At 71.9% G+C, this 56,708-nt stretch carries 51 protein-coding genes and 1 pseudogene; 28 read left to right on the top strand and 24 right to left on the bottom strand.

Annotated features, from left to right (window positions below; translation table 11 throughout):
* Positions 1–19: 19 nt before the first annotated feature.
* Both AB0D74_RS46600 and AB0D74_RS46595 read left to right on the top strand, forming a co-directional pair.
* Positions 20–613, top strand: coding sequence for a helix-turn-helix domain-containing protein (locus tag AB0D74_RS46600; protein WP_362601282.1), 594 nt, complete (start codon positions 20–22; stop codon positions 611–613).
* Positions 614–845: 232 nt separating this feature from the next.
* Positions 846–1,463 carry a helix-turn-helix domain-containing protein gene (locus tag AB0D74_RS46595; protein WP_362601278.1) on the top strand — a complete coding sequence of 206 codons (618 nt, stop codon included), beginning with the start codon at positions 846–848 and terminating at the stop codon, positions 1,461–1,463.
* A 42-nt stretch (positions 1,464–1,505) separates the two neighbouring features.
* On the opposite strand, the gene AB0D74_RS46590 is transcribed toward AB0D74_RS46595, so the two are convergent.
* On the bottom strand, positions 1,506–1,838 hold the full coding sequence (locus AB0D74_RS46590; RefSeq protein WP_362601275.1) for a VOC family protein: 333 nt from the start codon (positions 1,836–1,838) through the stop codon (positions 1,506–1,508).
* 207 nt (positions 1,839–2,045) lie between these two features.
* Between AB0D74_RS46590 and AB0D74_RS46585 the strand changes: the two genes are divergently transcribed.
* Entirely contained in the window at positions 2,046–2,711 is a 666-nt protein-coding gene (locus AB0D74_RS46585; protein WP_362601307.1) for an SDR family oxidoreductase, read from the top strand.
* Positions 2,712–2,834: 123 nt separating this feature from the next.
* Here the strand turns inward: AB0D74_RS46585 and AB0D74_RS46580 are convergent, their stop codons facing one another.
* Complete coding sequence (locus AB0D74_RS46580; RefSeq protein ID WP_362601272.1) at positions 2,835–2,987, bottom strand: hypothetical protein; 153 nt, start codon at positions 2,985–2,987, stop codon at positions 2,835–2,837.
* On the opposite strand from AB0D74_RS46580, the gene AB0D74_RS46575 reads away from it, so the two are divergent.
* Positions 2,966–3,256, top strand: a complete 291-nt coding sequence (locus AB0D74_RS46575) for an alpha-L-rhamnosidase C-terminal domain-containing protein (protein ID WP_362601269.1) — start codon at positions 2,966–2,968, stop codon at positions 3,254–3,256. The genes AB0D74_RS46580 and AB0D74_RS46575 overlap by 22 nt on opposite strands.
* Here AB0D74_RS46575 and AB0D74_RS46570 read toward each other — a convergent pair.
* Entirely contained in the window at positions 3,227–3,934 is a 708-nt protein-coding gene (locus tag AB0D74_RS46570) for a TetR family transcriptional regulator (RefSeq protein ID WP_362601266.1), read from the bottom strand. The two genes, AB0D74_RS46575 and AB0D74_RS46570, sit on opposite strands and share 30 nt — an antisense overlap.
* A 92-nt stretch (positions 3,935–4,026) precedes the next feature.
* Here AB0D74_RS46570 and AB0D74_RS46565 point away from each other — a divergent pair, with 92 nt between their 5' ends.
* Positions 4,027–4,518, top strand: coding sequence for an SRPBCC domain-containing protein (locus AB0D74_RS46565; RefSeq protein WP_362601264.1), 492 nt, complete (start codon positions 4,027–4,029; stop codon positions 4,516–4,518).
* Positions 4,519–4,714: 196 nt separating this feature from the next.
* Here the strand turns inward: AB0D74_RS46565 and AB0D74_RS46560 are convergent, their stop codons facing one another.
* Together AB0D74_RS46560 and AB0D74_RS46555 are read right to left on the bottom strand one after the other, a co-directional pair.
* On the bottom strand, positions 4,715–6,562 hold the full coding sequence (locus tag AB0D74_RS46560) for a stealth family protein (protein ID WP_362601262.1): 1,848 nt from the start codon (positions 6,560–6,562) through the stop codon (positions 4,715–4,717).
* 15 nt (positions 6,563–6,577) lie between these two features.
* Entirely contained in the window at positions 6,578–8,311 is a 1,734-nt protein-coding gene (locus tag AB0D74_RS46555; protein ID WP_362601259.1) for a stealth family protein, read from the bottom strand.
* A gap of 423 nt (positions 8,312–8,734) precedes the next feature.
* Between AB0D74_RS46555 and AB0D74_RS46550 the strand changes: the two genes are divergently transcribed.
* Positions 8,735–10,024, top strand: coding sequence for an MFS transporter (locus AB0D74_RS46550; protein ID WP_362601256.1), 1,290 nt, complete (start codon positions 8,735–8,737; stop codon positions 10,022–10,024).
* A gap of 69 nt (positions 10,025–10,093) precedes the next feature.
* Here the strand turns inward: AB0D74_RS46550 and AB0D74_RS46545 are convergent, their stop codons facing one another.
* The gene (locus tag AB0D74_RS46545; RefSeq protein ID WP_362601253.1) at positions 10,094–11,059 is read right to left on the bottom strand and encodes a LysR family transcriptional regulator; all 966 of its coding nucleotides are present in this window, start codon (positions 11,057–11,059) and stop codon (positions 10,094–10,096) included.
* Positions 11,060–11,191: 132 nt separating this feature from the next.
* On the opposite strand from AB0D74_RS46545, the gene AB0D74_RS46540 reads away from it, so the two are divergent.
* From AB0D74_RS46540 to AB0D74_RS46515, 6 genes are all read left to right on the top strand, one after another.
* Entirely contained in the window at positions 11,192–12,175 is a 984-nt protein-coding gene (locus tag AB0D74_RS46540; RefSeq protein ID WP_362601250.1) for a fumarylacetoacetate hydrolase family protein, read from the top strand.
* Positions 12,172–13,134 carry a cyclase family protein gene (locus AB0D74_RS46535; protein WP_362601247.1) on the top strand — a complete coding sequence of 321 codons (963 nt, stop codon included), beginning with the start codon at positions 12,172–12,174 and terminating at the stop codon, positions 13,132–13,134. Before AB0D74_RS46540 ends, AB0D74_RS46535 begins: the two co-directional genes overlap by 4 nt.
* 73 nt (positions 13,135–13,207) lie before the next feature.
* Complete coding sequence (locus AB0D74_RS46530; RefSeq protein WP_362601244.1) at positions 13,208–14,356, top strand: FAD-dependent oxidoreductase; 1,149 nt, start codon at positions 13,208–13,210, stop codon at positions 14,354–14,356.
* The gene (locus AB0D74_RS46525; protein WP_362601241.1) at positions 14,353–15,360 is read left to right on the top strand and encodes an amidohydrolase family protein; all 1,008 of its coding nucleotides are present in this window, start codon (positions 14,353–14,355) and stop codon (positions 15,358–15,360) included. Before AB0D74_RS46530 ends, AB0D74_RS46525 begins: the two co-directional genes overlap by 4 nt.
* 13 nt (positions 15,361–15,373) lie before the next feature.
* Entirely contained in the window at positions 15,374–16,312 is a 939-nt protein-coding gene (locus AB0D74_RS46520) for a VOC family protein (RefSeq protein WP_362601238.1), read from the top strand.
* A 42-nt stretch (positions 16,313–16,354) separates the two neighbouring features.
* Positions 16,355–17,326 (top strand): fumarylacetoacetate hydrolase family protein, encoded by a 972-nt coding sequence (locus AB0D74_RS46515; RefSeq protein ID WP_362601235.1) that lies wholly within the window; start codon positions 16,355–16,357, stop codon positions 17,324–17,326.
* 39 nt (positions 17,327–17,365) lie between these two features.
* Here the strand turns inward: AB0D74_RS46515 and AB0D74_RS46510 are convergent.
* The 4 genes and pseudogenes from AB0D74_RS46510 to AB0D74_RS46495 form a co-directional block, all read right to left on the bottom strand.
* Positions 17,366–18,130: pseudogene (locus AB0D74_RS46510) on the bottom strand (hypothetical protein); the annotation flags it as partial.
* Between the two features lie 83 nt (positions 18,131–18,213).
* Positions 18,214–19,488 (bottom strand): hypothetical protein, encoded by a 1,275-nt coding sequence (locus AB0D74_RS46505; RefSeq protein ID WP_362601232.1) that lies wholly within the window; start codon positions 19,486–19,488, stop codon positions 18,214–18,216.
* Between the two features lie 38 nt (positions 19,489–19,526).
* Positions 19,527–20,795: a HAMP domain-containing sensor histidine kinase gene (locus tag AB0D74_RS46500; protein ID WP_362601229.1), complete on the bottom strand. Its 1,269-nt coding sequence runs from the start codon at positions 20,793–20,795 to the stop codon at positions 19,527–19,529.
* Positions 20,786–21,439: a response regulator transcription factor gene (locus tag AB0D74_RS46495; protein ID WP_362601226.1), complete on the bottom strand. Its 654-nt coding sequence runs from the start codon at positions 21,437–21,439 to the stop codon at positions 20,786–20,788. Before AB0D74_RS46495 ends, AB0D74_RS46500 begins: the two co-directional genes overlap by 10 nt.
* 323 nt (positions 21,440–21,762) lie before the next feature.
* Between AB0D74_RS46495 and AB0D74_RS46490 the strand changes: the two genes are divergently transcribed.
* Both AB0D74_RS46490 and AB0D74_RS46485 read left to right on the top strand, forming a co-directional pair.
* Positions 21,763–22,191 (top strand): BlaI/MecI/CopY family transcriptional regulator, encoded by a 429-nt coding sequence (locus tag AB0D74_RS46490; RefSeq protein ID WP_362601223.1) that lies wholly within the window; start codon positions 21,763–21,765, stop codon positions 22,189–22,191.
* Positions 22,192–22,195: 4 nt separating this feature from the next.
* Complete coding sequence (locus AB0D74_RS46485; RefSeq protein WP_362601220.1) at positions 22,196–23,227, top strand: M56 family metallopeptidase; 1,032 nt, start codon at positions 22,196–22,198, stop codon at positions 23,225–23,227.
* Between the two features lie 81 nt (positions 23,228–23,308).
* On the opposite strand, the gene AB0D74_RS46480 is transcribed toward AB0D74_RS46485, so the two are convergent.
* Together AB0D74_RS46480 and AB0D74_RS46475 are read right to left on the bottom strand one after the other, a co-directional pair.
* Positions 23,309–23,986, bottom strand: coding sequence for a phosphatase PAP2 family protein (locus AB0D74_RS46480; RefSeq protein ID WP_362601216.1), 678 nt, complete (start codon positions 23,984–23,986; stop codon positions 23,309–23,311).
* 217 nt (positions 23,987–24,203) lie between these two features.
* The gene (locus tag AB0D74_RS46475; protein ID WP_362601213.1) at positions 24,204–25,520 is read right to left on the bottom strand and encodes a HAMP domain-containing sensor histidine kinase; all 1,317 of its coding nucleotides are present in this window, start codon (positions 25,518–25,520) and stop codon (positions 24,204–24,206) included.
* A 154-nt stretch (positions 25,521–25,674) separates the two neighbouring features.
* Between AB0D74_RS46475 and AB0D74_RS46470 the strand changes: the two genes are divergently transcribed.
* From AB0D74_RS46470 to AB0D74_RS46450, 5 genes are read left to right on the top strand one after another with little or no spacing between them, the layout of a single operon-like run.
* Complete coding sequence (locus AB0D74_RS46470; protein WP_362601210.1) at positions 25,675–26,310, top strand: hypothetical protein; 636 nt, start codon at positions 25,675–25,677, stop codon at positions 26,308–26,310.
* Between the two features lie 5 nt (positions 26,311–26,315).
* Positions 26,316–27,053, top strand: coding sequence for an ABC transporter ATP-binding protein (locus AB0D74_RS46465; RefSeq protein WP_362601207.1), 738 nt, complete (start codon positions 26,316–26,318; stop codon positions 27,051–27,053).
* The gene (locus AB0D74_RS46460; RefSeq protein ID WP_362601204.1) at positions 27,040–27,711 is read left to right on the top strand and encodes an ABC transporter ATP-binding protein; all 672 of its coding nucleotides are present in this window, start codon (positions 27,040–27,042) and stop codon (positions 27,709–27,711) included. Before AB0D74_RS46465 ends, AB0D74_RS46460 begins: the two co-directional genes overlap by 14 nt.
* Positions 27,708–30,359, top strand: coding sequence for an FtsX-like permease family protein (locus AB0D74_RS46455; protein WP_362601201.1), 2,652 nt, complete (start codon positions 27,708–27,710; stop codon positions 30,357–30,359). Before AB0D74_RS46460 ends, AB0D74_RS46455 begins: the two co-directional genes overlap by 4 nt.
* A 56-nt stretch (positions 30,360–30,415) precedes the next feature.
* Complete coding sequence (locus AB0D74_RS46450) at positions 30,416–31,162, top strand: response regulator transcription factor (protein WP_362601198.1); 747 nt, start codon at positions 30,416–30,418, stop codon at positions 31,160–31,162.
* A 31-nt stretch (positions 31,163–31,193) separates the two neighbouring features.
* On the opposite strand, the gene AB0D74_RS46445 is transcribed toward AB0D74_RS46450, so the two are convergent.
* The 6 genes from AB0D74_RS46445 to AB0D74_RS46420 all read right to left on the bottom strand — a co-directional run bounded on the left by AB0D74_RS46445 (position 31,194) and on the right by AB0D74_RS46420 (position 39,658).
* Entirely contained in the window at positions 31,194–32,132 is a 939-nt protein-coding gene (locus AB0D74_RS46445; protein WP_362601195.1) for a lysylphosphatidylglycerol synthase domain-containing protein, read from the bottom strand.
* A 5-nt stretch (positions 32,133–32,137) separates the two neighbouring features.
* Positions 32,138–33,625 carry a hypothetical protein gene (locus tag AB0D74_RS46440; protein WP_362601190.1) on the bottom strand — a complete coding sequence of 496 codons (1,488 nt, stop codon included), beginning with the start codon at positions 33,623–33,625 and terminating at the stop codon, positions 32,138–32,140.
* Positions 33,626–33,738: 113 nt separating this feature from the next.
* Positions 33,739–35,046, bottom strand: coding sequence for an MFS transporter (locus AB0D74_RS46435; RefSeq protein WP_362601188.1), 1,308 nt, complete (start codon positions 35,044–35,046; stop codon positions 33,739–33,741).
* A complete protein-coding gene (locus AB0D74_RS46430) occupies positions 35,043–36,293 on the bottom strand; it encodes a type III PLP-dependent enzyme (RefSeq protein ID WP_362601185.1) in 1,251 nt (416 codons plus the stop codon). Before AB0D74_RS46430 ends, AB0D74_RS46435 begins: the two co-directional genes overlap by 4 nt.
* Positions 36,290–37,999: an IucA/IucC family protein gene (locus AB0D74_RS46425; RefSeq protein WP_362601182.1), complete on the bottom strand. Its 1,710-nt coding sequence runs from the start codon at positions 37,997–37,999 to the stop codon at positions 36,290–36,292. The genes AB0D74_RS46430 and AB0D74_RS46425 overlap by 4 nt, the downstream gene beginning before the upstream one ends.
* A 72-nt stretch (positions 38,000–38,071) precedes the next feature.
* Positions 38,072–39,658, bottom strand: coding sequence for an IucA/IucC family protein (locus tag AB0D74_RS46420; RefSeq protein WP_362601179.1), 1,587 nt, complete (start codon positions 39,656–39,658; stop codon positions 38,072–38,074).
* A gap of 449 nt (positions 39,659–40,107) precedes the next feature.
* Here AB0D74_RS46420 and AB0D74_RS46415 point away from each other — a divergent pair, with 449 nt between their 5' ends.
* The 3 genes from AB0D74_RS46415 to AB0D74_RS46405 all read left to right on the top strand — a co-directional run bounded on the left by AB0D74_RS46415 (position 40,108) and on the right by AB0D74_RS46405 (position 43,194).
* Positions 40,108–40,869, top strand: a complete 762-nt coding sequence (locus AB0D74_RS46415; RefSeq protein WP_362601177.1) for a response regulator transcription factor — start codon at positions 40,108–40,110, stop codon at positions 40,867–40,869.
* Positions 40,866–42,392 (top strand): HAMP domain-containing sensor histidine kinase, encoded by a 1,527-nt coding sequence (locus AB0D74_RS46410; protein ID WP_362601174.1) that lies wholly within the window; start codon positions 40,866–40,868, stop codon positions 42,390–42,392. The genes AB0D74_RS46415 and AB0D74_RS46410 overlap by 4 nt, the downstream gene beginning before the upstream one ends.
* 196 nt (positions 42,393–42,588) lie before the next feature.
* Positions 42,589–43,194, top strand: a complete 606-nt coding sequence (locus AB0D74_RS46405) for a hypothetical protein (RefSeq protein WP_362601171.1) — start codon at positions 42,589–42,591, stop codon at positions 43,192–43,194.
* Between the two features lie 30 nt (positions 43,195–43,224).
* Here the strand turns inward: AB0D74_RS46405 and AB0D74_RS46400 are convergent, their stop codons facing one another.
* Positions 43,225–43,902, bottom strand: a complete 678-nt coding sequence (locus AB0D74_RS46400) for a response regulator transcription factor (protein WP_362601168.1) — start codon at positions 43,900–43,902, stop codon at positions 43,225–43,227.
* Between the two features lie 263 nt (positions 43,903–44,165).
* Between AB0D74_RS46400 and AB0D74_RS46395 the strand changes: the two genes are divergently transcribed.
* The gene (locus AB0D74_RS46395; protein ID WP_362601165.1) at positions 44,166–45,104 is read left to right on the top strand and encodes a M48 family metalloprotease; all 939 of its coding nucleotides are present in this window, start codon (positions 44,166–44,168) and stop codon (positions 45,102–45,104) included.
* 26 nt (positions 45,105–45,130) lie between these two features.
* Here the strand turns inward: AB0D74_RS46395 and AB0D74_RS46390 are convergent, their stop codons facing one another.
* The 4 genes from AB0D74_RS46390 to AB0D74_RS46375 form a co-directional block, all read right to left on the bottom strand.
* A complete protein-coding gene (locus AB0D74_RS46390; RefSeq protein ID WP_362601162.1) occupies positions 45,131–46,693 on the bottom strand; it encodes an ATP-binding cassette domain-containing protein in 1,563 nt (520 codons plus the stop codon).
* Positions 46,690–47,505, bottom strand: coding sequence for an ABC transporter permease subunit (locus AB0D74_RS46385; RefSeq protein WP_362601159.1), 816 nt, complete (start codon positions 47,503–47,505; stop codon positions 46,690–46,692). Before AB0D74_RS46385 ends, AB0D74_RS46390 begins: the two co-directional genes overlap by 4 nt.
* Positions 47,502–48,431 carry an ABC transporter permease gene (locus tag AB0D74_RS46380; protein ID WP_362601156.1) on the bottom strand — a complete coding sequence of 310 codons (930 nt, stop codon included), beginning with the start codon at positions 48,429–48,431 and terminating at the stop codon, positions 47,502–47,504. Before AB0D74_RS46380 ends, AB0D74_RS46385 begins: the two co-directional genes overlap by 4 nt.
* Positions 48,432–48,493: 62 nt before the next feature.
* Positions 48,494–50,050: an ABC transporter substrate-binding protein gene (locus tag AB0D74_RS46375; RefSeq protein ID WP_362601153.1), complete on the bottom strand. Its 1,557-nt coding sequence runs from the start codon at positions 50,048–50,050 to the stop codon at positions 48,494–48,496.
* A gap of 285 nt (positions 50,051–50,335) precedes the next feature.
* On the opposite strand from AB0D74_RS46375, the gene AB0D74_RS46370 reads away from it, so the two are divergent.
* The 5 genes from AB0D74_RS46370 (at position 50,336) to AB0D74_RS46350 (ending at position 56,268) form a co-directional block, all read left to right on the top strand.
* A complete protein-coding gene (locus AB0D74_RS46370) occupies positions 50,336–51,334 on the top strand; it encodes a TauD/TfdA family dioxygenase (protein WP_362601150.1) in 999 nt (332 codons plus the stop codon).
* The gene (locus AB0D74_RS46365; protein WP_362601147.1) at positions 51,331–52,389 is read left to right on the top strand and encodes an ornithine cyclodeaminase family protein; all 1,059 of its coding nucleotides are present in this window, start codon (positions 51,331–51,333) and stop codon (positions 52,387–52,389) included. Before AB0D74_RS46370 ends, AB0D74_RS46365 begins: the two co-directional genes overlap by 4 nt.
* Entirely contained in the window at positions 52,386–53,726 is a 1,341-nt protein-coding gene (locus tag AB0D74_RS46360; protein WP_362601144.1) for an alanine racemase, read from the top strand. The genes AB0D74_RS46365 and AB0D74_RS46360 overlap by 4 nt, the downstream gene beginning before the upstream one ends.
* 68 nt (positions 53,727–53,794) lie before the next feature.
* Positions 53,795–54,850, top strand: a complete 1,056-nt coding sequence (locus AB0D74_RS46355) for a cysteine synthase family protein (RefSeq protein WP_362601304.1) — start codon at positions 53,795–53,797, stop codon at positions 54,848–54,850.
* Complete coding sequence (locus AB0D74_RS46350) at positions 54,850–56,268, top strand: MATE family efflux transporter (RefSeq protein ID WP_362601140.1); 1,419 nt, start codon at positions 54,850–54,852, stop codon at positions 56,266–56,268. Before AB0D74_RS46355 ends, AB0D74_RS46350 begins: the two co-directional genes overlap by 1 nt.
* 152 nt (positions 56,269–56,420) lie before the next feature.
* Here AB0D74_RS46350 and AB0D74_RS46345 read toward each other — a convergent pair.
* The coding region (locus AB0D74_RS46345) for an ATP-binding protein (RefSeq protein WP_362601137.1) at positions 56,421–56,708 on the bottom strand (288 nt) is incomplete at its 5' end.

The raw sequence follows: 56,708 nt of genomic DNA, 5'->3' as shown, positions 1-56,708 counted from the left end.
GTCAAGGACAATGAGCGGCATGACTGCGCCTCGCCGTATGGGCACCGAGAACTCCAAGACGCGCCAGGTCCTGCTCGACGTCGCCGAGCGGCTGATGCTGGAGGAGGGCTACGCCTCCGTGGGTATCCGCCGGGTGGCCCGCGAAGCGGAGGTGGCGCCGGCACTGGTGCTGTACTACTTCCGCACGCTGGACGATCTGTTCCTCGCGATGCTGCGGCGGCGCGGCGAGCACGAGATGGAGCGGGTCGTCCGCCTGTTGGACGGACCGCAGCCACTGCACACCCTCTGGCGCATCGCCAGCCACCCGGGCAACGCGCTGACCACGGAGTTCGCCGCCCTGGCCAACCACCGCAAGGCGATCCGCTCCGAACTCGCCGCCTTCGCCGACCGCTACCGCGAGGCACAACTCGCGGCGCTCACCCGACGACTCACGGAGACAGGCGTCGAACTGCCGCCCGAGGTGTCCCCGGCCGCGCTGCTCATGCTGACGAACGCACTCGGCCGGATCATCATGATGGAGAACACGATGGGCATGACGACCCGTCACGCCGAGGCTCTCGACTTCGTGGAGCAGTTCCTCCAGCGCTACGAGGGGACCACCACGGACGCTTGAGGCACCGCGCCCACAAGGCGCGAACGAGAGGCCGACCCCGGGAGGGATGGAATTTTACCAACTGGTCGGCTTTCGCTTCGACGTTAGGCCTGCGCGAGGAGGCCAGGAAGTGCACGATCGAGCTTCGTAATCAGAGCGTTACATTCTCAATCGCCCACCGAAGACGACACGCCAAATTTCGACCGTGTAGTAGATTTTTGAGCTGGGTGCCGTCGAGGAGAGTGAGCTCAGCGTGGGCCAGGCAAAGGCGCGGGGGCCGTACGCGAAGACTCCGGCCCGCAGGGCCGAGATCGTACGAGCGGCTCGCGACAGCTTCGCCGAGCGCGGTTACGCCAACGCCTCCCTGCGCGACATCGCGGAGCGGGCGGGCATCACCCACGCCGGACTCCTGCATCACTTCCGCAACAAGGACGAACTCCTCGCCGCGGTGCTCGCCGACCGCGACTCCGAGGACTGGCAGCAGGGCGTGGACGAGGTCGACAGCACCGAACGCCTCGGCCCGTACCTCGCCGAGCTGGTCCGGCACCACCAGAAGGCCCCGGAGCTGATGCGGCTGTGGATCGAGCTCGCGGCGGCGGCCTCACGCCCGGATCACCCCGCGCACGCGTACTTCGTCGACCGCTACGAACGCAGCCGCGCCCAGTTCTCCGACGGGTTCCCGGACAAGGGCGCACGCTTCGCGCTCCGCCAGGGCGTCTCCCCCGAGAGCGCCGCGGTCCTCTTCCAAGCAGTGCTCAACGGGCTCCAGTTGCAGTGGCTCATCGACCAGGAACTCGACATCGTCGGACCGGTCACCGACTTCGTACGGCTGCTGTTCGAGGGCAACAGCGGGGCGATGCCCGAGAGTTGAGGGCACCCCGGACGAACACCGGCAATCGGCCCGTCTGCAGCATCAGCCCCTCTGCAGGATCTCGACCTGGTTGCCCCACGGGTCGAGTACATCGACGGACCGGGAACCGTCCGGGGCCTCGAACTCGCCTTGGACCCTGGCGCCGTTGTCGGCCGCCCGCCCCTTGGCGACATCCAGGTCCGGAACCTGGATGATGAAGCCGCCCTTCTTCTTCCCGTCGTGCGGACCCTTCTTGATCAGCACCAGCCCTGGCCCGCCGTCAGGAAACGTCACGATGTGCACGTTCTCTCCCTGCGCGACAGCGAACTTCGCACCGAACACCCGGCCGTAGAACCTCTCCGCGGCGTCGAGAGTGCCCACGTAGAGCTTGACCATGACGATGGTTCCGGTGGGCGCAGGAAGGCGGTCGACATGACCGGGTGTGCCCTGGCTCCTCCGGGGCGCCTCCACCACTCCGCACCAGATCCAGGGCAATGACGAAAGGACCCGTCGTGCGGATCCCCGTACCCGACGTCTCGTCCCGCACCCTCACCGAATTGATCTCGCTGTCCGACCGGCGGGCCGTGGTGACCGGTCGCGGACATCGACGCCCAACTCGCCGCCAAAATCGCCGAGGACCTCGGCTGCCGCGGTCAGGGCCGGGCGCTCGCCGCGCATCTGGACGTCACGGACGCCGGGAGCGTCGTCGCGACCGTCGATCTCGCGGTGCGGGAGCTCTGCGGGCTCGGCATCTGGATCAACAATGCCGGGATCTTCCCGGCGGTTCCCGCGCTGGAGATGCCGACCGAGACGTGGGACGAGGTGTTCGCCGTGAACGCACGCGGTGTCTTCCTGGGCTCCCGGGAGGCCGCGCGCCGCATGAGCAAGGCCGGATATGGAGGCGTCATCGTCAACGTCGTCTCCACCGCTGGGTTCCGGGGCACGGGACCGGGGCTCGCCGCGTATGTCGGATCGAAACACGCGACGCGCGGCCTGACCCGCCAACTCGCTCTGGAATTCACTCCGTTCGGAGTACGGGTGCTCGGTGTCGCGCCGACGTTCGTGCCGACCGAGGGGAACGCGGCGGCTGCCGCCGCTGCCGGAGCTCCGATGGACGCCGAGACCTTCAAGGCGGTGATGCAGGCGGGCCCGCTCGGCCGGCTGGGCGTGCCCGACGACATCGCCCGCGTGGTGCTGTTCTGCGCGAGCGACCTCTCAGCCTTCATGACCGGCAGCACCCTCCTTGCCGACGCCGGCGAAACGGCCTGATCCACCGGGTACGCGACCACCTCCGCTGCCGCGACGTCTTCCCCGGCGGCACGGCCACGACCGACTCACCCGGTGTTCTCAGCCCAGCCACCGCATGTCGGGGAAGCCGGCCTCCGCCGGTGCCTAGCAGTCCGCGCCGAGGCCGTGGAAGAGGTCCGCGTCCTCCTGGACCAGGGGCTGGCCCAGGAGGATGTGGCGCAGGATCTCCTCGATGGCGTTGGGGATGTGCGAGGGGTCGGCCGCCAGCTCCCGGCGTGCCTCGGGGTGGCGGGCCATCAGGACGCCATGCCGTCGTGGCTGTATTCGGTCCGGACAGCCCCGGCTTCAGGCACTTCCTCCTGCAGCCCCACATCGACCCCACGGGCAGGATCACGCGGGTAGCGGGCTCGTACGAGTCACCGTACGGCGAGAGTGGCGGGTCGAGGACAGCGGCTCGACGCTCGCCTACGAAGGGGGGATCCCAGACGTGCCCGCGTTCGCGCCCCGGCTGCTCACGCGATCTGCGGTTGAGCATGTCAGTGGGGTTGAGTGGCGCCTTCGAGTGAGGCCAGGCCGGTGGTGAGGAGTCTGGCTGCGCGGCCGACGTCGGCGGTCACCGCCTCATGGATCTGTGTCGGCGTGCGGGTGCCGTCCAGATGTTTCCCCAGGCTTTGGAACTGGATGGACCACAGTCCGAGCAGGGCAGTCGCCGCGATCTGCGGTTCCGGGTCGTCCGGGCTTCTGTGGGTGCGCTGGGCCAGTGCCTCGGCCGCGACGGTGACAAGGCGGTCGGTCATGTCCTGGTGGTAGGCCCTCAGTGAGGGTGTGGACCTGGCCAGTACGCCGAAGCGCCTGATCGTGGCAGCGGCCTGGTGCGGGTCGTCATGCGCGGCGATCCAGGAGGTCATGGCTCGCAACTCATCGGAGAGGACCCGCAGCGCCGCCTCGACCGGAGAGTGGTCCGAGTCGGCCAGGGCGGCGCGCAGGTTGGCCAACGTGGTCTCGCCCCGGTCCAGGATGAGCGATTCCTTGGTCGGGAAGTAGTTGAAGACCGTCTTCTCCGAGACTCCGCATGCCTCGGCGATCTCCGACACGCGGACGGTGTCGAAGCCGCGCTCCAGGAACATCTCGGTCGCGGTGTCGGACAGGCGTTGCCGCAACAGGCGCTTCTTGCGCTCCCGCAACCCCTCGGCCCCGGGCTCCGCGGGCTGCGGGTGCCGTGCCGTCCAGTCCACCGTGCTCATGGCGACAGAGTAGTGCAGCAGCAGAATATTTACTGCTACTGTAAGTTTTTAGTCGCTGTAATTTCCGCACTTCGACCGCCTTGGGAGCCCCCATGAGCGCTATCCACATCGTCCGTGACTACCCGCACTCCCCTGCCAAGGTCTGGCACGCCGTCACCGACCCGGGTCTCATACCGCTATGGACCGCGACCGGAGCCGGGGCACGCCCGGAAGGGTTCGCCACCGCCGTCGGCACCCACTTCCAATTCATCGCGAAGCCCAAGCCCGGCTGGAGCGGCATCGTCGACTGCGTCGTGCTGGAGGTGGACCAGCCCCGGCTGCTGCGCTACTCGTGGACCGACCACGGCGGCGGCGAGACCACCGAGGTCGCCTACCGCGTCGAACCGCACGACTCAGGGACGCGCTTCACCTATGACCATACGGGGTTCACGGGGGCAAGCGGGCTCCTGATGGTCCAGATCCTGGGGCACGTCCGGCGGAAGATGCTGCGCGTCGGCCTGTCCGCGGTGCTGAACGATCTCGACGAGGACGGCAAGCTCCGCCCTGGAAGTTCTCTCCAGCACAAGACCTGGCTGTCTCGTTGAACCCGGCAACCAGGTGAGAACGACGAGCACGGCCGGACTTCTCGCCGAACCCCGGCAGGGGCGGCTGAGAGACCAGGACGGCCACCGCTGATCATCGGTGCGTGAAGACTGATGATCATGCGGTGACCGCAGGACACAGCGAGCGCGTTCAACTCGGCGAGGCCGGCAACCCGCCTCGCTGCCCGGGCCGGGGCGGCTACGCCTCGCGGCGTTGCGCTTCCTCCCGTGTGGGCTGGTACGGGATTCTCGTCGTGAGTGGTGCGATGGGGCGGGTGCCGGTGCGGGGGGCTGCTTCGTAGCGGCTCGGGAAGGGGTATTTGCGGTCCAGGAACCTGCGGATGGCGGCCTGGGCAGCCGGTCTGGCCTCCGGGGGCGTGTCCACGTCGTTGAGGCAGAAGAAGTCGATGTCCTCGCCTGCCGCGAGGCGGGCCAGACGGCGGCGCATGTCCGGTGTGCCCAGCTGGACGTAGCGGAAGCGGTAGTCGGCGGGGACGGCCCGGCCCGTTGCCAGCGCCCAGTGGTGGTGGAGCGTGGATGCCGGAGCGACGTCGGAGGTGGAGCGGAAACGGGAACGGGACGTCCGTTCGAGTTCCTCGATGTCCAGGCTCTCCATCTCGCGCATCACGGACAGCAGTTGGGGGTGCGGGGTGTGCAGCGACTTGTGCGTGATGTGTCGGCCGTGGAAGCGCCTGAGAACCTCGCGGGCGTTCTTGCCGGCGGAGTTCGGGGCCGGTTCGAGCGGGTGCGGGGCGCCTACGCCGAGTTTCAGGGGAGACAGGGGGATGCGGGCGATGCCGTTGCCGTGGAAGAAGTGCCCGGGGTCTACCGGGCGGTTGATGAAGACGTCGTCGTTGAAGTAGAGGTAGTGCTCCGACAGGCCCGGGATGCGGTGCAGGCGGCTCTCTATCGCGTGCGAGTTGAAGACCGGGAGCGCGTCGGGCGGGAGGATCTCCCGGTGGTCGATCACCGTCAGGCCTTCCGCCTCCGGGTCCAGCCAGGACGGGATCTGGGAGTCGGTGACCAGGTAGACGTGCCGGACGAACCCGGCGTACATCTCCAGCGAGCGCAGCGCGTACCGCAGTTCGTCATGGCTGGTGTAGCGGGAGGCGCCGGTCTCGCGCGGAGCGATGACGTTGTCGGAGAGCTCCTGGTGGGCCCGGCGCTTCGCGGCCATCACCGGGTCGTCCCCGTCCACCCAGGTGTACACGGCGTCGACGGGGAACAGCACCTCGTCGATGCCGGGCTCGGCGAACGGGGCGAACGTCGGGACGGTGCGGCGGCGAACCGCCACCGCCGCCGGTTGCCGCGCCGTCACCGGGAGCACTTCCGCCACGGGGTTGCGGCGCGGGGCGACGAGCGCCGGCCCGAAGACGTCCGGCAACCGACTGCCGGGCACGGTGAGCCAGGCGGGATCGGTGCCACCGGCGCCGCCCCCGGCCGCATCCGAGGGGGCGCCGAGGTCCCGGCCGTGCCGCCAGAACTCGATGTCGCACCCCGTCTCCAGGCCGCTGAGCACCTGCCCTGCCGGGCCGAGGCGCACCACGCCGGTGCGGAGTACGGCGGCCCGCCGCAGCGCCCGGGGCAGCCTGCCGTCGGCCCACAGCACCGCGGTCGTCACGGCGCCGCCCGGTCCGACGGCGCCGACGTACCCGGCGGTGCCGGCGAAGCGCTGGGCGGCCTGGGCGAGGATCGCGTCGCGGTACGTCTCCTCGACGCCGACGACCTGCCGCGGCGTGCCGTGTCCGTGGTCGGAGGGGACCAGGAAGTACGGGACGTGCAGCCCTTCCAGGAAAGTGCAGACCCGTTCGAGATCGGCTTCGGCGGCGTCCGCGGCCGTGTAGGCGTCGACCGTACGGCCGTACAACCGCGTCGCTCCGAAGGTGATCCCGCGCCCGGGGACGGCGGCGCGCAGGCGTCGTCGGGCCCGGGTCGCGCGCAGCGCCCAGAGCCTGGCCGACAGCCGGGCGCACAGGCGCGCCAGCAGGTCCCGGGCGGCGCGCAGGCCCGCGGGCGCCGTGAACGTGAAGCGGTGACGGATGTCCATGCCCCCCAGCCCCCGTCAGTTCTGCTTCTTGACTGGCTTCTCAACCGGCTTCTCGACCGGCTTCTCGAAGGGGCTCGCGAAGGGGAAGTAGTCCTCCAGGAACTCGTGCATCCGGACGCCGACCCGCTCCCGCTCCTCCGGCGGCACGTCGACGTCGTTGAGGCAGAAGAAGTCGAAGCGGCGGGTGCGGCGCAGGTCGGCCAGGCGGGCCTCGGCGTCCGGACGGCTGATGTTGACGTACCGGAAGCCGAACCGGCCCGGAACGCCGCGGCCGGTCATCAGCGCGTACTGGTAGAGCAGCGGGGCCGTCACGGCGATGTCCTGCGGCGAGCGGAAGCGGGACGCCGTGGTGCGGGCGATGTCCTCCGGGAAGACGTCCTCCAGGTCCCGCAGGGTCTCGCGCTGCTGCGGCAGCGGGGTGTGCATGAAGTTGTTCGTGGTCATCCGCCCGAACTTCTCCAGCAGCAGCCGGCGGACGTTCTTGCTCGCGGAGTTGGTGGCGGTCTCCTCGGCGTGCGGCTTACCGACCCCGATCTTGAGCGGGGACACCGGGATCTTCATCAGACCGCTGCCGTGGAAGAAGTGCTCCGCCGTGACCCGGCGGCCGACGAACACGTCGTCGTTGAAGTAGAGGTAGTGGTCCGACAGGCCGGGGATGTGGTGCAGCCGGGTCTCGATCGCGTGCGAGTTGAACACCGGCAGGGCGTCCGCCGGGAAGATGTCGCGGTGGTCGACGACCGTGATCCCGGAGGCCGTGTCGTCGAGCCAGTGCGGCTTCTGGCCGTCGGTCACGAGGTAGATGTGGCGGACGAAGTCGGCGTACATGGCGAGCGAGCGCAGCGAGTACTTCAGCTCGTCGTGGCTGGTGTAGCGGGAGGCGTTGGTCTCCTTGTCCAGGATCTCGGCGGTACCGCGCTCCTGGTAGCGGGCGCGCTTGGCCCGCATCTCCGGCTCTTCGCCGTCCACCCAGGTGTAGACGACGTCGACGGGGAAGGTCACGTCGTTCACGGTCGGCAGGGTCAGCGCGGCGAAGCTCGGCAGCTCCCGGTCGCCGATCCGGACCACGGCCGGTGTCTGCTCGGACGCCGGCAGTACGTCCGTGATGCCGTTGTTCCGGGGTGCGACGAGGGACTCGGCGAAGACGTCCTCGGAGGCCTGCGGCTGGACCGAGGCCAGGCGCCGGGGCCCTGCGGCGGAGGCGAGGAGCTGTGCCCCGTCCTCCCAGAACTCGACGTCGCAGGCGAGTTCCGGGCCGGCGAGCAGCTGGCCCGCGGGGCCCAGGTGGTTCTCCCCGATCCGCAGGACCGGGGCCGTACGCAGCGCGGCCGGCAGGACACCGTCCATGAACAGGGCGGGGTGCCTGAGCTTTCCGCCGGGCAGCGGTCGGCCGATGAACACCGCCTTCCCCGCGTTCTGCGCCTCCAGGGCGGTGAGGAGACGCTCCCGGTCCACGGCATTCACACCGACCGTGTGGCGTGTGCGCGAGGCCGGTACCAGGAAGTAGGGGATGCCGTCCTGCTCCAGTGCGGCGAGGACCAGACCGAGGTTGGCGGCAGCCGCCTCGGCGGCGTTGAACCGGGTCACGACCCGTCCGTAGAGCTGCTGGCCGCGCACCGCGACCGGGCGGAGCACCGGGTCCGTGACCGCGGCCATACGGCGCCGCCGCATGGTGCGCAGCTGCCAGACCTTCTCGGCGGCCTTCCGCTCGACTCGCGGTCGGATCCGCCGGGCAAAGGAACGCACGGTCACGTCCTGAACTCCTCTACATCCACCTCTACACACCCTTGTGTTAACCAGACGGACACCTGAGCTGGATGGTTGTAGAAAATTTCTCAGAGAATTAAGGAGAACCAGAACGCGCACACAACCACCTCACACCTGGATGTGCTAAATGCTGCCCCCGGACCGAGGGCGTTCGCTCGCTTCTTGGCGGACCGTGGTGCGTTCGGGCGCTGCTTCCGCAGGCTCATCCACGGCGTGGATGAGCCTGATCGGCGATTCGGATCACGTCGAGGATGGTGGCCGTGCACCGAAGGCCGCATAGTCGTCCGTACCCGCACGCCGCTGTCCGGACCAGCCACCGGCGTGCGGCCGTCCCCAGCGGCTTGCTGTGCGCCGACGGCGCCCGTGAACGGCATGCCCGCTCCTGATGCACACCTTCCTGGAGTCGCCATGCCCGGTTCCGTGCCCCCGTCGTCCCCCGATCCGGTCGACGACGCCGCCCCTGCGCCCGTCGCGGTGTCGGGTCCGGCTCATCTGCTGCGCGTGACCCTGCTGATGGCCGGGAGTTGCCTGCCGATCCTGGGCGCGGTGCTCATCGCCCCGGTGCTGCCGAAGATGCAGGACCACTTCGCGTCCGTCCCGGGAGCCAAGGCGCTGGTGCCGCTCGCGCTGACCGTCCCCGCGCTGTCGCTGGCCGTCCTGGCCCCGTTCGCCGGGCTGATCGTGGACCGGCTGGGTCGCAAGCGCCTGTTGATCGCGGCGACGCTGCTGTACGCCGTGTTCGGCACCGCGCCGCTCTGGCTGGACTCGCTGGGGGCGATCATCGCCAGCCGTGCCCTCGTCGGTGTCGCCGAGGCCGCGATCATGACGTGCTGCACGACGCTGATCGGCGACTACTACTCGGGCCACCGGCGGGTGAAGTACCTCGCTCTGCAGACCATGTGCGCCTCCGCGTCGGCCACCGTCTTCTTCGTGCTGGGCGGCGCCGCCGGGTCGGCGGGCTGGCGCGTGCCCTTCTGGGTCTACGCCGTGAGTCTCGTGCTCGCCCCGCTGATGGCGTCCGCACTGCCCAGCCCTGCGGCACTGCCCAGCCCTGCGGCCCGCGCGGCCGTCGGTCCGGATCCGGCGGCTGCGACAGCCCGGCGCCGCTTCCCCTGGCGTCCGCTGGCGGGCATCTGCGGCCTCACGTTCTTCGGTGCGATGGTCTTCTACGCCGTCCCGGTCGAGATGGCGTATCTGCTCGACGACCTGGGCGTGAAGAACTCCGGTGTGATCGGTCTTGCCACGGCGATCGCCAGCGCCGCCACCGTGGGCGGTGCGATCGCCTTCGCCCGGCTGGGGCGCTCGCCCGGCCCGCTGCTGCCCGCCGTGCTCGCCCTGTGCGCGACCGGGTTCGGGCTGATGTTCCTCGCGGGCAACGCTGCCCTGCTGGTCCTCGGCGCCGTCGTCAACTGCGTCGGCACCGGGATGCTCCTGCCCGCCCTGCTCACCAGCGCCATGTCGCGGCTGGCGTTCGAGGATCGCGGCCGGGGCACCGGACTGTGGATGGCGGCGTTCTTCGGTGGGGAGTTCGTCTGCCCGCTCATCCTGCTCGGCGGCGAGTCCGCAGTGGGCAGCCTCGCCGGCGCCGTGGGTCTGCTCGGGCTCGCCACGGCACTCGTCGCCGCGGGACTTGCGGCGGCGCGGCGCCATGCCGCGGCGGCTGTCGATCCCCGGCCGCTGCCCGAGCAGGTGGTCTGAGGACACCGCACGCCGACCCGACCGAGAGGGCGCACGGCATTCGCGCGGAGCTGCCGTGCCTCCTCCGGGTCACCTCCCACCGGGCAGCGGGCCCGGGGAGACGGGCTGCCGCTGGCCGTTCTGTTCCGTACCGTCCGCCAGCGTCGCGCCCACCTCCGCGGCCTTCTCCCGCAGCCAGATGTGGGCCGCGTCCTGGGCGTGCACGGGGTGCCACCACATCGCCTCCTGCACCGGGACCGCCTCGAAGGGGCACGGCAGGATGCGGACCGCCGCCGAGTTGACGGCCCTGCGGGCGAGGCGTTCCTGGATCATCGCGACCCGGCGGGTGCCCTCGACCATGTGGGGCAGCAGCTGGAAGGTCTGCACGGAGACCTCCACCCGCGGACTGATGCCGATCATGCTGAGCTGGCGGGCGGCCGGGGCGTCGTAGGGACGCTGGTAGACGGCCCAGGGCAGTCCGGCCAGCTGATCGAGGGTCAGTTCGTCACGGACCTCCGGGTGGTCGTCGGCGACCATGCACAGCCAGCGGTCCTGGTGCAGGTCGACGGCGGGGAAGCCGTCGATGATGCCGTGCGGAAGCAGTAGACCGTCGACGGTGCTCAGCACGGTCGCGGTGTTCTCCACCGCCGCGGGCGTCGAGTGCTGGAAGGTGAGCCGGATCCCCGGTGCCTCGCGGTGCAGCGCCCGCGCGAGCGCGGAGCCGAACACGGCCACGCCGTAGTCGGAGGCCAGCAGGGTGAACTCGCGGCTCTCCGCTGCCGGGTCGAAGTCGGCCTGGCTGGCGAAGACACGTTCCAGCAGGTCGCATGCGGTCGCGCTCCTCTCGCGCAGTGCGGTGCCGAGCGGGGTGAGTTCGTAGCTGTTGCCGGTGCGGGCGAGCAGTTCGTCGTCGAAGTGGCGGCGCAGCCGGGACAACGCGGCGCTCATCGCGGGCTGGCTGAGTCCGATGCGCTCGCCGGCCCGGGTGACGTTGCGCTCCTCCAGCAGCGCGCGCAGGGCGAGGACCAGATTGAGATCGAGTCGGGACAGGTTCACCGGGCACCGCCTCACGGCTGGGGGCCACCCGCCACGGTATCCACTCGATGGATGGCGGTCATCCACAGCATCTATTTCCATGATCTGTCGAACGAGGTCAGAGTAGACCACACCCCAGCCGAAGGAAATCTGATGGCAACGCTCGCGCAACCTGCCGGCCCGTTCGCGCTCGGTACGTTCTCCGCTCCGGACGGGGAGCCGTTCCCCGGACTCCTGGCCAGGGAACAGGTGCTGGACCTGAGCACCGCCCTGGACGGGGCACCGTCCACCCTGCGCGCCGTGGTGGAGCGGTGGGAGGAGACCCTCCCCGTGCTGCGCTCCCTCGCGAACGACGACACCCTCGGCCGGCGGCCTCTGGAGGGCCTGCGGGTGCACGCGCCGATCGAGCCGCGCCAGATCTTCCAGTCCGGCGCCAACTACCGGCAGCACGTCATCGACCTGGAGGTCGCGCACCGCTCCCCCGACGACCCGCGGACGGTCGAGGAGGCGCGCGCGGAGATCGCCGCGATCATGGACCGGCGGGCCGCCGAGGACCTCCCGTACGTGTTCATCGGCCTGCCGAGTTCCGTCACGGGCCCCTACGACGACGTCGTCCTCCCCTCCTGGGCACAGCAGCCCGACTGGGAACTGGAGTTGGCGGCCGTCATCGGCAGGCCCGCCCACCGGGTCTCCGTCGAAGAGGCCCTCGACCACGTCGCCGGGTACACGATCGCCAACGACCTCACCGACCGCGCCACCGTCTTCCGCCGGGACATGAAGGCCATCGGCACCGACTGGCTGCGCAGCAAGAACGCCCCCGGTTTCACCCCGCTCGGCCCCTGGCTCGTCCCCGCCGAGTCGGTCGCGGACCCCGGCGACCTGCGCGTCACCCTCAGGCTGAACGGCGAGACCATGCAGGACGAGTCCACCAAGGACATGCTGTTCGGCGTGGCACGGCTGGTGTCCTACGCCTCCCGGAGCGCCCAGCTCCTGCCGGGAGACCTGGTGTTGACCGGCAGTCCGGCCGGCAACGGCATCCACTGGGGCCGGCTGCTGCGCGACGGCGACGTCATGGAGGGGTCCATCACGGGCCTGGGCGTGCAGCGCACCCGCTGTGTGGCGGAGGTGTCGGCATGAGCCCGGACCGCCACGACCCCGAGGGCGCGATCGCCGAGGCCGCCACGTCGTACTCGAACTGGGGGCGTTGGGGCGCGGACGACGTGCTCGGCACCCTCAACTTCCTCGACGAGGCCAAGCGGCGCGAGGGGGCCGCGCTGGTCCGGCGGGGCGTCAGCTTCTCGCTGGCGCAGTCCTTCGACATGAACGGCCCGCAGAAGGGCTGGCGCCGACGCACCAACCCGGTGCACACCATGCTGGACACCGGTACCGACGCGGCCCTCGGCAACCAGGGCTTCCCGCACGGCATCGGCGGTGCCGACGACGTGATCACGATGCCCCTGCAGTGCTCCACCCAGTGGGACGGCCTCGGGCACATCTTCGACCACGGCAAGGCATGGAACGGCCGGGCGGCCGAGAAGGTCGTCACCTCCGACGGCGATCTCGTCACCGGCATCGAGCACATGGCGCCGCACGTCGCCGGACGCGGTGTCCTGCTGGACGTGGGTCACGTCATGGGCGCCGACGGGGAACTGGCCGACGGCTTCGCGATCACCGAGGAACACCTGACGGCGACCGCCGAAGCCCACGGCGTGCGGGTCGGTCGCGGCGACATCGTGCTGGTCCGCACCGGGCACCTCGCCCGCGCCCGGCGGGACGGGTGGGGCGAGTACGCGGGCGGCCCCGCGCCCGGCCTGTCCTTCACGACCGCCGGCTGGCTGCACTCCTCCGAGATCGCCGCGATCGCCACGGACACCTGGGGCTTCGAGGTACGGCCCAACGAGTTCGACGACGCGTTCCAGCCGCTGCACCAGGTCGCCATCCCCCACATCGGCCTGCTGATCGGCGAGATGTGGGATCCCGACGCACTCGCCGCGGACTGCGCGGCGGACGGCGTCTACGAGTTCTGGCTCACCGCGGCCCCGCTGCCCATCACCGGCGCCGTCGGTTCCCCGGTCAACCCCATCGCCGTCAAGTAGTCCCCTTCGCGACGAGCGAGCCGCATCCTGCCGCCCGAAGCCGCGCGGCCCAACCCGGGAGGCACCCCCCGACATGGCTGACAACCCCGACCGTTCCGTCCTCGTCATAGGCGGCGGCACCTCCGGAAACGCCCTGACCGTCCTGTTGCGCCGGGCCGGGATCGCCGTCGACCTCGTGGAGGCCGGTCCCGACTGGAAGGCCTCCGCGGGCGCCGGCATCACCCTCCAGGGCAACGCACTGCGTGTGCTGCGCGAGGTCGGCATCCTCGACGCCGTCGAACGGGACGGCTACGCCGCCGACGGTGTCGCCCTCCTCGCCCCCGACGGCACCGTGCTGCACGCCCACGACGAGCTCCGCACCGGCGGCGACGACCTGCCCTCGCACATCGGCATGCAGCGGCCCCGGCTCCAGCAGCTCCTCATCGACCAGGTGCGTGACTCGGGCGCCGACGTCCGCCTCGGCACCACCGCCACCGCCTTCCGGCAGGACGACGAGGGCGTGGAGGTCACCTTCTCCGACGGCACCGACCGTCGCTACGACCTGGTGGCCGGCGCCGACGGACTCGGATCCACCACCCGCACGATGATCGGTGTCACGGACATACCCGAACCCACCGGAATGGGCATCTGGCGCGCCCCCGCCCCCCGCCCGGCCGGGGTCACCCGCACCGAGATGATCTACGGGGGCCGGTGTTTCATCGCCGGTTACTGCCCGACCAGCGAGGACACCGTCTACACCTACCTCGTCGAACGCTCCCGCGACCGGGGTTCGCTGGACCCTGACACGTATGCCGACGAGATGCGGTCGCTCGCAGAGGCGTACGGCGGTGCCTGGACGGAACTGCGCAGCGCGTTCACCGATCCGAAGGCCGTCAACTACGCCTGTTTCGACCGCCACTTGGTGGAAGGTCCGTGGCACCGCGGCCGGATCGTCCTGGTGGGGGACTCCGCCCACGCCTGCCCTCCGACCTTCGCTCAGGGCGCCGCGATGTCCCTGGAGGATGCCCAGGTCCTCGCCGAGCTGCTCACCGGCCTGGACGGCTGGGACTCCGTGTCGCTCGACCGGGCCCTCACCGCGTACCACGCCCGACGACTGCCCAGGGTGCGCATGGTCGTCGACGCCTCCGTCCAGCTCGGCCAGTGGCTGCTGGACGGGGTGCGCGACGCGGACGTACCCGGGCTGATGTTCCGTACCATGACCGCCCTCAGGGAACTCCCGTGACCGGCCCCGCCTCCCTTCCGACGATCGACGTCCACGCCCATCTCCTGCTGCCGGAGGTCGAGGAGGCCGTCGCCGGGCATCCCGGGCACACCGAGGCCCGCGAGCTGGACGCCCGCCGCAACGGGCCAGCGGCCCTCGCCGTCAACGGCCCCATGGTGGGGGCGCGGATACCGCGGCTGACGGACGTCGCCGTACGGCTGGCCGCGATGGACGCGCAGGGCGTCGACATCCAGCTGGTCAGCCCCTCGCCCTCGCACTACCACTACTGGGCGGCGCCCCGACTCGCCGAAGAGGTCTGCCGGTTGGCCAACGAGGGCACCGTCGCGCACTGTGCGAAGGCACCCGAGCGGCTGTACGGCCTCGGCGTGGTCCCGCTCCAGCACCCCGCCCTCGCGGTGACCGTGCTCGACCGTGCCCTCGGCCAGGGGCTACGGGGCGTGGAGATCTCCTCGCACGCACCCGGACACGAGCTGTCGCACCCCGCGTACGAACCCTTCTGGTCACGGGCCGAGGAGACGGGAGCCCTTCTCTTCCTGCACCCGTTCGGCTGCACCCTCGACGAGCGGCTCGACCAGCGGTATCTGTCCAACACCGTCGGCCAGCCCACCGAGAACGCCGTCGCCCTCTCCCACCTGATCTTCTCCGGTGTCCTGGACCGCCATCCGGGCCTGAAGCTGATCGCGGCACACGGCGGCGGATACCTGCCCACTCACATCGGCCGCTCCGACCACGCCTGGCGGGCCCGCCCCGACGCGCGGGGCTGCTCCCGCGAGCCGAGCAGCTACCTGCGACAGCTGTACTTCGACTCCCTCGTCCATGACCCGCACGTACTGCGGGAACTGGTCCGCGTGGCCGGTGCGGACCGGGTCCTGCTCGGCTCCGACTTCCCCTTCGACATGGGCGCGGACGACCCGGTCGGCGCACTGATCACAGCCGGTCTGCCCGACGCCGCCTTCCACGCGGTGCGGGGCGGCAACGCGACCAGCCTGCTGAACCTTTCCTGAGGAGGAACCTCCCATGAGCAACCGCCTGCTCACGCACCTGCGGCACGTCGACCTCGCCGTGCCCGACTACGACAGGCAACTCGACTTCTACGCCGGGGTGTGGGGCCTGACCAAGGTCGCCGAGGACTCCGGTATCTCCTTCCTCGCCGCGGAAGGCTCGCCCGAGCAGTACGTCGTCCGGCTGCGCAAGGCCGCCGACAAGCGCCTCGACCTGGTCTCCTACGGCGCCGCCTCAGCCGCCGACGTGGACACGCTCGCCGAGCAACTCCTCGTGGAGAAAGTCCAGTTGGTCTCCCAGCCGGGCAAGGTGGAGACCCCCGGCGGCGGCTACGGCTTCCGTTTCTTCGACGTCGACGGCCGCACCGTCGAGGTCTCGGCCGACGTGGAGGTCCGCCGCCACCGCAGGATCGAGGAGAAGGAGGCGATCCCGGTCAAGCTCTCGCACGTCGTCCTCAACTCCCCCGACCTGGACCGGACCCGCGCCTGGTACGAGCGGCACCTGGGCTTCCGGCACTCCGACACGCTCAGCTCCCCGCACGTCGGGGACGTCATGCACTTCATGCGGATCAGCAACCAGCACCACTCCATGGCCGTCGCCAAGGGCCCGCACACCTCCCTGCACCACATCTCCTTCGAGATGCGCGGCATCGACGAGTACATGCGCGGCTCCGGCCGGGTGATCCGAGCCGGGTTCCAGAAGGTCTGGGGTCCGGGCCGGCACATGGCGGGCGACAACACCTTCACCTACTTCCTGGACCCGCACGGCAACACCGTCGAGTACACCACCGAACTGGAACTCCTCGACGAGGACACCTGGCACCCCCACGTCTACGACTTCTCCCGGCCCGAGGTCACCGACCAGTGGGGCACCGCCAACCCCATGAACGAACTGATCGCCAAGGAGTCCTTCAACGACCCCGACCACGGCGTGTTCGTCGCCCCGCCGGTCTGATCCGTTCCGCCCGTCACCCGCCCCACTCCACCAGGACTGCCCATGCGCTTCGCAACGTACGAACACAGGGACCGACAGCACGTGGCCGTCATCGGTGACGACGACACCCTCCACCCGCTGCCGGGGGTCCGGTCACTGACCGGACTGCTCGCCGCGGGCGGCGGCCTGGCCGGCCTCCTCGAAGCGGGCGCGGCCACCCTCGACACGCCGGCCGGCCCCGACGTGTCCGAGGTGAGACTGCTGGCACCGCTCCAGCCGCCCACCGTGCGGGACTTCGTCACCTTCGAGGAACACGTCGAGGGCGTACGACGGTCCGTGGACGGGTCGGCCGGGGTGCCCGAGCGGTGGTACGCGGCGCCCACCTTCTACTTCACCAACCCGTACGCCGTGTACGGGCCGGGGGACGGCATCCCGGTGCCCCCGGGTTCGAGCGTGCTGGACTTCGAGCTCGAAGTCGCCGCCGTCATCGGCGGGGAGGGACGGGACCTCACCCCCGAGCAGGCCCGGGACCACATCGTCGGCTACACCGTCCTCAACGACTGGTCCGCCCGCGACCTCCAGTCCGCCGAGATGCAGGTCGGCCTCGGCCCGTGCAAGGGCAAGGACACCGCCACCGCCCTCGGCCCCTGTCTGGTCACGGCCGACGAGTTGGAGAACCACCGCGACCAGGACGGCTTCCTGCGGCTCGCGCTGACCGCCGAGATCAACGGCGAGGTGGTCGGCCGGGACCTGCTGTCCAACATGAGCTGGACCTTCGAGGAGATGACCGCCTACGCCTCACGCGGCACCGTCGTCCGCCCCGGCGATGTCCTCGGCTCGGGCACCTGCGGCAACGGCGGCTGCCTGGCCGAGCTGTGGGGCGTACGCGGCCGGCAGGACCCGCCGCCGCTGCACCCCGGCGACACGGTCACCCTCACCGTCGAGGGCATCGGATCCCTCTCCAACTCCGTGGTGCCCGGCCCCGAACCCGTGCCCGTCCCCACCGCCCGACGTCGCTCCCGGAAACGGCCCTGACCGCTCCTTGGCAGTTCCGCGCAAGCGCCGGCGGGTCACCGCCGGCCAGGTGGTCAGGCCGAGGATGACGCTGAGGAACAGCGCGCTCGTGGCGACCGGGCCAAGGCCCAGGTCACCGTCGCGGGCCGGTCGGGAGAGGCAGGCGCCGACGGCCGCGCCGAGCGGGCGGGTGAGGATGTAGGCGATCCAGAAGCTCCACACGGCGTCCAGGTCGAGCGCCAGGTGCGCGAGGGCGACCGCCGCGAGGACCAGGCCGAGGAGGACCGCGGACAGCCAGGGGCCGAAGCCCGACCATCCGGCGACCAGGTCACCGGCGGCGGTCCCGAGAGCGAACGTGAGCAGGACGGCGAGCCAGTAGAAGGACTCACGGCTCGCGGTGTCGATGCTGTGCAGGGACAGCGTGCGCTCGCGCCGGTACCAGATCACGAAGACAGCCGCGAGGACGACCGCGAGAACGGTGGTACCGGTCTCCGGCGACACCCGCATGGTGTCGGTGAGGTTCCTGCTCACCAGCATGCCGACGACGCCGATCAGCGCGACGGCCGACCAGTAGACGCCGGCACGGTGGGCACTCGTACGGAACTGCACGACCAGGACGACGGCCAGCAGGGCGGTCATCAGCACCGACACGCCGGTCAGGCCGAGCCCGGCCTTCTCGTCGAGCAGGCCGGCGGCGGTCCCACCGACCGTCGTCCAGAGCACCTTGACGATCCAGAAGCCGACGGTGACCTCGGGCAGCCTGTTCACCCGCAACCGGCGGCCCGGGGCCGCCGCCGCCCTGGTCTCTGCTGTCCCGTCTGCCATGAGGCCCGACCGTGCCACGGACTACCTGAACGCATCCTGACTGCTCTGCGGCGGCGCGGGAGAGGCGCCGCCGACCGGGTCGCTCAGCCCATGTCCGTGAGGAGGGTGCTGAGCTCGGCCTGCTGCTGTGCCGACGGCAGCGGCGCGTTCGGGTGGTCGATGCCGAAGGTCTTCAGCACCTGGTCCATCTGGGCGTCGAGGAACGTCCAGCCGGTGTTGTCCAGTGGCTGCAGCGCGGCCTGGTCGGCGTCCCAGAGATCCCGCAGTGACTGGGCAGCCGCGTGGGCCCCCGCTTCGTTCCCCGATCGCGCGTCCTTGAGCGAGGTCGACGCGAGTGCCTTGAGTGCGGAGACCTTCGCGGACGGGAACTTCTTCACGGCCTGGCCAGGGGCGAGGTGAACGGTGGAGGTGGCGTCGGTCTCCGGCGCCGGGCCGACGTGCGGCTGACCATGCGCCCAGACCAGCAGACCCCCGGTGGCGACGGCGAGGAGGACGAAGCCCGCCAGGGCCATGCGCTCCCTGTTCGGGTCGCCGGTGGTCTGCGGGGTGTGCGTGGCGTCGTACGTCTCGGTCACGTCGGAGCGGGTCACCGTCAGGTAGACGACGGTCGCCAGGATCAGGCCGAGGAAGATCAGGCTGGTGGTGAAGGTGCCCAGGGCGAGGCCGGTCGGCTCGCCCGGCTGGGCGGTCTTCGGGGAGGCGAGCCAGTCGCCGATGTTGGCGCCCAGCGGGCGGGTCAGGATGTAGGCGAGCCAGAAGGACAGCACCGGGTTCGCGCCGAACTTCCGGAGCAGCGTGATCGCCGCGATGAGGCCGAGCGGCAGCAGGACCGAGACTCCCGGGCTCCAGCCGGTGAGCTCAAGGGTCCAGTCGCCGGTCGCGGTGCCGAGCGCGAAGGTGACCAGGACGGTGAGCCAGTAGAACGACTCACGCGACGGCGTCGTGACCGAGTGGATCGACAGGGTGCGCTCGCGCAGCCACCACACGCCGAAGACCACGGCTAGCAGGACCGAGAACACGGTGGAGCTGATCCACAACGCGACGTTGAGCTGGTCGGTCAGGATGTCGGTGTACAGCGTGCCCGTGACGCTGACGACGACCACGGTCAGCCAGTACGGGAACGGGACGTACCGCTTCAGCCGCAGTTGGACGCCCAGGACCACGACGAACACCGCGGTGAAGATCCAGGCCGTGTTCACCAGGCCGACGCCCAGCTTCATGTTGATCCAGTCGGCGAAGCTCTCGCCGACGGTCGTGCACAGGATCTTGATCACCCAGAACCAGATGGTGACCTCGGGAACCTTGTTCAGCATCAGCCGCCCACCGCGGCGCGTGCGGGCTTCGCTCGTCGTTGTCATGCGCCGAGGTTGGCTCGGCCAACCTGCACACAACCTGACTACGCGATCGCCTCCGGCGTCGGGAAGGTCACCTCGACGCGCCCGTGGCCGTCCGCGACCGCACGGACCGCCACTCCCGCGGACGCGGCCAGACGCCGCACCACGGCCAGCCCCAACCCGTGCCCGTCGCCGCTGGTCATACCGGGCTCGAAGACGCGGTCGACCACCGCCGGATCAAAGCCGGGGCCGTCGTCGAGGACATCGATCACGGCTCCTTCGGGCTTGACGCGCGCCGTGATCCAGACGCGCGAACTCGCATGCCGCAGGCCGTTCTCCAGCAGGGGTGACAACACGGCCACGACGAGTTCGGTCGCCACGGCGACGTCGACGTCGGCGGGGACGGCGAGTTCGATGGAGCGGCCGGCGATCGCCTGTCGTGCCGCCGCTCTCAGATCGCAGCGGGTACCACCGTCGATCCGTGTCCGGGCGGAACCCAGAATCGTGGTGACCGCCGCGTTCAGGCGGTCTACCTCGGTCAGAACGGACTCCGGTGCCAGGGGGTGACCGGCGAGCTGCGCCAGCTGCGCCTCGCCCCGCAGGGCCGTCAGGGGTGTCCGCAGTTCGTGGGCGATCTCGTCGGTGAGCCTGCGCTCGTCCGCGAGCGCGTTGTCCACGCGGTCGAGCAGGCGGTCGAGAGTCCGCCCGAGTTCCCCGAACTCGTCGCGGGGTACGCCGAGGTCGAATCGGCGCCCGGGTTCGTGATCGCCCCAGTCGTCGGCGAGAGCGGCCATGTCGTGGACCACCCGCAACGCACGGCCCACCACGAGGTGCGCGACCACGCCCGCGAGCAGGATCGAGATGCCGCCCAGCATGAGGGACATCGTCAGGCTGCGCTGTTCCGACGTCTCGTACGGTGTCAGATCCACCCTCACGACCGCCATGACGTGATGGCCTTCGAGCAGGATCGGCTGGGCGTACAGCAGGTCACTGCCGACCGTGACGGTCTGAGACCGCCCGGAGCCGACGAGCGCGTCGACACGGTCGAGGACGCCGCCCGGCACGATCCCGTCGACGAGGTGGCCGTCGGCGTACACCCACGAGACCGTGTCCAGTGCTTCGTTGCCGCTCTCGACCAGCACGACGCGGTCACCGCGCAGGGTCACGTTGGCCGCCACCGCCTCGGCGCGTGAACGCGCCAGTGCGGTCGCGTCGGACTCGGTCACCTGGCTCAGCAGCACGTGGGAGACCACGACCAGCACGGCGACGACCGCTGTCGCGATCAGGACCGCGAGGGCGACGACCCTTCCGCGGAAACCCGTCACTCCCATCGGTAGCCCACCCCGCGGACCGTCGCCAGGCGGTCGGCGACGCCCAGCGCACCGAGCTTGGTCCGCAGCCGGCGGACGAAGGAGTCGAGGGTGTTGTCGCTGACCTGTGCGCCATGCGGCCAGCCGGCAGCGACAAGGGCGTGGCGGCGTACCGCGTCGCCCTGCGAGGCGATGAGCCTGCCCAGCAACCGGAACTCGGTCGGCGTCAGGCTCTCGCTCGTCGCACCGTGGATCACGACATGTTTCGCCGGATCGAGTACGACGCCTCTCGGCGGGGTCGTCGCGGTTGTCCTGCGGAGCAGGGCGCGGACCCTCACCAGCAACTCCGGGATGTCGAACGGTTTCGTCATGTAGTCGTCGGCTCCCGCCTCGAAGCCGCCCACCTTGTGCTGCATGCCGTCCAGAGCGGTGAGCATGAGCACCGGGGCGTCGACACCACGTGCCCGCAGCGCCAGGCAGACGTCGCGGCCGTCGGCGTCCGGGAGCCCGAGATCCAGGACGACCAGGTGAGGGACCGGTTCGAGCTGCCGCAGCAGACCGTCTCCCGTGGAAGCGGCTGCGACCCTGTGGCCGTCGTGCTCAAGTGCACGCTTGAGGACGTCACGGACCGCCGCGTCATCCTCACATACCACGATAAAAGCCACAGGTCACCCCAGGTGTTCCAGGTTCAGGACCGTGCGATCCACCGGGACGAACCGGGCCGGCCGGGAGGCGGCAGAAAACGGTGCCGTCATGGGGCAGGGGCCTTTCGGAGGGACGAGTGCGGACGCTGTTCAGGGCACCCGGCCCCAGCGGCACCCCACGATACGCCCTGCCTCTACATGACGTAGTAGATGCTCGTGAGTCGTTCGGTATCTCACACTCCGGCGAGCCGCGAACGAGACGACGGGGAAGGCGGGTCCTACGGCGCGGAGGAGGTGGACCGGTAGCGTGGACGCAACGACGGAGAGGAAAGGCGGACGGCGAGGTGGCGGGCCGAGGAGAAGAGCAGGGCCAGGAGGCATCCGGCAGACGGGCACGCGGCGAGCTGGAGAGCGATGTACTCGCCGCGCTCTGGTCCGCCGACGGATCACTGACCGCGCGGGAGGTCCGGGATCGGCTGCCGGGCGACCTCGCCTACACGACCGTACTGACCATCCTGTCCCGGCTGTACGACAAGGGCATGCTCGTACGGCACCGCGAGGGCCGTGGCTACGGTTACGAGCCGGCCCGCGACGAGGCGTCGCACACCGCCCAGCGCATGCACTCCCTGCTGAAGGGCGGCTCCGACCGTCAGGCGGTCCTCGCCCGCTTCGTCTCGGAACTGTCCGAGCAGGACGAGCACCTGTTGCACCAGTTGCTGTCCGGGCACGACGACGTACTCTCCGAGGGCCCGAACGCGCCCGGGGAGCGGTGAGCCGGTGCTGATCAGCGTCTACGTCCCGTTCCTCGTCTCGGCCGCCCTCGCCGTGCTCGCACCCCCCGTGGCGCATCGGCTGCCCCCGCGCCCGGCGGCCCTGGCGCTGGCCTGTGCCGCGCTGGTGACGGCGGCGGGCTGGGCGGGATCACTCGCCCTGCTGGCCTTCTCCGGAGTGGCGCAGATCCCGGAGATCGCCGAGGAGGGCCGCTGGTCCGTTGCCGTGCTGCGCTCCCAGAACCCCGTCTACGGCGTGGTCTCGGCCGTCAGCACCCTGGTGCTCGCGGTGTGCGTCGTCTCCCTGGGTGTGGCGGCCGTCCGGCAGGGCCGCCACCTGCTCCGGGCCCGGCGGGAGTGCGCCGAGCTGCCCGGGGACACCGAGCTGGCCGTGCTCGACGACGACGTCCCGCTGGCCTTCGCGCTGCCCGGGGCACCGGGCCGGATCGTCGTCTCCCGGGGGATGCTGCGCTGCCTCGGTGCCGCGGAGCGCGAGGCGCTGCTCGCCCACGAGCGGGCGCATCTGCGCCGACGTCACCACGTCTTCCAGAGCGTGTGGCGGCTCACGGCCGCCCTGAACCCGCTGCTGCGGCCGGTCGCCGTCGCAGGCAACTTCGTCCTGGAGCGCTGGGCGGACGAGGAGGCCGCCGAGCGGGTCGGTGACCGTAGGCTCGTCGCCCACGCCGTCGGCCGCGCCGCCCTGGCATCGGCCGGCGCCTCCCGTCCCGCCGCGCTGGCCGCGACCGGTGGGGTGGTACCCCAGCGGGTACGGGCCCTGCTGGCCCCGCCGCCGGCCCGCCGGAGCCTGCCCCTGCTGGCCGGCGGTCTGCTCCTCGCGGTCTGCTGCGCGAGCCTGGCCAACGCCGCCTCGGACAGCGACCGGATGCTCGACAGCGCGCAGTGGGCACGGTGCACGGCACATGCCGAGACCACCACCACCGTCACCCCTCCGCCCGACCACGACGACTCCCCTGGGCACGGACCGGACGGCCACTGCGCCGGCCCCGATCACCCGAAGCACGGGCAGGGGCACTTCTGATCTTCTGATCTTCTGGCCTTCTGCCCTTCTGACCTTCTGGCCTCCTGACCCGACGGTGTCGCTGCTTCGCCGGACGGAGCGTCAGGGTCGGTTCCCGGCCGAGACGGCTTGCCGGGCCGGCTGTGCGGTGGTGACGGGCTCGGCCGCCAGCAACGGGCGCAGTGCCCCATGACTCAGGGAGCCGACCAGTGGGGTGGCCCAGCGGCACAGTGCCCAGCTGACCAGGAAGGCGACGGGGAGGGCGAGGACCGCGGAGGCGAGGACGTCGTGGGGGTAGTGGGCGCCGACGTAGACCCGGCTGAAGCCCTCCAGTACGGCGAACGCGGCGGCGACGGCACTCAGCCGGCGGTCCAGCAGGAAGAGCGCCGCCACGGTCGCGGCGGCGACGGTGGCGTGCCCGCTGGGGAAGGCGTAGTCCGACGCTGCCGGGCAGGTGTCGACGAAGTAGGCATGGGGCATCGACCGGCAGGGCCGCACCTCCCCGACCAGGCTCTTGACGACCTCGGTGGCGGCGAAGGCGGTCAGGACGGCGACCGGTGCGGCCAGCGCGAGGGTCATCTCCCGTGGGCCGCGGCGCCGTGCGGTCCACCAGCCCGCGATCATGAGGAGGGCGAAGACGCCGAGACCGAGGTTGGTCCACACCTCCATGGGTGTGTTGAGCCATTTGGTGTCACGGGCGAAGTCGGTGACCGAGGTGAACAACGAGCCGTCGATACCGGATCCGTCGAGAGCCGGTTGCGCGGTGGCGGCCACGACCATAACGAGACGTCCTTTCGTCCTGGCGAGCGCTTGTGCGTGCGGGTGAGCGCCGGTGGGCGTGCGGCGGTCCGACGCCGGCTGCGCCGCCGACCGCTTCCCGCATCCGAGGTGACGCCCGGATGACATGGCGGCGACACCTGGGTGATCGCCAATCAAATCTACTACATCTTGTAGGTGAAGGGATGTCTGGCCATCCGGACCATGCGCAGCACCCGGCTCACCGGGACTCCCCTTCGGCCTCTTCCCGGCCGACGGGAACAAGGAGTGTGAAGGTGGTCGGACGGCCGCTGGTCAGGGAGAGCCTGCCGCCCAGGGCCGCGGCCAGGTCGCGGGCGAGGGAGAGGCCGATGCCCGTACCCTGCCCGTCCCCGGTACGGCCGCGGTCGAAGAGCCGGGCGGGCTCGCCCGTCACGGCCCCTTCGTCGCTCACGTCGAAGGCGAGGACGTCGTCCAGGTCCCGCACCGCCAACCGGACCGTGCCGTGTCCGTGCACCCGCGCGTTGTCGAGCAGGATGCCGAGCACCTCCGACACGGGCGCGCCCGGAATCCGCGCGTCGGCCGGTGCGTCCCGGACGGCGCACTCCAGGCGTCTGCCGTCCTGGGCGAAGAGGCCGTGCCACCGTTCCTCCGTCTCCCGCAGCAGCTGCCGTACCCCGGTCGTTCCGGCGGTGGGGCGGGCCGCCTCTCCGGACCGGGACAGCCGCAGGACCTCCTCGACGGTGTGGTGCAGGCGTTGCGTGGTGGCCAGCGCCTCGGTCAGCACGGGCCGCAACCGGGCGTCGTCCTCCTGGGCCAGGCCTGCCTCCAGGGCGAGTTGGAGGCCGGTGAGCGGGGTGCGCAGCTGGTGGGAGGCGTTGGCGGCGAAGTCCCTTTCGTGGCGGAGGAGTTCGGCGAGGCTGTGCAGCATCTCGTTGTGGGTGCGGGCTACTTGGTCGATCTCGGCGATGCTGCTCGGGGCGGCCCGCGCGGTCAGGTCGCCCTCGGTCACGGCCCGGCAGTGGCGGGAGAGTTCCTCCAGTGGAGCGGCCAGCGCCCGGGCCTGTCGGCGGGCGACGAGGACGGCGACGGCCAGGGCGAACACCGCCACGCCGAGCAGGACCGCCCACGCGGTGAGCACCCGGTCGCGTACGGCGGCGACGGGGGTCGAGGCCCGTACGACGCCGATCACCCGCTCGGCGTGGGCGACGGGTACGGCCACGACGAGGTCGCCGCCCGCCCGGCCCCGCGCCACCTCACCGGTCAGGGCCTGCCGGACCGGGGCGTCGCCCGGCCGCGGCCCGCTGCCCGCGCGCAGTACCGAGTGCGGGTCGTACAGGCCGAGCCGCCCGCCGGCCGGGGGCGCGGGCAGTTCCACCGGGTCGCCGCTCACATAGTCCGGACTCACCCGTACCGCGCCGGCCAGCGCCGCCCGCTCCAGGGTGTCGCGCTGGTCCGCGTACAGGGACGACCTGATCGCCAGGGCCAGCGGCACGGCGAGGAGGACGACGGCGACCAGAGCGGCGGTCAGGGCGACTCGCACCACGCGCTGTCTCATGCGCCCATCATGCGGGCCGTTCACCTGGGCAGATGCGCTGCGCCACACGGTTTTGCCGTCGTCTAACCCTCGGCGGGCAGGGCGTTAACCGGCGTCTTCCTAGCGTCGGTGCCATGACCGTCCGGTCAGCGGACTTCCCTGGAGGGCAGTGGCCATGGCAGCACACAGAAGGACGTACGCCGTCGTCGGGCTGAGCGTCGTGGCGGCGGTGACCGCGGGCTGTTCCGGGTCCGGGTCGGGCACCGGTTCCGGTGCCTCCGCGTCCGGTTCCTCCACGGTCAGCGGTCAGATCAAACCGGCGCCCACCGAGTCCAATCCGCCCGGCGACATCCCCGACAACCAGGTGTACGTCTCCTACCGGCCGAGCGGCGGTTCCTTCGCCGGCTTCACCCTGAAGGTGCCCGAGGGCTGGGCCCACACCAGCCAGGGCGGCACGACCGCGTTCACCGACAAGCTCAACACCGTGCGGATCGCCGCGGTCTCCGCCTCCGGTGCGCCGACGGCCGGCTCGGTCACCGGCCAGGTCGTTCCTCAACTCCAGGCGCAGGTGCCGAAGTTCGCCTCGCCCAAGGTGAGTGAGGTGACCCGGCGCGCCGGGCGGGTGGTCCTGCTCACCTACCAGGGCGACTCGGCGAAGGACCCGGTCACCGGAAAGGTGGTGCGGGACGCGTTCGAGCGGTACGCGTTCTACCGTGCGGGACACGAGGTGGACGTGACCCTGTCCGGCCCGGTCAACGCCGACAACGTCGACCCGTGGCGCATCGTCAGCGACTCCTTCACCTGGCGGTGAGCCCCATGTCCGACAACGCACACACCGGCAGCGGCGGCGCCGACGACGTCCTCACGGCCCGCGAGCTCTACCGCTTCTACCGGGCCGGGGAAGAGGAGACGCTCGCGCTGCGCGGGGTGTCCCTACGGGTACGACGGGGTGAGACGGTCGCGGTCGTGGGGCCGTCCGGGGCCGGCAAGTCGACCCTCCTGGCGTGCCTCGCCGGGCTCGACGAGCCCTCCGGCGGCGAGGTCCACGTCGACGGCGTACGCATCAGCCACCGGCCCGAGACCGAGCGGGCCCGGCTGCGCGCCCGGCACATCGGCGTCCTGCTGCAGACCCGTAACCTGCTGCCGCACCTGAGCGTGCGCGACAACGTGCGGCTGCCGCAGCGGGCGCGGGGCCGCCGGGCCCCCGTGGCGGCCGGGGAACTGCTGGACCGGGTGGGGCTGGCCGCCCGGGCGCACGCCCTGCCGCGCCAGCTGTCCGGCGGAGAACTCGCGCGGGCCGGGCTGGCCGTGGCGCTGGCCAACGCGCCCGCCGTCCTGCTGGCCGACGAACCGACCGGTGAACTGGACGGGGAGACCGAGCAGTTGGTCCTGTCGATGCTGCGGGAGCGGGCCGCGGAGGGGTGCGCGGTGCTGATCGTCACGCACAGCCGGGAAGCCGTCCGCATCGCGGACCGGGTGATCACCCTGACGGACGGGAAGGCCACCGATGTCCGGCGGCAGGAGCACGAGGAGGCCCGCGATGCCGTCGGATGACACGCTCGTCAGCTGCGTGGACGCGGCCCTGACCTTCGGCCGGGGAGTGCAGTCCGTGGTGGCCGTGCACGGGGCCGACCTGGAGCTGAGGGCCGGGGACCGGCTCGCCGTCGTCGGCCCCTCGGGGTCGGGCAAGAGCTCGCTGCTGCATCTGCTCGCGGGGCTCGAACAGCCCACCAGCGGCACGGTCATCCGGGCCGCCTCCCTCGGGCCGTACGGCATCGGTCTGGTCTTCCAGGGCGACAGCCTGATCCCCGCCCTGAACGTGGTCGAGAACACCGCGCTCCCCCTGGTCCTCGCCGATCGTCCGGAGGGCGAGGCGCGACAGTGCGCGCTCGCGGCCCTCGCCCTCGTGGACGCCGCGGACCTGGCCGACCGGCTCCCCGAGGAGATCTCCGGCGGCCAGGCCCAGCGGGTGGCCGCCGCACGGGTCCTCGCCCAGGCTCCGCGCCTGATCCTCGCCGACGAACCCACCGGCCGGCTCGACCACGCCACCGGGACCCGCGTCCTGGACGCCCTCCTGACGGCCGCCGACCACACCGGAGCGGCCCTCGTCGTCACGACCCACGACCCGGCCGTCGCCGCCCGGCTCACCGTCCGCCGCAGCATGCGCGACGGACGGCTGCTCGCACCTCTCGCACCCGAGGAAGTGTCATGATCGCCGCATGGGCCCGCGGACTGGCCCGCCACCGCACCGGACGGCTGCTGGCCGCCCTGACCGGCATCGCGCTCGCGGTCGCTCTGGTCGCCGCGCTCGGTTCCTTCCTCACCGCGTCGAAGGCGACCATGACCCAGCGCGCCGTGCGCTCGGTCGCCGTGGACTGGCAGGTCCAGGTACAGCCCGGCGCCGACCCGAACGCCGTCCGGTCCCTGGTGGCCGGGGCCCGGGGCACCCGCGCCGCCCTGCCCGTCGGCTTCGCGCACACCAGCGGCTTCACCGCGCGCGTGCAGGGCAGCACCCAGACCACAGGTCCCGGCATGGCCCTCGGCCTGCCCGACGGCTACCGCGCCCTCTTCCCGGACGCCCTGCGCACGCTCTCCGGCTCCGACACCGGTGTCCTGCTGGCCCAGCAGACCGCCTCCAACCTGCACGCCGCCCCCGGCGACACCGTCGGCGTCCAACTGCCCGGCGTCGGCGTGCGCCAGGTGAAGGTGGACGGTGTCGTCGACCTCCCCCAGGCCGACTCCCTCTTCCAGACCGTCGGCGCCCCCAGTCAGTCCCAGCCGACCGCGCCCCCGGACAACGTCGTCCTGCTGCCCGCCGCCCGGTTCGCCGCCCTGACCCGCGGCGCGACCGGGGTCACCACGCAGATCCACGCGGCCCGTGACAACGGCCGGCTGCCCTCCGACCCGGCCGCCGCCTACACCTCCGTCACCGGCGCCGCCCACAACCTCGAAGCCCGTTCCTCGGGCACCGCCCTGGTCGGCAACAACATCGGCGCCGCCCTCGACTCGGCCCGCCAGGACGCCCTGTACGCCCAGATCCTCTTCCTCTTCCTCGGCGTGCCGGGCGCGGTGCTGGCCGCCGCGCTGACGGCGGCGGTCGCCTCGGCCGGCGGCGAACGGCGCCGCCAGGAACAGGGGTTGCTGCGGCTGCGCGGGCTGCGGCCCCGGCAGATCACCGCGCTCGCCGGCCTGGAGGCCGCCCTGATCGGCCTGGTCGGCGGCCTGGCGGGACTGGGCATCGCCGCCCTCACCGGTCGGCTCGCCTTCGGCACCGCCTCCTTCGGCGCGAGCGCCGGAACCTGGTCCCTCTGGTACGCGGTCGCCTTCGTCCTCGGCGCCGCGGTGGCCGCGGGCGCCGTCCTCGTCCCCGCCCTGCGCGACCTGCGCGCGGTCACCGTCGCCGACACGCGCAAGCAGGAGGACGTACGACGCTCCCGGTCGCCGTGGTGGATGCGCTACGGCCTGGACTTCGCCCTCCTGATCGGCTCGTGGCTCGTCTTCCGGGCCTCCTCCGGCAACCAGTACGCGCTCGTCCTCGCCCCCGAGGGTGTCCCCAGCATCTCCGTGTCGTACTGGGCCTTCCTCGGTCCCGCCCTGCTGTGGATCGGCGCGGGCCTGCTGCTGTGGCGCCTCACCCTGCTCGCCCTCACCCACGGCCGCCCCACCCTGGCCCGGCTGGTCCGGCCACTGACCGCGACCCTGGCCGGCACCACCGCGGCCGTCCTGGCCCGGCGGCGCCGCCCGTTCGCCCGGTCGGTGGTCCTGCTCGCCCTCGCCGTCTCCTTCGCGATCTCCACCGCCGTCTTCAACGCGACCTACCAGCAGCAGGCCGAGGTCGACGCCCGGCTCACCAACGGCGCCGACGTCACCGTCACCGAACCCCCCGGCGCCCAGGTCCCGCCCACCGCCGGGAACAGCCTGAAGATCTCCGGTGTACGGCACGTCGAGCCGCTCCAGCACCGCTTCGCCTACGTCGGATCCGACCTCCAGGACCTCTACGGCGTCCGGCCGGACACCATCGCGGGGGCCACCTCCCTCCAGGACGCCTACTTCGCGGGCGGCACCGCCCAGCAGCTGATGCGCCGCCTCGCCCAGCGCCCGGACAACATCCTGGTCAGCGTCGAGACCGTCAACGACTTCCAGCTCTCCCCCGGCGACACCCTCAACCTGCGCATCCAGGACGCCCGTACCAAGGCCCTGCGCACGGTCCCCTTCCACTACGCGGGCATCGCCAAGGAGTTCCCCACCGCGCCCAAGGACAGCTTCTTCGTCGCCAATGCCTCCTACATCGCCAAGGCCACCGGCAGCGACACGGTCGGCGCCTTCCTCCTCGACACCGGCGGCACGAACCAGCCGGGGATCGCCGGTCAGCTGCGCAAGCAGCTCGGCACCGGGGCCACCGTCACCGACCTCACCCAGACCCGCGGCACCGTCGGTACCAGCCTGACCTCGGTCGACCTGGCCGGCCTCACCCGCATCGAACTCGCCTTCGCGGTCCTGCTCGCCGCCGGAGCCGGCGGTCTCGTCCTCGCCCTCGGACTCGCCGAACGGCGTCGCACCTTCGCCGTCGCCACCGTCCTCGGCGCCCGGCCCCGCCACCTGCGCGGCATGGTCCTCTCCGAGGCCCTGCTGCTGGCCGCCGGCGGTCTGGCCGGCGGCGCCCTCATCGGCTGGGCCCTGTCGGAGATGCTCGTCAAGGTCCTCACCGGGGTCTTCGATCCGCCACCGGCAGCCCTGTCGGTCCCCGGGGCCTATCTCGCGCTCACGGGTGCAGCCGCCCTCGCCGCCGTTCTCGCCGCGGCCCTGAACGGCATCCGCGGCAGCCGGCGTCCCGCCGTGGAGGAGCTCCGGGACCTGTGAACCCGGCGTACACCGGCGACGGGCCGCGCGCCGCCACGGCTTCTAGGCTGTCGCCCATGCGCACGCCCGCCGCACCCGACCGCAGCCGACTGCGTGTCCTCGTCGTCGAGGACGACGACACCATCGGCCGCCACCTGGAGACCGGCCTGCGCGGCCACGACTACGCGCCGACGTGGTGCCGCACCGGAACCGGCGCGCTGGCGGAAGCGGCACGGGCCCCGTACGACGTGCTCCTGCTGGACCTGGGGCTGCCGGACATGGACGGCCTGGACGTCGCCCGGCGACTGCGGGCCCGCCTTCCCGACCTGCTGATCGTCGTGCTGACGGCACGGACCGACGACATCGACATCATCGCCGGTCTGGACGCAGGCGCCGACGACTATCTGGTCAAGCCCTTCAGCCTGACCGTGCTGCTCGCCCGGCTGCGCGCGCACCTCAGACGGCACACGGCGGCGGCACCGGCTCGCGAGCCGGTGCTGCTGGGGGACCTGGTCGTCGACGTGACGGCCCGGCGCTGCGCTCTGCTCGGTGCCGACGTCCCGCTGCGGGCCAAGGAGTTCGACCTGCTCGCGGTGCTGGCCGGGCGGATCGGCGAGGCGGTCTCGCGCGAGACACTGATGGCCGAGGTGTGGGACGAGAACTGGTTCGGGTCCACCAAGACCCTCGACGTGACGTTGGCGGGCCTGCGCCGCAGGCTGACCGAGGCGGCACAGGCAGGCGGGCGGCCGGTCCTGCTGCCCCGGATCACCACGCTGCGGGGGCACGGGTACCGGCTGGAACGGCAACCGGAACCGCGGGACTGAGCCCGCGCCCGCCCCTGCGGTACGGCGGCGTTCACAGCGCCTTGCGGCGGACCAGGAGCGCGAGTACGAGCAACCCGGGGGCCATCGGAAGCCACCCGGTCAGCAGGCGGTAGCCCAGGACCGTCGAAACCGCGTCAGGTCCCGGTGCTCCGGCCGCCGTGAGGGCCAGGGCGAGCACGGCGTCCAGCGAGCCCAGTCCGCCCGGTGTGGGCAGCAGCGCCGCCGCGCCACTGGCGACCAGGTAGGCCATCACGACCCGGCTGGTGGGGAGACCGAGGCCGATCGCATGGACCACGGCGACGACCACCCCGGCGTGCAGCAGGGCGAACGCGACGGACCCGCCCCACAGCGCACAGGCCCGCGCCCGGCTCCGGTGCACCTCGCGCACGTCGGCGAAGGCCTGGCCCACCGCTCGGCGGAGGCGGCGGCTGACCGCGACCGCCAGGCCGACCGCCGCGCCCGCCATCGGCAGCAGGACCAGCACATGCGGGATCCGCACCGAGAGGCCGACCGTGCCGGGGGCGGCGACCAGCAGGGCCACGCCCAGCACGCACCGGACGACCCCGCCGACGGCCGCCTTCACCGCGAGTGCGGTCGCCGCGCGCCGGGTGGACAGCCCGCACCGCCTCAGGAACCGCAGGTTGACCACGGTCGCTCCGGCGCCCGCAGGAAGCAGGTGATTGGCGGCACCGGCCGCGAACTGCGCCGCCACCAGCCGCCCGCTGGGCAGGCGTTCGACCACCGCGCCCTGTTGTGCCACGGCCGCGCTCAGCCAGGTGGCGACGGCGGCGAGGCAGGCGAGCACCAGCCACTCCCCGTCGGCGCCGGCCAGCCGCTCGGTGCCGCTGCCCAGCGTGGCCCGGTGCGCGGCGAGCACCGCGACGGCGGCGGCCAGTACCGCGAGGGTGATTCCCAGGTGGAGGTACAGACGTCTGCCCGAGGTGACCGGCAGGCTCTCGGTGGCGGACACGGCGCTCACCTCCCCCGCCGCGCGTCGGGCGCCACGTACGCCTGGAGGACGCCGGCCCGCGCGTGGGGCCAGGTGCGTGCGTACGCGGGTGCGCGTCTTCCCGGCGGGACGAGGACGGCGAAGGAGGTGCGGTGGGCGGCACGTTGCAGTCCGGTGACGGTGGTGCTGGCGTCGTGGCCTGCCGCCTGTGCGGAGCCGCAGCCGGTGTAGTAGGCGATCGGGACGGCGTCGTAGCCGCTGAGCAGGCACGGCTGCCGTACGCCGAGCCTGTGCAGGGCCGTCGCGGTGCGGGCCCAGTCGGTGCGGGAGGCGGCGGAGCTGTGCACGGTGTGTTCCAGGACCACGTACTGCACGGCGAGATGACCCGCCAGTCCGACCGCCACCAGGCCGACGGCCAGGGCTCGTGCGGTGCCACGGGCCGGGGCGGTGACCAGGTGGGCCAGGCCGCCGGCGACGGGGAGGGCGAGCAGGGCGTAGGCGGGGAGCAGGAACCGGGGGGCCGCGTAGCCGATGAGGAAGAGATAGGGGACGGCGGCCGTGGCGGCGCAGGCCAGCGGCAGCAGGGTGGGCAGCGCGCGGCGGGCGCGGACGGCGATCACGGCCCCCAGAGCGGCGAGGAGCGGGAGCGCGAACCACCACAGGGTCACCAGCGGGCTCGGGGCCGAGCCGGTGCAGGGCCGGCACAGGGTTCGCCCGCCCAGACTGCGCAGTTGGTCGACGACGGCGAGGTGCCAGCCGAGGCCGCCCTGAATGGCGGAGGCGTCGGAGAGGCGTTGCCCGAGACCGCCGTAGCTCACGTAGGCCTCGATCACCCATTCGCCGGCGCCGGCCAGCAGCCCGGCGGCCAGTACGGCGAGCAGGCGCGGGCGGCGCAGGGCGAGGGCGAGCAGCGGCAGTACGACGTAGACCGCGTCCATGGGGCGCATCCACGCCATCAGCGCCGCTCCCGCGAACACGCCCCACCAGGCCGCCCGGTCCCGTGCGTTCGCGCGGGCGCGCAGGAAGCAGCCGACGCAGGCCAGGGCGCCGATGGCGACCCAGTAGTTGGGCATGGCCTCAAGGCCGTAGAACAGGGTCACCCACAGCGAGGCGAACAGGGCCGCGGCCAGGGCGACGACGCGGGGCCCGAGGTGGGTTCGCCAGACGCGCAGGGCGAGGTAGAGGGCCAGGCCGGAGAGGACGGCCAGGTAGATCCGCAGGAGGACGGTGGAGTCGGACCACGAGGCGATCGGGGCGACGAGGAGCGAGATGCCGCGGGAGCGGGGCGCGCTGAAGTAGGCGGCGGGCACGTGACCGCTGACCTGGCTGACGTAGACCGTCTCGTCCCAGCCGAGCCCGAGGCCGGGCCGTACGAGGACGAGCTGGGCGAGCGTGAAGGCGACCGCGACCGTCGCGAGCCAGGGGTCCGCGCGCGGGCGGCGAGGTACGGCGGACCGCGCAGGAAGCTTGGCCCGGGGGGCGCTGGTCGTCGTGGCGCTCGGGCCGTCCGCCATCTCGCACCTCTCGTCGTCCCGTGCCGGCGGTGGAGCCGGATCCTCCTACAGGTCGTAGGAGAACGCTCCACCCTACGGCTTGTAGGGTGAGAGGCGGGTGAGAAGAGGACGTGTCAGTGCCTTACCTCCGGCTTCCGTTCCGCCGGTGCCGGGGCGGGCACCCCCTGGACGGCCCGGGCACGTCGGCGGGCCCGGGCCTTCAGCAGCGCGGGGAGCACGAGCGCGGCGGTGGCCGAGACGGCGCCGCCGAGGACGAGACCGGCCCGGGCACCGAGGGCGTCGGAGACCAGTCCGGTGAGCGGGGCGCCGAGGGGGGTGCCGCCGAGGAGGACGACGAAGTAGACGGACATGACGCGGCCTCGCAGGTGCGGGGCGGCGTGGAGTTGGGTGAGGGCGTTGGCGGTGGTGGTCACGGTCACGGCGGCGAAGCCGGTGGGGATCAGCAGGGCGGCGAAGGTGCCGTAGCCGGGCATCAGGCCCAGCGCGGCCTCCAGTGCGCCGAAGACGACCGTGGTGGTGACGAGGCGCCGGGTGCCGAGGGGCTTCCCGCGGCCCGCCGCGTACATCGCGCCGATGAGGCTGCCCGCGGCGTAGGCGGCGGAGAGCCAGCCGAACGCGGCGGCGCCCGAGTGGAGGACCGTGATCGCCACGAGCGAGATGGTGACCTGGAAGTTAAGGCCGAAGGTGCCGACGAAGGCGATGAGGCTGATCGGCAGGAGGAGGTCGGGGGTGGTGGTGATGGCGTGGAAGGCGTCCCGCAGGCGCGCGGAGCGAGGGCGGGGCCCGCAATGGCCCTCCGGCCCCGCTGGCGCTTCCGGCGCTTCCGGCGCTTCCGTGCGGATGGTAGCGAGGCCGTACAGGACGGCCAGGTACGAGGCGGCGTTCACGAGGAAGACGGGGCCCGTGCCGAAGGCGGCGACGGTCAGGCCAGCGAGGGCGGGGCCGAGGATGCGGGCCAGGTTGAACTGGGCGGAGTTCAGGCTGACCGCGGCGGCCACGTGCTCCCGGGAGACCAGTTCGCAGATGTACGCGTTGCGGGCCGGGCTGTCCACGGCGGTGGCGGTGCCGAGGGCGAAGGCCAGCGCGTAGACGGAGAGCAGGCTCACCGTCCCGGTGACCGTCAGCAGTCCGAGCAGGAGGGACTGCGCCGCCATGGCCGTCTGGGCCAGGAGCAGGATCCGCCGCTTCGGGTAGCGGTCGGCGAGGACGCCTCCGGTCAGGCCGAACAGGGTCTGGGGCAGGAACTGCAGCGCGGTCACGATGCCGACCGCGCTGCCGCTGCCGCCGGTGAGGTGGAGGACGAGCAGGTCCTGGCCGGCGCGCTGCATCCAGGTGCCGATGTTGGAGGTCAGCTGCCCGAGCAGATAGCGGCGGAAGGACCGGACCGCGAGGGCGGCCGGCAGTCGGGCGCCCTCGCTCATGAGCGCCGGTGGGCGTACGTGCGCTCGGCGGGCGCCGGTGCTCCCGGTGTTCGCGGTGTTCGCGGGGTTCGCGGTGTTCCCGGTGCTTCTTCGACGTGGTGGAAGGTCGGGTGCGGGTGCATGAGGAAGGAGTGGTGGGAGATGTTCCAGGCGTAGGCGCCGGCCATGGCGAACGCGACCCGGTCGCCGACGCGCAGCCGTTCGACCATGATCCGGCCGGCCAGGACGTCCTTGGGCGTGCACAGCTGTCCGACCAGCGTCACCGGCTCGTCGCGGGCCTCCGGGCGCTCCCAGGACCGCGGCCAGACGTCGTCGGGAATCACCTCGAAGGGCTGGTCGTGCTGTTTGGCGGCCGGGGTGCGCAGGTGGTGGGTGCCGCCGCGGAGTACGGCGAACGCGTGCCCGCGGCTGAACTTGATGTCCAGGACCTGGGTCACGTACCAGCCGCAGTACGCCGTGACCGAGCGGCCGGGTTCGATCCGGAGGGTGAGGCGCGGGCGGTCGGCGAGGATCCGGCCGAGCCCGGCGCCGAAGGCGGGCCAGTCGAACACCCTGGGCGGGTGCGTGTAGTCGACGCCCATTCCGCCGCCGACGTTGACCTCGGAGAGGTCGATCCCGCGGTCACCGGCCCAGGTGTCGGCCCAGGTCAGGATCCTGTCGACGAGGGCGAGCTGGGGCCTGGCCTGGAGTCCGCTGGCCAGGTGGACGTGGAGACCGCGCAGCCGGATGCCCGGGGCGTCCGCCAACACCGCCAGGCAGCGGTCCAGTTGGACCGGGTCCATGCCGAAGGGGCCGCCGCCCATGGCCAGGGCGACCTGACCGACGTCGACGGGCAGGTTGACCCGCAGCAGGACGTCCACGGTCCGGTCGCCCAACAGGCTGCTGAGCAGGCGCAGTTCGTGTTCGCTCTCGATGTGCAGGCGCTCGACTCCCGCATCCAGTGCCCGGATCAGCTCGCCCGGTGTCTTGCCGGGGCCGCCGAAGGCGATCGGTGCTGCTGGGACGAGCGTGCGGACGTGGTCGAGTTCGCCGCCGGAGGCGACCTCGAACCCGTGGACGTGCTCGGCGAGGGTCCCGAGGATCCGGGGGTCGGAGTTGGCCTTGGCCGCGTACAGCAGCTCGACGCGTTCCGGCAGGGCGGCGCGGATCGTCCGCACGTGCTCGCGCAGGTCCGGCAGGTCGTAGACGTAGGCCGGCAGGTCGTCGTCGGGCAGCCCGGCGACGAGGTCGTACGTGGCGGGCCTCATCGGACCACCTCGCGGGGGAAGTCCGCGCCGAGCGGGCTGGGCAACGGGACGTAGGTGGCGTGCCGGTCGGCCTTGCGGGACCAGCGCAACAGGAGGTTGGCCTTGGCGGGCAGCGGTACCCCGGACAGCAGGGCACGCAGCCGGGGCGGTTCGGCGGCGGTGCGCGCATAGGCCTCCAGGTGGTCGCGGACCAGGCCCCACAGGGCGGGTTCCAGCGTGGGGTCGAGGTCGGCCAGGGCGCCGAGGACCTCGGCGGTGTGGTTGACCAGGAGGCAGTAGGCGACCCGGTTCCAGCCGCGTTCGGGATCGTAGGTGAGGGCGTCGCGGACGTCGTCGGGCAGGTCGCCCAGAGCGTGTTCGTGGTACCCGGAAAGGATCTTGGTGCCCTCCAGGTCGCGGAAGAACATCTGCGCCGGGGTGCCGTCGGCGCGCACCCCGACGACGACGTTCTGCAGATGGGGTTCCAGGACCACGCCGTGCTCGAAGTAGGCGGCGAGGACCGGGGGCAGCAGGAGCCGCAGGTACCCGTCCCACCAGGCCAGGACGTCCCCGCCGGCGCGGGCGAGCAGATGGGAGACGTGGGCGGTGCCGGTCGGGTACTCGTCGGCGACCGCGGCGGCGAGCAGAGGCGTCACCCCGGGCAGCAGATGGCGGCGCAGGCCGGAGCGGACGACGACGCCGAGGCCCTCCAGGAGGTCCGTGTCACCGGTGTCGAGCGTGCGGTAGCCGGGCTCGGCCAGGAGTACGCAGCCCGGGAAGCGGACGGCGAGTGCGGCGAAGAGCGGCCGGAGCAGGCGGTCGAGCGCGACGCCTCCGGTCAGCTCGTAACGTGCGTGCCTGCGGACGCAGTTGGTGAGCCGGACGTTCAGGCTGAACTTGAGGAAGGTGTCGGCGTCGGGGTCGTAGAGGGTGCGCACCGACGCGGTCGGCACCAGCTCCGGCCCGCTCACCCCCGTGTCGACGACGTCGCCTGCGGCCATCGCCGCGCGCAGCCGGACGTGGTCCCGCAGCATCCGGTACTGCCAGGGGTGCACCGGCAGTACCGCGAACCCGGAATCGGCGGCCGGGTGCAGCGCGTCCAGCTCCCGCAAGTCGCCCTCCTCGCGCACGAGAGAGCGGCGCACGGCGAGACGGCGCAGGCGGAAGCGGGCACCGGTCTCCGGCCCGTACGCCAGCCAGTCCTCCGGATTGCCGGTGCGGGCCTTGGGAGTGGGGTGGAAGCGATGGCCGAACACCAGTGACTGCTCCGAGGCCACGTAGGGGTCGGGGTGCGGGGTGAGGTCGGCCCGCTCCGTCAGCGCGGTGTGGATCGTCTCCCGGCTGTCCGCCACCTGGCCGAGGAACTCCTCGTTCGCGACCCCCGTACGCAGTTCCAGTTCGTCCCGGATGTGACCGGCCAGCTCCCGCCAGCCCACGGTCACCCAGGTGCCGTCGTCGAGCCGCTGCACCGGGCCCCGGAAGCGGTGCGCTCCGATCAGGGACACCCGGCGCAGCCGGGAGCGCAGCAGGACGCCCCGGCGGGGCAGCCGGAGCAGGAGGAGGTCGCCGTCGACCGTCACCTGGTGTTCGGGGGCGGACACCTCACGGATCAGGCAGTTGAGCAGCGTGTGGGCGGTGACGGAATCTGCGAGCCCGGTCGGCTCGGTCGGCTCGGTCGGCGATGCGGTCGGGGCGGTGGTGACGCTGGTCGTAGCGCTGGTGGTCATGCGGTAGCTCCACGTAACAGGGAAACAGGGCTGGGGAGTTGGCACAGCGGCAGGCACGGGCCGGTTCGGAGGTCAGCGGCACCGGGCGAGCGGGTTGGGGAGCGGTGTCCACCGGGCCTTGCCCGGGTCGTCGGCCAGGCGCATCGCGACGGTCGCCTTCAGCGGGATCGTGTCCCCGAAGAGCGCCGCCTCGTCCTCGTGGCCGCCCGGCAGACCGGCGAAGACCCGGCGGGCGGCCTCCGCCACCACGCCCCACAGCGCCCGGGGTTCGACGCCGTGGGTCCGGGCGAGGACGTGGACCAGTTCGCTGAAGACGCCGCTGACCAGCCCCCCGAAGAGCTTGGTGTGCAGTGCGGCCACGTCGTCCCCGGCACGGGTGCCGAGCAGCGGCGGCAGCGAGAAGCCGCAGCGGGCCAGGCGGCGCGGGCTGACCCGCACGCCGTCCAGATCCCGGTACAGCACCCGGACCGGCCGTCCGTCCCGCAGGACGACCAGGGTGTTCTGGCCGTGCGCCTCCAGGGCCACGCCCATGGACAGCAGCGTCAGCGCGGGCGGCAGGACGAGCCCGGCGAAGTCGGCCAGCCAGCGCACCGGGTCTCCCGACACCACGGCCGCGCCGGTCGCGTGGACGGCGGTGAGCGGAACCGCGATCTCCCCGGCGTCGAGGTGGCACTCCGTCGACTCCCTGACCATCGCCGCGAGGCTCGCGGAGGGCTCCCCGGCCACGCACACGGCACCTCCGCCCAGCTCGCGCAGGACGCGCAGGCTGTCGCCGTATCCGGTCTTGTCGACGAGGGCCGAGACCAGGTCGGACAGCGGGGGGCCGTCGGCGACCTCGGCCGGGGAGATGGTGCGCCGGTAGTTGGTGACCTGCACGTCGAGTGCCGTCTTGAGGTGGCAGCCGGGCAGGACGCCCAGCGGTGCCAGGGTGCGCAGCGACAGCAGCGGCCGGGCCGGGACGGTCTCCTCCGCGACGGCCAGGTCCCGGTGGTGCGTGAGCACGTGGTCCCGCTGCCAGGGGTGGAGCGGCATCAGGATCGTGTCGCCGTCCCGCAGGTGCCGCGGCCAGGTCCCGGCTCCCCGCCAGCGGTCGGCCGGGACGCGCAGCAGCGCCAGCCGGACCACCGGGTGGTGTTCGGGAGCGTAGGCGAGTACGTCGGCGATCGACATGCCGGTACGTGTGCGGCAGCAGGGGTGCTGCGGATGGCCCTCGATCACCGCCTGCTCGGCGTCGGCCGAGTCGGCGGGAAGGGCCGCGCCGCCGGGGTTCGCGGCCCTGGCCAGGGCAAGGTTGACCACGCTGTTGCCGAGTTCCGCCGTCAGGCGCTCCGCGGCGGGGGTGCGGAGGCCGAGCTGTGCCAGCAGCTCGGCGGGCTCGCTGATCGGTCCGTCGGGCCCGGACACGGTGAAGTCCTCGGGCACCTCGGCGAACGGCCGCGCGCAGGACTCGGCCGCCGAGAGCACGCCGCCCCGCCGCAGCTCGACCACCAGGGCACCGGAATCCCGGCGGTGCCCCACCACTCCGGGCAGGGGTTCTCGTACGAGGGCTCCCCACAGGCGGGCCAGGACGCTCGCGCGTGCTCCCGGGAGCGCGGTCGTGAACGGCTCTGCCAAGTCGGGGCGCACGCGGCGCAGTTCGTCAAGTGGCGGTCGTTCCATGGGCATGGGGTGTCCCGGGTGCTTGGGGGGTGTTGGCCGGGCGGCGCCCAGGTGGCGCCGCCCGTGCAGCCGACGCTAGGAGAGGGCCGTCCAACGGATCGCCAGGGGAATGACAGCGGGACTTCCGGCGCCCGCTGGAGAAGCGATTCGCCGTACGGCGTTCCGGTGGCTTCCACGGCGGTCGGCACGTTCGGTACGGCAGGCCGTTAGACATGTTTTCGAGCGCTGTCGGCGCGGTCGCACCGGCCGCGGCCCTCACCGCGTTCGAAGGCCCTGGCTCTTTCCTTGATCCACGCTGTGCATCGCCTGGATGTCGCTGTCTCACCGCGTGCCGGCGGTTACGCCATTCGTGGTGAACGAGGTTGACGGGGAGGTCGAGGATCACCGGGTCGGGGGAGCTTACGGCGTTTGCGCCGCACGCTCCGGCCGGCGTCTGTGAGCCTTTCGCCATGCGTGTCTTGCTGATCGAGGACGACGACGGGGTGGCCGGACCGTTGGCGGAGGGGTTGCGCCGTTTCGGATTCACCGTGGAACACGCCGGAACCGGAGCCGACGGCCTCGCCGCCCCCGAGGCACAGATGGTGCTGCTGGACCTGGGGCTGCCCGACATGGACGGGATCGACGTCTGCCGTGCGCTGCGCGCCCGTTCCGCGGTCCCGATCATCATGATCACGGCCAGGGACGACGAGGTGGACCGGGTGCTCGGCCTGGAGCTGGGCGCGGACGACTACGTCTCCAAGCCGTTCGGTGTGCGCGAACTCGTCGCCCGGATCCGGGCCGTCACCCGCCGCGCCCGGCCCGTCGCACCCGACACCGGCCGCGCGGAACCGTGCCCCTCGGACGGCCCGGCACCACGCGGCGCTCCCGACGTCCAGCGGATCGGGCCGCTGACCATCGACCGGCGTACCCGGCAGGTGCGTCTGCGCGAGTCGCCCGTCGCCCTCGCCCCCAAGGAGTTCGACCTGCTCACCTGCCTCGCGGAAGACCCCGGAGCCGTCTGCACCCGCCGGCAGATCCTCGACACGGCGTGGGAACCGAACTACTTCGGCCCCACCAAGACCCTGGACGTCCACATCGCCGCGCTGCGCCGCAAGCTCGGTGACTCCTCCTGGATCGAGAACATCCGCGGCATCGGTTTCCGCCTGGTGCTCCCCGCCCATGCCGACCCCGCGTCCGCCGGCCGGCCGCCGCTCGGCGGAGGGCTCAGGTGACGCGCCGCCTCCTGCTCAGCCACCTCGGTCTCATACTGCTCGTCCTGCTCGCGCTCGAAGTGCCGTTCGGCGTCTTCTACGGACGCAGCGAGCTGTCGCGCTTCGCCCATGCGGCCCAGCAGAGCGCGATGACGCTCGCTGCGGTCTGCGAGGAGAAGATGGAGCACGGTCTGTCGGCCGACCTCCCGGACGTGGCCCGGGCCTACGGGCGGCGGACCCACAGCAGCGTGCTCGTCACCGGGCACACGGGCACCGTCCTGATCGACACCGCCGCCCGTGCCAGGGCGGGCGACGACGTGTCCGCGGAGCCTGACATCTCCAGCGCGCTGCGCGGTCGCCCCGCCGTCGTCACCGGCGGAGCCTCGGGCCAGGGCCCGGAGCTCCTCTTCGTCACCGTTCCGGGTGGCTCCGACGCCACCGTTCCCTGTGTCGTGCGGACCGTGTACGCGCTGGGCCCGCTCCGGGCAAGGGTCCACACGGTCTGGATGATCCTCGGCGGCGTCGGGCTGGGCGTCCTCGCCCTCGTGTCCCTGATCGGCTTCGCTCTGGCCCGCTCGATCACCCGTCCCGTCCAGGCCCTGGAACGCGCCACCGCGCAACTCGCCGAGGGCCGGATCACCGACCCTCCGGCCACCGGCCACGGGCCGCCGGAACTGCGCCGGCTGACCGCGTCGTTCACCAGTACCGCGACCCGGCTCCAGCACCTGCTCCAGGCGCAACAGGCGTTCTCCTCCGAGGTGTCGCACCAGCTGAAGACGCCCCTGACGGCGCTGCGGCTGCGCCTGGAGAACTTCGAGCCGCACCTCGCCCCCTGCGCCCAGGACAGCCTCGACAAGGCACTTGGGGAGACCGAACGGCTCAGCCGGGTGGTCCAGGGGCTGCTCGCGCTCGCCCGGCTGGAGGCCTCCGCGACCAGACCGGTGGCGGTCGGACTCGACACCGTCGTCGCCGAACGCGCGGCCGTCTGGGCGGCCTTCGCGGACGAACAGCACGTCGGCATCGACGTCGCCGTGGCCACCGGTGCCCAGGTGTGGGCGGTCCCCGGAGCCCTGGAACAGATCATCGACAACCTGCTCTCCAACGCGCTGCGCGTCTCCCCGCCGGGTACGGCCGTCAGGCTGGCGACCGTCACGCCCCGGCGGGACGGCGGTCGCACACCGCCGACGGCCGAGCTGCATGTGATCGACCAGGGTCCCGGCATGGCCGAGGCGGACCGCGTCCGGGCCTTCGAACGGTTCTGGCGGGCCACCGACGCCGACCACGACGGCACGGGCCTGGGCCTGCCGATGGTCCGGCAACTCGCCCACGCCGGCGGCGGCGAGGTCACGCTGGAGGCGGCCCCCGGCGGCGGACTCGACGCCGTCGTCCGCCTCCGGCGCGCCGAGAACCCCCCGCACCGGGAACGACCGGCCACCCCTTCGGACCGTCGGCATCACCACACCACGCCCCCGCGTGGCCAGACCCGGACAGGCGGACCCGAGGCCGTCCGCGGCGCGGCTCACCAGCGGCAGCCACACAAGTAAGGGTAGCCTTCCTTATTCGTCTACATGCATGTAGACTCCGCGGAAGCCGCACCGGCAACAGCTCGCCCCACGACCGGCGGCACCTCACGCGCCGTCCGCCGCCGGGGAACGCCGGTCACTCCGAAGCCATGACACCGCTGACGGCTGCACGCAACCGAGGCTCCCGCCCCCTGCCGAGCGGGCGCGGACGGAGGAGATGATGTACGACTCCAAGAGGCCGGTCGACCAGGCCACCGAGGAGGCCTCGTTCCGGCCCGACCGAGTGGTGCAGTGGCTGACCAGCCGACTGGAGGTCGAGCAGGCGCTCCAGGCACCGCTGGGCGGAGTGCCGCGCGAGCGTGACGACCGTATCGCTCGGATGGCGGACGTCCTGCAGGCCACGGCACAGGGACTCGGGCCGGCCGCAGCCGCCGTGTGGGCAGGTGTCCCAGAACACGTGCTGGACAACTGGCTGGCGAACGACCGGGATTTCTCGGCCGCCGTCGAGACGGCGGCAGCGCTGGCCACCGCCCACGGGCTTCGCCAGGACGACAACCCGACACCGGCGGCGATCCGCGTCATGCTGGTGGCCCTCAGCTCCGGAACGGCGTGGCGGACCGCGGCCGAACTCGCGGGATTCACGGCGCACCGGTTCCGTCAGCTCAAGAAGAGCTCGCCCGCACTTGTCGCACTGGCGGACTCGGCCCGTCGCGCGCGTCCGCACAGACCCGCGCACTTCGTGCCGAACTCCCGCAGACCCCGGCGGCCGGGCGAAGCGAAGACCGGGACGAGTTTCCGGCTCGTCCGACGTGACGACCAGTAGGTCCGCCGGAAGCCGGCGACATCGCTTTCCTCACCCCCCGTCCCTCTTACCGACGAGCCCACTTCGATGCACCTCGGCCACCAACTGGGCACGACTTCTCACATTGAGTTTCGCCATGGCACGCGTGATGTGCGTTTTCACCGTGAAGTGCGAGACGATCAACCGGCTGGAAATGGCCTTGTTGTCCAGCCCCAGCGCCGCAAGCGAGACGACTTCGCGCTCCCTGGGAGTGAGTTCGCCCCACAACTGCGCGATGTCGTCACCGGAGCCGGACAGCATGAAGGGAAACAGTTTGTCGAGGACGCATCGCGTTGCGGCAGGAGACAGATGGGCCTCACCGCGCGCCACCGCCCTTGTGGCCTCGACCAGGGTTTCCGACTGCGCGTCCCGTTCCAGGAATCCGCGGACTCCGGAATTGAGGGCTCCCAGCACGGAGTCGTCCGCGGCCGAGTCGGCCAGCATCAGCGTGTGCACATCGGACAGTTCACCACTGCCCACGATCTGGCGAGCAATCTCGATTCCGTCCATCCCCTCACTGAGGGCATAAATGAGGACGACATCCGGATGCAGGTCATGAACCAACCGAACGCTCTCCACACCGCTTTCGACCGCTGCGACGATCTGGATGTCCGGCGCGCTTTCAAACAGTTCACCGATACGGGAGTGTACGGAGGTCGGCCCGCCGGCCAGCAGTACACGCAGCACCATTCACATCCTCGCCGAGCATTCGAAGAAGAGCGTGCGACCGGGGAGCGCATGCCGCCTTGACCTGTGGAGTTGACAGACCGAGGGCACGTCCGGTGCCACCTCCCTCGGAAAGAGCAATGAATCCGTCTACAAGTCTGTAAACCGTCTACAACACTGTAGTCGACAACTGGGGTGAGTGCATAGGTGATTGCCGAGGAAGGCTCGTCTTCCGGCCTGGCGGCGCAAGCGCGGGTACGAGATCCTGCTCCACTCCGGGACGACTGTTGCTGACTCCGATCTTTCTCGTGCCGCTTGCACTGCCGTTCCTGTTGGGCCTGGTGACGGATCGTGTTCTGGCCCGGGCCCGGCCGGTCGCCGCTTTGTGGATTCTCACGGTCAGTTCGGCGGTTCTCGCCCTGGCCTGTGCCGTCTCCCTCGGTGCTCTGGTGCTGACCGGTCTCTATCTGCTGCCGGCCTTCGCCCATCTCCATCACTTCGTCAGCCATCTGTGCACGCCTTCGGCACATCTCATGGCCGGAATGGCCGTCCTGGCAGCCTGCGCCCTCGCCATCGGCGGGGTGCGCTTCGGCTATTCGGCGGTGCGCCACGGCCGTACGCTGCGGGCGACCCGGCGAAAGGTCGCCGGACTTCCCGTCGTCGGGGATCTCTGCATCATCGACTCGCCACGGGCCGATGCGTACGCGCTGCCGGGACGCGTCGACCGGATCGTCGTGACGGCGGGAATGCTGCGCAGTCTGCGAGCGGCCGAACGGGAGGCTCTCTTCGCCCATGAGCGAGCGCATAATTCCGGACGGCATCACTATTTTCTCGCCATTGCGGAAATCTCGGCGCATTGCCATCCGGCGCTGCACCGGGTCCGCGCCGGGATCCGGCTCGCCGCGGAACTCGCGGCCGACGAGGCGGCGGCCCGGGTGGTCGGGGACCGCAGGCTGGTGGCCGTCGCCGTGGCCCGGGCCGCCTTGGCCGGTCATGACGCCGGCCCCACGACACGGCCCTATCTGACGCTCGGCGCCGCGACCGAGCCCGTGTCACACCGCGTCGCCACACTCCTGAAGCCTTCGGCGCCGACAGCCGCCCGAGCCTCCCGCCTGCTCGCAGTCGTCATGGCTCTGGTCGTCGCGCTGTCGGCGAGCACGACGGTGGCGGGCGTGCTCCACCTTCGGCACGAAGTCGGTGAGGCCCAGGGAGTCATACCCCGCTGACCACCCGCACCGTGGGCACGGACCGTTCAGGTGGACGCGAGGTCCGAGAGCAGCTCCCGCGTCGCCGTGTGCTGCGGAGCGGCGAAGACATCCGCGGTGGAACCGGACTCCACGATGCGGCCGGAGGCGAGAACCGTGACCGTGTCGGTGCGCTCCCGGACCAGTGCGAGGTCGTGGCTGATGACCACGAGGGTCAGGGAGCGCTCCCGACGCAGCGCGTCCAGCAGATCCATCACGGCGTCTCCCGTGGCCGGGTCGAGCGCGGAAGTGATCTCGTCGCAGACGAGGATGTCCGGCTCGGCCGCCAACGCCCGCGCGATCGCCACCCGTTGGCGCTGGCCGCCGGACAGCTCGTGCGGGTAGCGCCCCGCGAAGTCCCCCGGGAGCCCGACGCGTTCCAGCAGCTCCCGCACCGAGCCGTCGGCGGTGGCGGCTCCCGCTCTCTTGTGGATACACAGGGGCCTGGCCACGGACGAGCCGACCGTACGGCTGGGATTGAGCGCGCCAAGGGGGTCCTGGGTGACGAGTTGGATCCGGCGCCGCTGTTCCCGGCTGCGGCGCCGGACGGTGGCGGGAAGCTCCACGCCGTCCAGCCGTACGGTGCCCGACCGGCGTTTCCGCAGGCCGACCAGAGTGCGGGCGAGCGTGGTCTTGCCGGATCCGGAGGCGCCGACGACGGCCGCGACCGAGCCTTCGGCCACGGACAGCCGAACGTCGGTCAGCCCCAGCCCCAGCCGGCCGCCGGTCCCTCGGTCCGAGAACGGCACGCTGAGATCCCGGACATCGAGGACGGCCCGAGCGGTCGCGGCCGTATGCGGCGGGACGGCGCGCTCGCCCCGAGGACGCAACGCCCGTGAGTGGCGAGCCCCGTCGGCGGTCAGGTGTACGGCGTCGTCCGCCAGCCTCGCCACGACGTCCGGGTCGTGGGAGGAGAAGGCCAGGGCGAGCCGCCGTTCGCCGGTGAGGGTGCGCAGCAGCTCGGTGATCTCCTCGCGGAGCACCGGGTCCAGGCCCGCCGTGGGTTCGTCGAGCAGGAGGAGCCGGGGCCGTTTCGAGAGGGCGCGGGCGAGTGCGACGCGGCGCAGCTGGCCGCCCGAGAGCTGTCCTGGCCTGCGGGCCATGAAGTCCCGGTCAGCGGGCAGCCGGACGGCGTCCAGGAGTTCGCCGACGGCGTCGGAGGTCCGGTCCGCGCTCAGCTCGGACAGGAGCGTGCGGATCCGCAGCCGTGGATTCAGCAGCGAGGCGGGGTCCTGTCCCACGTAGGCGATCTCGCCGCTGCGGATCGCACGGCGAGCGGTGTCGTCGGCCGCGAACATGTCGTGTCCGAGCACCTCGACCGTGCCGCCCGAGCGGGTCGTGTCGTGGGGCAGGTGGCCGAGGAAGGCCCGCAGCAAGGTGGTCTTCCCCGCTCCCGAGGGGCCCGTGACGGCGACGATGCGCCCGGGCCGCAGGCTGAGCGAGGTCGCCGCCAGGAGGTGTCGCCCGTCCGTCGCCACGACGCCGAAATCGCGCGTCGTGGCGACGGGTTCCTCCTCGCGCGTCGTGGCGACGGGTTCCTCGCTGTCCGTGTTCCGGGTGGGGTGACTCACAGCAGCGTTGCCGCCTTTCGGCCGGTTCCCGGGGCCAGGGTGGCCGCCGCGAGATTGACGCTCAGTGCCAGCAGGCCCACGGCCACGCTCGGGGCGATGACGGCCCAGGGGTTGAGCAGGATGCCCGAGGAGTTCTCCCGGATCATCAACGCCCAGTCGGCGGCGGGAGGTTGGGGCCCGACCTGGAGGAATCCGGCCATGGAGACGACGTAGACCGCCTCCACGAAGCGCAGCCCGAGGAGGGCGAGCAGGGTGGCCCGCAGGTTGGGCAGCACTTCGCGGACCACGAGGAACCAGAGGCGTTCCCCGCCGGCGGAGGCCGCCTCCACATAGCCGGACGCGGCCACGGGCGCCGCCGCGTTGGCGGTGAGCCGGACGGCGTACGGGAACCCCAGGACGACCGCGGCCAGGATCACGGCGAGCCGTCCGCCGCCGGGCCAGGAGAGGGCGACCAGCAGGACGCCGAGGACGGCGGGCAGGAGGATCAGCAGGTCGGCGGCGCGTTCCACCAGGCGGCCCACGGCGGGCCGCAGGGCTCCGATCGTGCCGACCACCGCGGCCGACGCGGTCACCACCACGGCGATGAGCAGGGCGGACAGGACGAGTTCACGGCCGCCCGCGAGCAGTCTGCTGAGGACGTCGCGGCCGAGTTGGTCGCCGCCCAGCGGCGCCCCGTGGCCGGGTGCGGCGAACGGCATGGTGACGGGCTCGTCGACGGCGTGCGGGGTGAGCCAGGGGCCAGCGAGCGCCAGCAGGACGAGCAGGACGGCCGGTGTCACCCGCAGCAGGACCGCGCGGGTCGGGGCGCTCATCGGCCACCTGCCGTCAGCCGGTCGCGGACGAGGTCCGCGCCCAGCAGGACCACGGTGATCGCCGCGCCGGCCAGTGCCGTCACACCGGCGATCACCGGGGTGTCCCGGTCGGCGACCGCGGAGGACAGGACCACGCCGATCCCCGGGTAGTTGAAGACGGTCTCCACGGCGACCGCCCCGCCCAGGAGCACTCCCGAGGAGGTGGCAATGCCGGTGGCGATGGTCGGGAGGGCTCCGGGCAGGACGTGGCGCAGGAGCACGCGGCCCGGTGGGAGGCCGTCCAGGACGGCGGCCTCGACGTAGGGCGCGCGGGCCTCGTCGGCGAGGGCGGCGCGGGCGATGCGCGTGTTCCAGCCGGTCTGCGGGACGGTCAGGGCCAGGGTGGGGAGGATCAGCATGGTCCAGGAGGCGGGGGTGCCGTCGCTGCCGGTGAGGGTGACGGCGGGCAGCCAGCCGGTCCACAGGGACAGCACCAGGACGAGGCCGACGGCGACCACGAACTCCGGGACGGCGAAGACCGCGGTCGAGAGGTTGGTGACGGTCCGGTCGAGGAGTCCTTCGGGCCGCAGCGCCGCCCAGGAAGCGAGCGTCACCGACAGCACGGCGGTCAGCAGCAGGGCGGTGCCGCTGAGCACCAGGGTGTTGGGGAACGCGGTGGTGAGCAGGCCGGTGACCGGTTGGCCGTGGGCGGAGGTGCCGAGGTCGCCGGTGGGCAGGCCGGACATCCAGTCCCAGAAGCGTTCCAGGACCGGTCTGTCCAGGCCGAGTTCATGGCGGCGCGCGGCCAGGTCCGCGGCGCTCTCGCCGCGTTCCGAGGTGGCGCTCGCCGCGTCGCCGGGCAGCAGTTCCACCCCGGCGAAGACCACGGCGAGCAACGCTGCCAGCAGCAGGGCTCTTCTGAGCAGGACGAGACCGACGCGGGCCACAACGGCCCACGCCTGTCCGCCCCTTGGCGCCGCCGTCGCAGGCAGCGCCCCGGTTTCCGTGCTCAACTGGCCAGCCACGCCTTCTCCAGCTGGACGCGCCCGTAGCCGGGCAGCGTGGGAAGCCCGCGGACCTTCGTGGCGGCGAGGTCCACGCCGTCCGCCATGCCCCACAGGAGATAGCCGGAGCTGTCGTACTCGATCTGCTGCATGTCCCCCAGCCGGGCGGTGCGTTCGGCGGCGCCGGCGGTGCCGATGGCCTTCTCGTACGCCGCGTCGAAGGCGGTGTCCTTCCAGCCGGCCTCGTTCTGGCCGCTGTCGGAGACCATCGTCTTGCTGGCGAAGAAGACCACCGAGTCGTTGGTGCCCCAGTAGGTGGTGTAGAGGTCGCCCTTGAGCCAGGTCCTGTCCCAGAAGACCGCGGACTCCTGCTTGACCACCTTCACCTTGACGCCGGCCTCGCGGACCTGGGTGGCGAACAGGGTGGCCGACTCGGCGAGCCCGGCGATGTCCTCGGTGGTGAGGATCTCGTAGGTCCTGGAGGTGTCGAACCCGGCTTCCTTCAGGAGCTGCTTGGCCTTGGCCAGGTCGCGGGTGCGCTGCGGGATGCTCTGGGCGTAGGCGGGGTCGCCGGTGCCGAGGATGTCGTTGGCGACGCTCCCGTAGCCGGACAGCACCTGTTCGACCATGGCCTTGCGGTCGACGGCCAGGCGCAGCGCCTCGCGCACCTTGGGGTCGGCGAACGGCCCGTCGGCCGTCCGCATCACGATGGGCATGGCCATGTCGTTGGGGCGGCGGACCCGCTGGATGTCGCTGCGCGTCTCGGCGGTGCGGGCCGCGACGGCGCCGGCGTTGGAGGCGAGGTCGATCTGGCCCGCGAGCAGGGCGTTGGCCATGGCCTGAGGGCCCTCGAAGATCTTCACCTCGATGGCGTCGAGGTGGACGTCCCCGCCGTACCAGTCGTCGTTGCGGACGAGGCGGGCGTTGCCGCCGCGGAACCAGTCGAGCTTGAACGGGCCGGTGCCGGGCGCCTTGGCGATGTCCTTGTCGGTGGTGCCGTCGGGGACGACGAAGGTGGTCAGGCGGGTGAGCAGGGGCAGTTCGGCGTTGGCGTAGTCGGAGACCAGGACGACGGTGTCGTCGCCCTCGGCGGTGATGTTGGCGGCCTGGATGCCCGGCAGCCGGGAGGCACCGGACGGGGTGGCGCGCAGCCGCTTGAGGGAGAAGACGACGTCGGCAGCGGTGACCGGGGACCCGTCGTGGAACGTGGCGCCCTTGGCCAGGGTGAACCGCCAGGTCTTCAGGTCCTCGGACGCCTTCCAGCTCGCGGCCAGCCGGGGCACGGTGTTGGGCTTGCCGCCGGGCACGGCGAGCGTGTCGTATACGAGGCTGATGATCAGGTAGTCGCTCTCGTTGGCCTGGGTGCCGTGCGGGTCGCGGGTGATGGCGCTCGCGCGACCGAGGGCCCCGACCCTCAGGGTGCCGCCCTTGCGGGGCTTCGCGCTCGCACCGCCGGTGGCCCCGGTCGACTTGGCGTCGCCGCCGTCGCCGCAGGCCGCCAGCAGGGCAGTTGCCCCCAAAGCGCCGCCGGCCCAGAGCAGTTGGCGTCTCGTCACATCCACGTCGTCCTCGACTTTCAGAAGCGGCAAACCAATTACTTAGGTTTGCCTATCCTAAAAATCGAAGCCGGAGCAATACTCCAAGTGGAGTACAGCGCACACGGCGTGAACGCTCTAACTTAGGTGTGGCTTACCTGAGCCGAGCCGGCCCGGCGCGTCACTGGAACGCAACACGTGGACCTCCCGTCCCGTCACAGACGATCCACCGCCAACGCCCTGTTGCCCGGCCTCCCCCGATCACCACGCCGCGCACCCGCACGCGCACCCCCCAAGAACGGATGGTCGACCATGCCCACGGCAGTCACGCCTGTGCGCCAGCTGGAGCCGCACGCCGTACACGAACTGACCGAGGCGGCCCACACCCTTCTCTCCTCCGCCGGACCCCGCGAGGACGACCTCGACTGGTCGCGGCTCATACGCCAGGTGCCGGTCGCCGCCGCCTCGTTGAGCGCCGACGTCCGCCATGCCTGCCGCCCCGTGGACACCGCGGCCGGCCTCTTCGTCCTCCGTGGCATCCCCGTCGACGACGAGGCCATCGGCCCCACACCGCGCCACTGGTCCAGCGCCGGACGCGCCGGGGCGCTGTACGACGTCGTCCTCCTGCTGCTCTCCACCGTGATGGGCACGCCGATCGCCTGGGAGGGCCAGCAGGACGGCCGGTTCGTGCACAACATCGTGCCCTCCCCCGGGCACGAGGCCGAGCAGACCGGAGCCAGCAGCACCGTGCTGCTCAGCCCGCACACCGAGGACGCCTTCCACCCCGGCCGCGCCCATCTGCTGGTCCTCGGCTGCCTGCGCAACCACGACGCCGTGGCCACCACCGCCGCCTCCGTCCGCAAGGTCCGGCTCGACGCGGCCGACATCGCGCTGCTCAGCGAGCCGGCCCTGCCGATCCTCCCCGACGACGCCTACGCCGAGGCCCAGTCCCACACCGGCACCCCGCCCGCCGTACCCACCCTCTGGCACGCACCGGACGGCCTCACCCTGCGCTACGACCCCGCCTACACCCCTCTCGACCAGGGGACCGCGGAGCACCGTGCGGCCTACGCCCGGCTGACGGAGGAGCTCAGCAGGGTCTCCGTGGCCGTGAGCCTGGAGCCCGGCGACGTCCTCGTCGTCGACAACGACCTCGTCGTGCACGGCCGGGTGCCCTTCCGGGCCCGTTACGACGGCACCGACCGCTGGCTCAAGCGCGCCTCGGTCCGCGTCCCCGACCGCCCCGGCAGGCCGGCCGCCGAGCGGGACGAACACGGCTACGGGCAGGCCGCGGTGGAGGCGTACGCATGACCACCGTCCCGACCGAACCGACCCGCGCCTGCGCCCGTGCCCGTGCCCGTGCTGAGGGGGATTCCGTGACGCCCGACGACAAGACCCTGCGCATCCTGAGCACCGGCGACGTGGCCGGCATCGACATCACCCTCGCCGACGTGGTGTCCGTGGTGGAGCAGGCGTACCGCACCCTGGCGGCGGGCCGTTCCGACAACCCGCGCAAGCTGACCGTCAAGCCGGACGACGGCCATTCGGTCGCCTACGCCATGCTCGGCCGCGACGGCGAGCGCAACGTGGTCGCCGTCAAGACGTCGTACAAGTACGGCCTGCACGAGGACCGTGACCGTCAGCACTACTACACGACACTGACCCTGTACGACGACGAGACGGGGCTGCCGGTCGCGATGCTGGACTGCGGACGGGTGGGTGCCCTGCGCACCCCGGCCGTCTCCGCGCTGCTCGCCCGTGAACTGGCGGCTCCCGGCAGCCGCAGCGCGCTGGTCATCGGCACCGGCACCCAGGGACGGCTGGCCCTGCCGTTCCTGCTGACGACTCTGCCCGAGCTGGAGCGGCTGATGCTCTTCGGCACCCATCCGGACGGTGTCGCGGCCGTCCGGGCGGAGCTGGAACGGCACTTCCCCGGCCGGGAGTTGGAGGTCGTGTCCGATCTGCGGGCGGCGGCCGAGAAGGCGGACATCGTGCTGGCGACCGCGGGCCCGAACACCCCGGCCTGCGTGGAGGCGGCCTGGCTGAAGCCCTCCGCCCTGTGCGTCCTGGTCGGGTACGGCATCGCTCCCTCCACCCTCCACCGGGCCCGGCGGGTCATCGCCACCAGCGCCGCGCAGATGCGGGTCACCGGCACGGACATGGCGGACGGCGAAGGACGGCTGCCGGACGTCGACGCCGAGTTCCCCGACGTCCTGGCCGGACGGGCGTCCGGACGCACCGACGCGGGGCAGAGCATCTTCGCGTACAACAGCGGTCTGGTCGTCACCGACATCGCGCTCGGCCACCGGTTCGCCCAACTCGCCCTGGCGCAGGGGCTGGGGACGGCGGTGCCCTTGTGGAAGTGACGGCACGGCTCCCCGCGCACACCGGCCCCGAGACACGCGGACTCCTGGCCGACCCGTTGCTGCACGAACTCGGCCACGGCCTCGGCGGCCCCTACCACGTGCTCCAGCCGAACGCCTTCGACGCCAACGCGGCTGCTTTCCGCGAGGTGTTGGGCGAGACAGGTGTCAAGGGGCGGGTGTACTACGCCAAGAAGGCCAACAAGGCCGCCGTGTTCGCCGAGCGCGCGGCCGTGGCCGGGCTGGGCGTGGACGTGGCGAGCCGGGGCGAGTTGCGCGAGGCGCTCGCCGCCGGGGTCCGGGGCGAGGACCTGATGGTCACCGGCCCGGCGAAGGCCGACGAACTGCTGCGGGTGGCCGTACTCCAGGGCGCACTGATCGCCGTGGACGCCCTGGACGAGCTGGACCGGCTGGAGGCGGTGGCCCGTGAACTCGGCCGCAAGGCTCGGGCGTTGCTCCGAGTCCTGCCTCCCGAGCAGCCGCACAGCCGGTTCGGACTCGACGAGCGAGAGGTCACCTCGGCGCTGGTCCGCATCGGCGTCTCCGCGGTGTCGCTGGAGGGCTTCAGCTTCCATCTGTCCGGCTACGACGTCCGTCAACGTGCCGACCTGGCGGCGGCGTTGGTACGGCTGTGCCGGCGGACACAGGAGCTCGGGCTGCCCGTCGACAGCATCAGTATCGGCGGCGGCTTCGCGGTGGACTACGTCGGCGCCGAGGACTGGCGGGAGTTCGAGGAGAGCAGCCGACCCGAACACTTCCACGCCGGGAAGCACTTCGGCGGGTTCTATCCCTACCACTCCCCCGTGGCGGGCGCCGACGCCCTGCGCGCGATCCTCGCCGCCGTCCCCTCCGGCGAGAGCGTCCCGCTGGCCGAGGTGCTGCGGACGGCGGACGTCCGGCTGCTGGTCGAGCCCGGCCGGGCACTGCTCGACCAGGCCGGGTTCACCGTCTTGCGGGTGCAGGGGGTCAAGGAGCGCGACGGCTACGCGATCCTGACCGTGGACGGCAGCAGCCTGAGCCTGTCCGAGCAGTGGTTCGACAGCGAGTTCCTGCCGGACCCGGTACTCGTTCCCTCCCGCGCCGAGTTCGGCGCCCCCGCCGGACCGTACCCGGCCTGCGTAGGGGCCGCGACCTGCCTGGAGTCGGACCTGCTGACCTGGCGCAAGATCCCCTTTCCGGCGCCGCCGGCCGTGGGAGACCTGCTCGTGTACCTGAACACCGCCGGCTACCAGATGGACTCCAACGAGTCGCCGTTCCACGACCTGCCGCTGCCGCCCAAGGTCGTCGTCGAGCCGGCGGCGGCCCGCTTCCGCTGGCACCTCGACCGCCGCCCCGCCTGACCCCACGTCTGGAGCCCCCCATGCCGGCCCACATGCCCACCCCCATGCCCGCTCCCCTGCACACCTCCGTGTACGACCCCCTGTACCGGCCGCCCGTCGTCCGGCAGGTCTCCGAACTCATAGGAGCCACCCCCCTGTTCGAGCTCTGCCACACCACAGGCGGCAGTCGGCTGCTGCTGAAGCTGGAGCAGTTCAATCCGACCGGCACGGCCAAGATCCGCATGGCCCGGCAGATGGTCGTGGACGCCGAGGAGCGCGGTCTGCTGCGCCCGGGCGGCCGGATCATCGAGTCGACCTCCGGCAACACCGGACTGGGCCTGGCCGTCGTGGCTGCCGAGCGGGGCTACACCTTCACCGCCGTCGTCGACCACCACGCGGCTGCCGACAAGCTCCGTGCGATGAAGGCCCTCGGCGCGGAACTCGTCTACGTCGCGCAGGAGGGCGACGAGGAACTGGCGACGGCCGCCCGTGAGGAACTCGCCGAGAAGATGGCCGCCGACTCGGACAACGCCTATTTCACCGAACAGCACAACAACCCGGCGAACGGCGTCGGTTACCACCCCGTGGCCCGGGAGATCGACAAGGCCCTGGACGGCCGGATCGACGAGCTGATCGGCGCCGTCGGCACCGGCGGCGGGCTGTTCGGCACCGGGAGGGTACTGCGCGAGACCGTTCCCGGAGTGCGGATCGTCGGCGTCGAGCCGAAGGGGTCGATCGCCTTCGGACCGCCGGCCCACGACTACTACCAGTCCGGCACCGGCACCCCCGAGGGCGCCACCATCGGCGCCATGGTCGACTACGGCCTGCTCGACGAGGGCGTCAAGGTCGGCGACGTCGAGGCCTTCGCCACGGCACGGGTGGTGGCCCGCAGGGTCGGGCTGCTGGTCGGCGGCTCGGCCGGCGGAGTGGTCTACGAGGCACTGCGCAGGCTCTCCGCGCAGCCGCCGGGAACCACGACCGTCGCCCTGGTCAACGACGGCGGGGAGAAGTACATGGACACTGTCTTCGACGACGAATGGATGACCGCGCGCCGTCTGCTCGACGCCCAAGTGGAGCGCGATATCGACGAGTTGTTGACCACCCTCCGCCCTGTCACCACCGAGATCCCGCGGGAACACCTCTGATGCGGTTCGCCCCGAGCCTGCTCCGCGCCGATGCCCGAGCCCTGGCCGCGCTCGCCGTGCCCCTCGCCCTCACCCAGCTCGCCCAGGTCGCCCTGACCACCACCGACACCGTGATGATGGGGCTGATCAGCACCGAGGCCCTCGCGGCCGGTGGGCTGGCCATGGTCGTCTTCAACCAGCTGCGCACCATGGGCGTCGGCATGGTCACCGCGGTCGGCAACCAGGTCGCCGCCGCCGACGCACGGGCCGAGCGGGGCGAGCGCGATGAGCCGGGCGGGACCGAACGGGACGACGTCCGCGACCTGGTCCGCGCGAGCCTGCTGCTGGCCACGCTCGCAGGTGTGGCGGGCGCGGTCCTGATGGTGCTGATCGGGCACGCGCTGGTCCGGCTGAGCCAGGATCCGGACGTCGTCCGCACGGCGAGGCCGGTGCTCTACGCGATGGCGCCGGGCCTGCTGCCCTGCCTGTGGTTCCAGGCGATCCGCCAGTTCACCGTCGGCATGCGCCGGCCACAGGCACTGCTGCGCATCACGATCGCCTCCATCGCGGTCAACGCGGGCCTCAACTGGCTCTTCATCCACGGCACTTGGTTCTTCCCGAAGCTGGGACTGACCGGCATCGGCCTGGCCACGACCTCCGTGTACGCGCTGTCCTTCCTGGCGCTGTACGCCTCCGCCCGCCGCGATCCCCGGCTGGCACCGTTGCTCTCCCTCCGCATCTGGCGGACCCGGCCCGCGACCCTGCGCAGGCTGGCCGGACTCGGCGCCCCGATCGCCGCGACCTACGGCTCCGAGGCCGGCTTCTTCTCCGTCGTCGCGCTGCTGGTCGGCAGCTTCGGCACGGCGGCGCTGGCCGCGCACACCGCCGTCAACCAGCTCGTCTACATCGTCTTCCAGATCGCGGTCGGCCTCTCGCACGCCGCGTCCCTCGGGGTCAGCCGCGAGCTGGCCCTCGGCAACACGGCCGCCGCCCAGCGCCTCAAAACCACCGCGCTGGCCTGCGCGGCCGGGGTCATGGCGGTCGTGGCCGTCGTCTACGTGACGATTCCGCGTATCGTCCTCGCGCCTTTCTTCGACACCCACGACGACCGGGCCATGGACACGGCCGTGAAACTCCTCCTGGTCGCCGCGGTCCTCCAGTTCTTCGACTGCACGCAGAACATCGGGGTCGGTCTGCTGCGCGGACTCGACGACACCAAGGGCGGCTTCCGGGTCACCCTCGTCGGCTACTGGGTCATCGGGCTTCCGGCCGCGGCCCTGCTCGGGTTCGCGGCCGGTCTCGACACCTTCGGCATCTGGCTCGGCCTCCTCACCGGCCTGGCGGCCACCGCCGTCCTGCTGCTGCGCCGGTTCCGGCGCCTCGTGACCGGCCTGCCGACGGGGGTGACGCCGACGGCGCCGGTGAGCACGCAGTCGTAGCGGGGATTCACCCGGTGGGCAGCCCGCGGGCGCCGGCAGCTCACCGTGCCGGCTCGCGGAACTCGTACCGGGACCCGGGCATTCCCGGGCTCCTTCGGTACCGATCAACCGGATGGCCAAGCCGTGGACGTCTCTGGTCACGCGCTGGTCCTTCAGCCCTTCCCCAGGGGGAACAGCGCCCGTACCGTCCAGCCGCCCGCCGTTCTCGGCCCCGCGTCCAGCGTGCCCCCGAGGGCGGTGACACGTTCCGTGAGGCCGACCAGGCCGAACCCGCCGCCGTGTGCCGCGTCCGGGAGCTGGGACTGGCCGTGCCCGTCGTCGGACACGGTCACCTCGAAGGAGTCGCCGGTCCGCCGCAGCCCGACGGTGACCTCGGCGGCGTCGCCCGCGTGCCGTCGCACGTTCGTCAGGGCTTCCTGGACGACACGGAAAGCCGCCGC

This window comes from Streptomyces sp. NPDC048278 (assembly GCF_040652195.1).
Classification (GTDB): Bacteria; Actinomycetota; Actinomycetes; order Streptomycetales; family Streptomycetaceae; genus Streptomyces.
This window is presented reverse-complemented; position numbering and strand designations above follow the sequence as displayed.

Excerpts from the sequence above, each read along its gene's own strand:
- AB0D74_RS46475 (WP_362601213.1), bottom strand. The coding sequence starts at position 25,520 with ATGAGACAGCGCGTGGTGCGAGTCGCCCTGACCGCCGCTCTGGTCGCC.
- AB0D74_RS46520 (WP_362601238.1), top strand. The coding sequence starts at position 15,374 with ATGAGCAACCGCCTGCTCACGCACCTGCGGCACGTCGACCTCGCCGTG.
- AB0D74_RS46580 (WP_362601272.1), bottom strand. The coding sequence starts at position 2,987 with ATGGCCCGCCACCCCGAGGCACGCCGGGAGCTGGCGGCCGACCCCTCG.
- AB0D74_RS46425 (WP_362601182.1), bottom strand. The coding sequence starts at position 37,999 with ATGACCACCAGCGCTACGACCAGCGTCACCACCGCCCCGACCGCATCG.
- AB0D74_RS46530 (WP_362601244.1), top strand. The coding sequence starts at position 13,208 with ATGGCTGACAACCCCGACCGTTCCGTCCTCGTCATAGGCGGCGGCACC.
- AB0D74_RS46415 (WP_362601177.1), top strand. The coding sequence starts at position 40,108 with ATGCGTGTCTTGCTGATCGAGGACGACGACGGGGTGGCCGGACCGTTG.
- AB0D74_RS46365 (WP_362601147.1), top strand. The coding sequence starts at position 51,331 with ATGACCACCGTCCCGACCGAACCGACCCGCGCCTGCGCCCGTGCCCGT.
- AB0D74_RS46550 (WP_362601256.1), top strand. The coding sequence starts at position 8,735 with ATGCCCGGTTCCGTGCCCCCGTCGTCCCCCGATCCGGTCGACGACGCC.
- AB0D74_RS46420 (WP_362601179.1), bottom strand. The coding sequence starts at position 39,658 with ATGGAACGACCGCCACTTGACGAACTGCGCCGCGTGCGCCCCGACTTG.
- AB0D74_RS46435 (WP_362601188.1), bottom strand. The coding sequence starts at position 35,046 with ATGAGCGAGGGCGCCCGACTGCCGGCCGCCCTCGCGGTCCGGTCCTTC.
- AB0D74_RS46565 (WP_362601264.1), top strand. The coding sequence starts at position 4,027 with ATGAGCGCTATCCACATCGTCCGTGACTACCCGCACTCCCCTGCCAAG.
- AB0D74_RS46600 (WP_362601282.1), top strand. The coding sequence starts at position 20 with ATGACTGCGCCTCGCCGTATGGGCACCGAGAACTCCAAGACGCGCCAG.
- AB0D74_RS46400 (WP_362601168.1), bottom strand. The coding sequence starts at position 43,902 with ATGGTGCTGCGTGTACTGCTGGCCGGCGGGCCGACCTCCGTACACTCC.
- AB0D74_RS46540 (WP_362601250.1), top strand. The coding sequence starts at position 11,192 with ATGGCAACGCTCGCGCAACCTGCCGGCCCGTTCGCGCTCGGTACGTTC.
- AB0D74_RS46570 (WP_362601266.1), bottom strand. The coding sequence starts at position 3,934 with ATGAGCACGGTGGACTGGACGGCACGGCACCCGCAGCCCGCGGAGCCC.
- AB0D74_RS46500 (WP_362601229.1), bottom strand. The coding sequence starts at position 20,795 with ATGGGAGTGACGGGTTTCCGCGGAAGGGTCGTCGCCCTCGCGGTCCTG.
- AB0D74_RS46350 (WP_362601140.1), top strand. The coding sequence starts at position 54,850 with ATGCGGTTCGCCCCGAGCCTGCTCCGCGCCGATGCCCGAGCCCTGGCC.
- AB0D74_RS46505 (WP_362601232.1), bottom strand. The coding sequence starts at position 19,488 with ATGACAACGACGAGCGAAGCCCGCACGCGCCGCGGTGGGCGGCTGATG.
- AB0D74_RS46470 (WP_362601210.1), top strand. The coding sequence starts at position 25,675 with ATGGCAGCACACAGAAGGACGTACGCCGTCGTCGGGCTGAGCGTCGTG.
- AB0D74_RS46450 (WP_362601198.1), top strand. The coding sequence starts at position 30,416 with ATGCGCACGCCCGCCGCACCCGACCGCAGCCGACTGCGTGTCCTCGTC.
- AB0D74_RS46440 (WP_362601190.1), bottom strand. The coding sequence starts at position 33,625 with ATGGCGGACGGCCCGAGCGCCACGACGACCAGCGCCCCCCGGGCCAAG.
- AB0D74_RS46460 (WP_362601204.1), top strand. The coding sequence starts at position 27,040 with ATGCCGTCGGATGACACGCTCGTCAGCTGCGTGGACGCGGCCCTGACC.
- AB0D74_RS46465 (WP_362601207.1), top strand. The coding sequence starts at position 26,316 with ATGTCCGACAACGCACACACCGGCAGCGGCGGCGCCGACGACGTCCTC.
- AB0D74_RS46430 (WP_362601185.1), bottom strand. The coding sequence starts at position 36,293 with ATGAGGCCCGCCACGTACGACCTCGTCGCCGGGCTGCCCGACGACGAC.
- AB0D74_RS46515 (WP_362601235.1), top strand. The coding sequence starts at position 16,355 with ATGCGCTTCGCAACGTACGAACACAGGGACCGACAGCACGTGGCCGTC.
- AB0D74_RS46455 (WP_362601201.1), top strand. The coding sequence starts at position 27,708 with ATGATCGCCGCATGGGCCCGCGGACTGGCCCGCCACCGCACCGGACGG.
- AB0D74_RS46385 (WP_362601159.1), bottom strand. The coding sequence starts at position 47,505 with ATGAGCGCCCCGACCCGCGCGGTCCTGCTGCGGGTGACACCGGCCGTC.
- AB0D74_RS46590 (WP_362601275.1), bottom strand. The coding sequence starts at position 1,838 with ATGGTCAAGCTCTACGTGGGCACTCTCGACGCCGCGGAGAGGTTCTAC.
- AB0D74_RS46560 (WP_362601262.1), bottom strand. The coding sequence starts at position 6,562 with ATGGACATCCGTCACCGCTTCACGTTCACGGCGCCCGCGGGCCTGCGC.
- AB0D74_RS46480 (WP_362601216.1), bottom strand. The coding sequence starts at position 23,986 with ATGGTCGTGGCCGCCACCGCGCAACCGGCTCTCGACGGATCCGGTATC.
- AB0D74_RS46405 (WP_362601171.1), top strand. The coding sequence starts at position 42,589 with ATGATGTACGACTCCAAGAGGCCGGTCGACCAGGCCACCGAGGAGGCC.
- AB0D74_RS46370 (WP_362601150.1), top strand. The coding sequence starts at position 50,336 with ATGCCCACGGCAGTCACGCCTGTGCGCCAGCTGGAGCCGCACGCCGTA.
- AB0D74_RS46535 (WP_362601247.1), top strand. The coding sequence starts at position 12,172 with ATGAGCCCGGACCGCCACGACCCCGAGGGCGCGATCGCCGAGGCCGCC.